We start from the raw sequence: 57,671 nt of genomic DNA on the forward strand, positions 1-57,671 counted from the left end.
GACGGTGGAGTTAGACCTCGCATTTTGAAATTAAAAGCTTCCTATCGTGCCACTGCGCAGTCGGATGGTGCTTTCCAGCGCCACCGCCCCCCGGATTTCTTAAATAAATTCTATGTTTAAGGTAAAAATCCGGGGACAAAAGCGACCGCTTCGCTTGTACATAATACAAAGCATTATACCTAAAGAAAGAGCTGTGTCATTTGTACACAACTCTTTCTTTAGGCAATCATGGCACAGAACAGCCAAATGCTGTTGTCCTTGCAATGCACCGTGTAAGTTCAGTCTATATGAGCTGGACTCGAAAAATTCAAAAAACTTTTATGTCTGCATAAAGTAAATCATTGAAAGTTATATAAAAAACACCCATAAGATGGTATAATTATTTCCAAAGTTATCATTTTTAGCATTTGATTGTGAGATTTGTGTTTTAAAATGAATGATATCCTAGTTGATTTAAAAGGAGTGGTTTATTTTGTCCAACACAACCACGATACTCGCAGACTTGCTTCGTCACATGAAAACAAAACAATTAAGTGTAAGCGATTTAGCCAGGGAGACCGATATGAATCCTGGCACAATTAGCGGTTTCGTCAACGGGAATCGCAAGCTCTCAGTTTATCAATTGGATAGATTCACCGACGCTATGGGGCACCCCGCCGGTTATTATTACAATCAGTATATTTCTGAGTATTTGGCCGACACCGAACTTAACTGGCGAAGAATGAGTCCTCTTTTGGAAAATTGTGCAAAATTGAATAAATTGGATTGCATACGGCAAGCTGTAGATATGTTGTTGGATAAATTAGGTTATGCAACTCCATTATTCGAATTAGCCGAACATTTTTTTGAAGAACGCTTGTATGAAGCAGCGGCTATACTGTATGAAAACGTGGCACTAACTGAGAAAAAACAGTATTCAGAGCGCTTGTCGATTTGCCATTACCGATTATTTCTCACTAGGCAGGGAGAAGACCAACAAAAGAACTACGAAGCGGCCATTCAATTTGAATATTACGTGGAACGATTGGACGAGGCTGACCAATTGGATGCATTAAGGGCTTTAGTGAATACATATCGTTCGTTGCGCAAATGGGATAAGGCTGATAAATTCGCTAAAGTTTTAGCCAAAAAAGCTGAAGTACAATACAAATTTAGTAAGAACAACAATGTTGTTCATGATGAAAATAACAAAAGATCTCTCTATCCTGCATTTGTGTACTGGGCGTTTGCGCATTTAATTCAAGCAGAAGTCTGTGATGCTAAAAAAGACTATGCAGCAGGCTTTAAGCATATCCAAAAATATGATGATTTAAGTTGGGTACAGGAAACGGACGAAACGACGGTGAAATGGAAGAACCAATTTAAGGAGTGGGCAGGTGCTAATACATTTGTAAATAGGATTCTCGCAGGTGAAGTAAGCGTACTTCCCGATTATGTATCTTACTTTTCCGAAAGAAAAGACGAAATTCTTCCTGCGCTTGATATCATAATAGAAGCCGCTAACCAATATAATATTAATGTAGATGGAGTTCTTCAGAAATTTGATTCTGAAATAGCATCATATATGGAGCAGCAGGTGAATGAAGGTAGATATAGCCAACGATTTATTAACGTTCGCTTTATACATTTTTCAAAGGAATTATCAGTGTATTATTTGACCAAAGGAAAATTCACGGATGGATTTAAATTTTTGTTAACTTGTTTGGAAAAGTCTAGTACAATTAATAACAAGTCATATATAAATAAATGTGTTCGGCTGTTTGAGAATTATAGCGAACATGCATCTTCAAAGGTAGATGAAACTTACAAAAATTTAATTAAAGAGGTGGACGAAGATGAATTTTGGCATTAATGGTCGCCAGTATTATAGCAGTGGCTATTGTAATTGTTCCTATACCTCCAGGTAGTGGTAATGGAGAAATTTCTCCAGCGCATCACGGCGAAATTTCTCCAGCACATCACGGCGAAATTTAATAAATCTAGTTTTAAAAAGACCTACGCTAAAAGTGGGTCTTTTTCTTGTTTTTAATAGATTTTTTACCAAACATATACTTTTTAATGGTTTCCACATGAATCCCTAAAATAAGAGTACGAGGGAGGAATTGTGATGCAAACCGACAACATTTTGAGTCAGCATGTAGAAACAGCTAGACAAAAACTGCATGATCTTCAAAATAAATATGGATTTGGTCACCCTAGCGTACTCAAACAATCAATGGTTCTGGATGAACTTATCAATCAATATCAATATACTTATTATAGACGTAAAAAAAAACCGACTGTTTAAATATAATGGAGTTGGGCGAGCAACTTTTAATAAGATTACTCGCCTTTTATGTAGTGCATATTTCTTTAAAAACGTTATTCCTCCAACCTTTTTTTAAGGAAATATACATAGGTTCGTGAGATTTTCAGCAATCTGGCATAGGTTTTCATGGAAGCACCAGGATACTGCTTCATAAGGTCTAGCAATAGGTTAATCATTTGTGCATCAGATGTATTTTGAATATCTTCTGTTGCAGGAGGTAGCTGAGCTTCTAGGATTGGACTACCTTTGAGACTATTTGCGCAATATATACATACATAAGATTCTTTATGCTGAATCAATTGCTTGGTTTCCCCACATAGCAGACATGATACGTTACTTACTCGACACATGATGATAGCATCCTCCGTAGTGAAAAACTCCATTGGCGTATCCTTGTTAATACCAAGTCGCCTTCTTATTTCTATGGGGATTACAATTCTCCCCAAACTGTCTAAATTTCTTGTCATTAACGCATCGCTCAAACGTGCTCACTCCTTCGATTTTTATGATCCTTATTTTTTAAAAATATAGTAATATATGCCTTTTGCGAGTGAAATTTTATAACCGAAAGGATAAAAGTGGTAATATGATACTTTAGCATCAATTTCCATTTTATCTAAAAAAATATACAAATGATTCCTTACTATGTTACCGTTGTAAGGCGGTTAAAATTAATTTAAGGGGCGGTGTGATGCGAATGAGGATAAAGTAATCCTTTCTTTTGAATAAGGAAGCAACTAGAAAATTGGTAAATGATAATGTGAAAAACCTGTAGCGAATAAATCCCCCAATCATTCATAGAATGGTTGGAGGATTTATTATTACGAGCTAAACATATCTTCAGCCTTTAATTGGGCTTATTATATAAGAATAATCAGGAATTGAAGGGAGAACAATTATGATTGCATTCTATATTATTGGTACCTTCATTGCTGTATGGGTACTGTATGGGTACTGTATGGGTACTGTCTTGGATTTTCGGAGCAATGGGTATTAATATTTTTGAAGGACCAAACGCCAGTGCGTTTTACTTCTATGGATCGATAATAATAGGCATTCTTCTTAATTTGAATGGTGAATTAAGAAATAATAAAAACAAGCAGCAGTAGATAGGAGACAAATGCAACAACTTTAAACTCTTTCACTTCTCGAATTTTCACATACATGCGCATCATCTCGGCCGAAAGAAGGTCGTGACAACACGCTGAAAGTATACTAGCAAATAATGAATCGAACCGCTTTCTCAACGTGAGATGGCGGTTTTTCTTCGACTGAAATCCGAAAAATGATAACGGGCGCATCCTGTATAGCTGGAGAAAAGGCAGAGGTAATAAAATCCAGTATTTTCTTTATTCCTAGTTTAATCATTGGATACAAAAATCCTAAAGCAGCTAAAATCGGAAAATGGGTTTCTGGTATATATCTATTTTTGAGAATAATTACGCTTTTATTTATTATTATAAGCTAATTTCTCGAAGTGAAAGTTGAATGTGCAGCCGTTCCAACACAAAAGCCTTCCTTGTTTATAGGAAGGCTTTTGTGTTAGCGATGGGAAGCACCATCCGACTGCGCAGTGGCGCCTCATTTACATTTCCACCCCGGCTTATCCACATCCTCTCTTAGCCCTTAACGGCTCTCTCCGCAATCCCCTCCATGGTGAATTTCTGAAAGAATGCATAGATCAGGATGACCGGGATAGAGGTCAACACAAGTGCAGCCAGAATGAGCGACCAGTCCTTGTTGTACTCGCCAAACAGCATATTCGTCGATAGAATCAGGGTGTAGTGGTTCACATCCGTCAGCATCAACAATGGAAGCAAAAAGTCGTTCCAAATCTACAGGAAATCCAAAATCGCAATCGTGACGGTGATCGGCAGCAGCAAAGGAAATATAATGCGAAAGAAAGTTTGGAACTTATTGCAGCCGTCCATCTGTGCCGATTCCTCCGGCTCACGCGGGATGAATTTGACGAATCCGTGATACAAAAAGATGGCCATATTCACACCCAAACCGATATAGATCAGTGCCAGACCATACGTGCTGCCTTGGACGGACAATTTCTTAGCCATTCGTGTAAGCGGTATCATAATGGAATGAAACGGAATCAGCATGGAGGCGACAAACAGGAAGAAGATCGCACTGCTCATTTTTCCCCGTGTACGCGACAGCTTGTAGCCCGCCAGCGCCGAACAGATCACGATACCGCCTATTCCGATAAAAGAAATGATCGTGGAATTTAGGGCGCTGTTCAGCAAATGGGTCTGGTAAAAAGCCTGACTGTAATTTTCAAAGTGAAGCTTCGTCGGCAGCGCCGTAAAGGATGCAAACATTTCACCCTGCGTTTTAAATGAATTAATCACCGCCATATAGATGGGGAAGAAGGACACCACTGCGCCAACGCACAGCAGCGGCGTTGGCAATCATAACGGCATCGCTGCCAAGCAGCAGGCGAAGCGTGATTTATCAATTAAAAATATTTTTGGAATGAATGTACATGAGTTAATCGTGGGAATCAGTTCCCTTTGAATCATGAGCTTATGTTTAAGTGCTCTAAGATCTTTGTAACTAACTAAACTAAGTGTGTCATTTTGCGCGGGCAGTTTGTAAGACCGATTGAGTTGTAGATTTTTTTTCACGAAGCAGCAATAGTATAACGACAACAATCAAAGATGAGGTTAAAAATAACGCTGACCCTGTAATGGATGCGGTAACCGCATTAGCAAATTCAGATTTTGAAGGATTCGACGATTGACTTACAGCACCAAAAACCGTTGCAAGAATTGCCAAACCTACAGATCCTCCGATTTGATGCGACACATTTACTAGACCTGAAGCAGCACCTGCATCACGAGATTCTACTTCTTTAAGTCCCAATGTCGTAAATGGAATAAATACGATGCCGGCACCGATTCCCAGGATGATCATCGGAATAATAATTCCTGAGAAAAAGTGTGTATCCACTGAGACTCTGCTTAGCAAGCTCATTCCTAGGATTGCAGCGATAATACCAAGGATTAATACTTTAGCGTTTCCGAATTTGCCTATTAGTTTAGGAACGACATACATCATCCCAAACTGAACCGCAGTCATCGGTACAAATACAAGACCGGCTTCAAAAGAGGTAAACCCAAGTACGATCTGTAAAAACTGTGACATGAAATACATCATAGAAAACACGCCACCGACAAATAAAAATCTTCCTAAATAACCCGCAGTCCGATCACGATTGGCAAATAAGCGAAGCGGTGTAATTGGTTGTTTCACACGCGACTCAATGAGAATAAACAATGCCATTAAAATAACGCCGATAATAAGGGGAGTGATGGTCCCATTTGCGCCCCATCCCTTTTCTGATGCTTGAATAAAACCAAATACTAATGATGTCATCCCTATGACAGAAGTTAATGCTCCATATATATCCAACCTTCCAGAAGCTTTTTCAGTCTTGGGTAAATAACGTGGAGACAAAATGAGCAGCGCTATTCCAATCGGTACGTTGATGAACATTCCAACGCGCCATGATACGAGGTCAGTCAATATTCCGCCAAGGATGATCCCTACACTTCCCCCAGCCCCATTGACCGCGCTATACAAGGCGATTGCCTTTGACCTTTCTTTGGGTTCAGTAAAAGTCACCGACAACAACGCGAGCGTAGAAGGTGTAGCCATCGCAGCTGCTACGCCTTGTATGGCGCGAGTGATAAGCAAGAATTCTGACGATTGGGCTAGACCGACAAGCAGTGAAGAAAGCGTAAAGAGCGCGATACCATACATAAATACCTGCTTACGGCCCAAGATATCGCCTAATCTAGCACCAAGCAATAAGAGACCGCCAAAAGCTAAAATGTAGGCATTTTGAACCCAAGTCAAATTTGTCGTGGTTAATTGTAAAGAGCGACCAATTTCAGGCAGTGCCGTTACCATTACAGACGCATCTAGTACGATCATCAGCTGGCACGCGATAATCAACATCAAAGTAATGTTCTTAGATGTACGCATACTTAAACAACCTTTCTTTTAATCAAGTTTTGTAATGGATTCAAAAATCGCCCGTGGTTACGATTAGTTTTGGCCATGCCCAGTAATGGTTTTTGTTTCCAAACATTCTTCTATACCATACTCACCATACTCCCGGCCAATACCCGATTGCTTAAATCCACCAAACGGTGCTTTCATTTCGTGAACAGCCCCGTTAATGAGAATGGTTCCCGCCTCGAGTTTGGAAGCAAGTTCGTTTGCTTTCTCTATACTACCGGAGTGGATATAGGCCGCGAGGCCATATGAAGTATTATTAGCCATCTCAATGGCTTCTTCTTCTGTTTTGTAAGTGAGAATCGCTTGTACAGGGCCAAAGATTTCTTCTTTCGCAATCGTCATGTCTTCTGTAACATTCGCAAACAAAGTTGGTTTTACGAAATATCCGCTTTCGAGACCTTCGGGTTGACCAAGTCCTCCGCTTACCAATTCTGCTCCTTCATCAATACCGATTTGAATATACCGCTGAACGTTCTGGTATTGTTTATCAGTAATGATCGGACCAAGCGTTGTGGTTTCTTCTGTAGGCATACCTACGCTCACAGCTTCAATAGCCGCTTTAGCAAGCTTCTTCACCTCTTCCAGGCGATGCTCCGGAACAAGAAGACGAGAACCCGCAATACAAGCCTGACCATTGTTAGTTAGAGCTTGATTTACGGCAATCGGAATAGCTTTTACAAAATCAGCATCATCCAATACAACGATCGGTGATTTGCCGCCAAGTTCTAGTGTGATACGTTTCATCGTATCAACTGCTCCTCTACGGATCTCTTTTCCGACACGTGTTGAACCTGTAAAGTTAATCATTGCGATATCTGGATTACGGGTCATTTCGGCTCCGACCGTATTTCCGTAACCATTCAAGATGTTTATAACACCTTTTGGTAAACCAGCTTGATGGAAGGCCTCGACGATCTCATCAGTTTGAATAGCGCTAAGCTCACTTGGTTTAATGACAACCGTACATCCCGCCGCAATTGCGGCAGATAACTTCGCTGTAATTTGGGAATAGCTTGCGTTCCAAGGAGTGATAATACCGATGACACCAATGGGTTCCGAGACGATTTTGGCAGTAGCAATGTAACGTGTAAATTCAAATTTTTCCAATGCTTGTTTGGTATCCAAGAAATTATTTGCTGCAAGTTTCACGCGGCCAACAGCCATCCTTCTCGGGGCGCCATATTCGTTGATATTCGCTTCAACCATGGGGTCCATTTTGTCCAGGATGGCGTCGTGTAACCGTTGAAGCATTTCAAGGCGCTCCTGCACAGATGTTTGTTTGAATGTCTTGAACGCTTCTTTGGCAGCTGCAATAGCTTTCTTAGCATCTTCTTCATTCCCAAGTATCACACTGCCAATGACTTCTTTGTTAGAAGGGTTAATGAGGACTTGTTCGTCAGTCCCCGAGGGTTGAACAAATTCTCCGTTTATATAAATTCGATTAATTTTTCGCATAAGATTAATTCCTCCTGTTATTGAGCTCGTTATGTTTCACGCGCGAGATTAGGGAATGCAAGGATGATGAACTGTCTGCAACTTAATTCTCGAGTTCGTCGTACATACGTGTGACACCTGGATCCAATGCTTTCATTTCAAAATCTGTCGAAAGGCTGAGCTTCTCCCAACACTTCGTTTCGGCCAGCTTGCCCTGATCCACGGCGTTGGCAATCATAACGGCGTCGCTGCCAAGCAGTAGGCGAAGCGGCGGGTTTTCTTCGTTCACAATCGTAATGATGGCTTGAGCAGCTCTATTCGGGTCGCCGTTTTCCTTGCCGGTAACATCGCGCAGATGCTTTAGCAAACCGCCAACCGTATCCTTGTACTCGTCGCGCGGCTCGATATGCTGCATGGAAGATCCGGCCCAGTCCGTACGGAAGCCGCCCGGTTCGATCAGCGTAACTTTTATGCCCAGCGGACCAACTTCTTTGGACAGTACTTCGGAGAAGCCTTCAACCGCCCATTTTGCCGCTTGATAAGGCGCAAGACCCGGTGCCCCTGTACGGCCGCCAATCGAGGAAAATTGAACGATATGACCATGACCTTGCTCTCTGAGCAGCGGCAGAGCGGCTTTTGTGACGTTCACAACGCCAAACAGATTCGTTTCAACCTGGGCACGGAAGTCTTCTATCGGAGTTTCTTCAATGGACGACACATTACCGTAACCGGCATTATTAACAAGAACATCTAGTCGACCAAATGTATCGAATGCGGCTTTAACGGCTGCTTCAGCTTGCTCGTAGTTATTAACATCCAACTGAACAATTCGCACCTGATCACCGTAACGCTCGGTATAATCGGCAATTTGCTCAGGTTTGCGCGCCGTTGCGATCAATCGGTCCCCTTTTGCCAATACCGCTTCTGCCAGACTGCGGCCGAAGCCGCGGGAACTACCTGTAATCAACCAAACTTTAGACATAAAAAGCCTCCTAAAATTGTTCTTGGAATGTTTGTTCCATATTCAGTATAGCTCTTCATCTTTATTTGGTCAAGGTTTTTCGGAATGAATATTCCATGCGAAACATTCCAAAATAGACTTTTCCTCAACTATTACGTCGAATTTTCTGAGGTAAAAAGTCTTAATATTAGTGTGCCACTCTAGCAAATCAATCTGCGTTCAACTTGGAGCTAACGCCAAAGTGGAATTTATGTTCCATTAATTGAGAAAATGTGGCATACATAGAACCACCTTGATTTTCCCTATTCGCCAAACCGCCCATTGAAACCGTGGTCTACCAAAGGACTGTCAGTTAAACAGGTGCGAATTGTTCTGTTTCCCGGGAAGGTTTTCACAACTTCATACGTTCCCGGCTTCGAGCCCCCGATCGACACAGAAAAAAAATGACCAGTGCGAGGGGCACACTTTTTCCTGTGTGGCCTTCACGCGAGTCATTATTTTGCCACCGTAAAACGGTCGGCGTCAAACGAGTATTGCTTTCCAAGAAGCTTCAATGATTTGCTGAATCTGATAGTCGTTCAGCGGATATTTCTGAACATAATACCCCTTTAGAATCGCGGCAACGATACCATGAATCAGCTGAGAGCACAGATGCGAATCCATCTCTTTGATCATTCCTTGCGACTGGCCTTCTTCGATCAAGATTTCGATTACCTTGGATGAATTATGCGTGTCCGCCATATCGCGAAGCTCGATCGATATATAGGGCGAAAAGGAATAGGTATCTATGAACATGAACTCTTTTGGAAAGTTAATGCCAAAATGAAACCTGTTTAGCTGAATACGCTTAAATCGTTCATATAAGCTCGCACTCGGTTCGTAACCCTGCAGCAGGCATTCGCCCCAATGCACCCGAGCTTTTTTATAAACCGCATTCACCAAATCTTCTTTGCTGGCAAAATAATTATAAATAGTGCCTGAACCAACATTTGCTCGCTTAAATAATTTGGCGAAGGTTACCGATTGAAGCCCTTCTTCATGAATCAAGTCAAGCGTGGCAGTCATAATATCCTCTTTCTTACTCATCTGCTCCACCTCTTGTTTCTAACATTAGTATGAGGCAGCGAGAATTGTCAAGCAAATGCAAGATTCGAGTGAAGTTTAACGAAAGATAGATTATGCAGTTTAACCCGAACATTTCGGTTATCCGCCGAAAGCCATTGACCGTTCGACGCACCAAATCAGCCGGCCTTCATCATTAATATGCCCCGCGAATGCCGATCTGTCCCAGCAAACATTTACCTCCACTTCCAAGGCTCAGGCATATATCCGCCGGCATCGCGACTTTGCGCCCGGCTTGAACGGCAGCGGAAGCAGTCTCTCAAATGATAAAGCTTCTCAACGAAGGGTTATTCTGTACTGTAAAGCTGACCGCATGCCGCGTTAATGTCCGATCCGAATTGAGTTCGGATAGTGACTTTGATACCTTTTGACTTCAAGACCCGAACAAAGCTTTCGATCTGGTTAGAATCAGATGTCCGGTAACCAGTACCTTGCTGACCTGACTCGATGTGAGTTCTTTTGCTGGAAAGATGCTACAGACCCGCGGACCAAGCGTCTGAATCAATTCTTCACGCAGAGATTTGGGCAGTATGACCATCCGATCGAATTCACCGACTTTTAGCTTGAATATCGCTTCAGTAATTTGCGAATACCTATACGAGGGTTGCTTTAACTCGGACAATACTTGGCGAATCATTTCATATTTCGAGACTGGGTTCATGTCTTCTCCTTACCGCCGGAGAAAACGTACAAAAGCAACCGTCAGCCGGCGCCTTAAATACGTCATTAACCAATTGCGAAGAGAAAAGCACGATGCGTTTGCAGAACGGATCGCTACGTGCATTTGTCGATAAAATGGTAATCCTCCGGCATTTTGTTTTTGTGAACCGCATCATTTGAAATGAACCGGTTCACAAAATCATCTACAACCTCTATCATCACATTCATCCTCCAGAAAAGGTTAGTCTGTAGGGTCTGCAATCTTTGTCCGCGATATGCTTGCAAAACTCGCTGTCATGCTCCACGAAAATGATGGTCGGAGCGTGCTCCAGAAGCAGCTCTTCGATTTGCATCCTGGAAATGACGTCGACAAAATTAAGCGGTTCGTCCCAAACATGTAAATGAACCCGCTCGGAGAGGCTTTTCGCGATGAGCGCCTTCTTCTTCTGGGCGCCGCTAAAAGATACGATGTCCTTTTCGAATTGCAAATCGCGAAAAATCGAGCTTCCGTAAAATCGATTTGAACAAGCATTCGTCAATCCCGCTGTTTCTGGTAAATTCCGACTAAGGGACTCGAGGGAAAATGATAGGGGCAGTTCTATTAGTCTGTTCCCTAATAATTAGCCAAGGTTCTTGTCTCATTCAAAGATAGAGAGTCCCTTAACAACACACAACAACATAACTTATAATGCTGCCCTTCAGAATAAATAAGTCTGAAGGGTTTAGTATTTTTAGACCCGAATATGGACGCTAATTTGACTGATGCAAGATAGCATAAGGACAGGAAAACATTTACATTTGTCGAAATAATACTAAAAATGATGTCTGAATATATCACAATGACTAGAGGTGAGTTGTGTGGGAAAATACACGGATGAAGAAATAAGAAGCTTACCCAAAATTACCTGTAAAGTTGCAGCTGATTACCTTGGCATCGCTCCCATGGCTGTAAGTATAGGCATGAGAAATGACAGCTTGCCGATAGGTTTTGCAATTCATAATGAGGATCGATACTCCGATAGCTGGAGTTATCATATTATTGCTGAGCGACTTATTGCGTACAAGCATGGAAGAATTAATGAAGTTCAAATTCAAAGCATAGAGAAAAATCTGGAGACAATCTGATCCCTATTATCCAAATGAAAGTCTTAGAATGCTCCCCGGATTAAACCGCCGTCTACACGGATCGTGGCGCCGCTAATATATTCTGCATAATCGCTACAAAGATATGCTACAGCAGCAGCAATTTCATCCGGATAACCAAATCTTCCACGGTCATTCGGAATCAGGGACTCGACAGCCCTCGGTTGAATCTCTTCCCAAATTTCGCCCCACCCGCGAGAAGGGCCTATTTGTTCAACCAATTCTTTTACTGCGTCAACGAGAATGGCACCAGGTGACACAACATTCGAGGTAATACGAGTACCCTTAAGCTCGCGTGCTAAGGACACTGCAAGATTATGACGTGCCGCAAGAGTTGCATTATACTGCGGATGGGTGTTCATCGGTTGAGACGCAAGACCGCCGCCAATCGTAATTACTCGTCCCCAGTTTTGTTCACGCATTTGAGGAACCAATCTTTGAATCATGCGAACACCCGAAACCACATTTATATTGTAGGTTTCATTCCATTCATCTGCCGAAGCATCCATCCAATTAAGATGTCGATAAAACCCTGCATTATTAACTAGAATGTGTACAGATCCACCAGCTAAGACAACAGACGCAACTGCATCTGCACCAGTGTCTGTTGTCAGATCTCCCAGTGCGGCAACAGCAGATCCGCCATTGAGACGAATGGATTCTACAACTGAATAGGTGCGTGCCTCGTCACGGCCGTGTACAATTACATCTGCGCCTTCTGAAGCCAACATCTTCGCCATTGCCATCCCTAATCCGCTACTTGATCCAGTAACAAGTGCACGTTTACCTTTTAAATTAAGATCCATGTTAATCTCTCCTTTTTATCTTTATAATACTGATTAGTTTACCCTAAGCAACGCCATCCATTACAAGAACAAGGACTCTTTTGTATCGATAGAAATTTGACGATTTTTGACTTCGTATTTAGCAGTAGTCAAATTTTTAGTCAAAAAACACCTTAATAAAATGAAATTAAATTCAGTCAAAAACTAGATTGGAAATTCATTGTTCATTCACTATCCCTCCACTGACTACTATAGTGCATCGTCGGCATAATTCATTTTATACGATATATATATAAATTGTCTATAATAAATATTTTGTATATCATATCTTAGATTCGGTGATTCGGTATTAAATGAACAACCAGTTAATGTGGATTTTTTAGCTGCGCATTTGCCCACAAGCTTTAAATCCGTCAAATGTTTGGCAGTAGTAGCGGCAGTAACTCCACACCTAATGATCTTCCGGGTTATGCGGCAAGAGTTTTCGATTTTGCTATGGCATCCCGATTTATTTAGATTAATGGCATGGTACGGATTGGAACAGAAGGTCGATAATCTAACCGAGCGTGCTTCAGTCCAACAAAAGGAAATAAAAGAGCTAATGAATGCACAAAACGCCGGGCTGGTGGGAACTACATTCACCCCTGGTATTCTTTTGACTGCTGTCATGGCCTTAGCTACCGTTGGACCCCGACAAATCCTTTTGGTCCGTCGTACGACCCTAGTGCATTGAAAACGCCAAACGAGACAAAGGAAGCAATCACCAAGACCGTTAGTTTGCTTACCAAGGGCGAAGAAGGCATTTCAAATTGAGGAAATAATCATTTACGGTTGACCGAATCTCGTTTTGGAAGGGTAAGCATGCAATGCCTCCTCTTTTCGAGGTATTTTTTCTGTTGGTTACTGCAAATCATCGAGACTAACTTCTACAATCCCAACAAAGGATAGCCCTAAAACCTTGCCATTTAAGACAGCGTGGAGAATCATATTGCGTGGAAAAGACAGGAAGGTCCTCATGCCTCAATAATTGAGTATAACAAAATAAAGTAACATTTTTGTTAAGCTAAACATTCCTGTTCAATTAGGGCTTTATACAAAGACTGACATCACCCTTCACTATGTTGAAAGCAAATTTAGGGCATTTGTACGAGGAAAATCTCTTACGGATGAAGATTGGAGAAAATAATACAGTCAGGCAAGCATCCATGTGGATGTTAACTTGAAAATTATCCGCAACGGTGAGTTTGAGTAAATCATCGGTCAGCAATCTATATTGATGATTACAAGTACCATTGAGAATTTAAACAAGATGAACATATAACATCTTTTTTATATTCAACGTTTATTGTATGGCTTCTGTCATGTATAATATAAGGAGAGTTTCAAAGGAGGAAGAACCATGACTAAACCATTAGTGAGTCAGCAAGATAAATCGAAGATAAAATTACTTAAAAAGCTAATCTCCTCTGTCATGAAAGATGGTTTTCATAATTTAAGGATGGATGATATTGCAAAGCATATGGATGTTAGCAGAGCAACGATGTACAAGCATTTTTCTTCCAAAGAAGAAGTGATCGAAGGCGTTGTTCGGGTTTTTGTTGATTATATTAACGAGCTTGAAGATCCCCAATTAGAAAACGACGAGAAATCTTTCGGAATCTGGTTTCAACAATTGTTTGAACAATCCGTATCACTTGTTGGAAAGATTTCGGATGTGTTTTTAAAAGACCTTCAATCAGCTTATACGGATTTATATGATTTGTTGAAAGGAACTCTGAATAAGCGCGAACAGCAAACTCTGAAGTTTTATCAATTTGGGAAAGACAAAGGGATTTTCAACCAAATTAATGAAAAATTCATTTTACTTCAAGATGATGTATTGCTTCGTGAGATCATAAATATAAAATATTTACTTTATAATCAAATTTCCATTCAACAAGTTTTGCACGATTATTACCAATTCAAAAAGGTTCAATTATTCAAAGCAGAAAAGATGTCCATCGTAGATGACTCTAACATACATCCAATCATCGATCATATTGTTGAAAAGTTTAATCGGACATTATGAGATGAGCAATCGTTTTGATGATTTGTTATTTGATTTAAGCTAATTATTTTCGGCTCAATCTCAAAATCAGTACTTGACTGTTAGCCAATTAGTCGGTGGCGGTTACATTCGATGAGAATACCTGCTTTATAGCGATCAGGATTGCGTGTAAAGTAATGACGGCGTTGAAACGCCTTAATGCGATTATGTCGGCCCTCCACCGTCGCGTTGGTCCAGGCATTGGTGGTAGGCCACGATCTCCTCTTTCCGATTCTGCATCGTCTTCAGTGTGCGGCGAACCGCCGCATGGTCTATTCAATTGCCTTGCTCACACCACCGCTCAAATCCAAGCCGGGCCACGGCGAAACTGGGAGAGCAGTCATACCAAGTGTTGAATGTTTCTTTCCATTCCCACACGCTATGGAGAAGGGGAGAATAGTTCAGAAGCGTTTCCAGTCGTTTTCGGCTCTCTTCACTCAGCGATTCCGCCGGTGGATTCAGCAAGCGGTGATTCGCCTTCAAATACGTTCTCGCTCGCGGCGATAAGGTCTGCTGAACCGTTTTTCGAACTTCTTGCATGCTTTCGATCACATAACCATGAACGTGAAAACGATCCGCGATGCGAAGGGCATACGGGAAAACACTCGCTGATCCAGGTATGGTAAATCTGGGACAAATCCATAACCACAGCTTTTGGATTCAGCAGTAGGAACTCCAGATGCTCCTTGGTATAGGCCCGCAATGCTTCCAATTTCCGACCTGGCAGTAAATCGAGCATCGTTTCGCCTTTGAGATTGTGAATGCCGGTATTGTACGTGTGGCCTTTCTTGATGGCAAAATCATCGACACCTAAAACTAAATCGGATGATGCATTTGCTTCCTCCCATACTTGTTGATAGATCCGATCGCTCTCCAGCGGGACGGCCTCATTATGCATGCGCTGTACGGTGCTTACCGGCGTATGCTGCATGCGAGCGCTATGCGCTGCGGTAGAACCCAGCGATTGTTCGACGGTATGGGATCGAAAGAGCTTGCTGTAGCATTGTTTGGGAGCGACAAATTCATACATCCAGACAAATCCCGTTTCGCAGTGCTTACAAAACATCCGAAGGGCTGGCACGTGCAGATACGTTTTTTATCGAACACGGGAAGGTGCCGGACGATTCGCATCCCATTGCTTCCTTGGCGGATAACCTGTTGGTCCGACCCGCAGCATGGACAACCTTGCTTGTCGCTGACGGGAAAAGCCTCGATGTGAAGCTCATCGGTAGCGATGTGTAGGATTTGGTGAATTTTTAACTCTGGCAAATGAAGCAGTTCGTTGATATACTGAATAGGCATCTGTCAATCCCTTTGTTGTTTGGTAGGACTTACAACTTTACAGGAATTGCAGATGTTTTTCCATTTTTAGCTCCAGATTATTTTGTCAAGCACTGATTATGGTTTTGAGCCAAAAAAGCTTCTCTATTATTAAATAATAAAGTGGTATCAGATAATGTGAAAATAATTTCAGATCCATGAAAATGAATTGACTGTAGATATCAAATTCATTCGTAAATTTGATGCTGTCGAAGTTGCTCTCGAGACATCCTTTTGAAAAACAATGTAAATTCAATCATTTTTGATATTGGAATGATTCAAAATTACAAGAATCACAAATGGTTCCTAATAAAAGGAAAAGTGCCTATAGAAGCTTCTGATTTCAAAAAATAAGAAAATACATCCCTTCCCCAAAAAACAAAAAAAGGCGCGGTCTGAAAGTATCAGATACGCGCCTCTTCACATTCACTTATCTCACAGCCTAATATCCCCTATATGCTGGTGTACCACATACATCATCCCCATCAGGAATAGGGCCAAGCCCAAGTACCCGATGCCGAATTTCCAGCGTGATGACGCGGGTACTTCGTAATATTTATCGTTTTCATAGGGAATATAATCGATCCCGCACAGCAATCTGAGCTGGTACGCATCTGGTGTCGGGATATGCTCCACCCCGTTCAGCCATGCATGTTGGACAAGACACTGCTGTGGCAGCAGGAAAGTCTGCTCCACGTCCAGACTTTCCATATATACCGTCACATATTGCTGTCCTTCCAGATCCGAGTAGGTATTAAAGGATAATCTACGCGTATGCTCCGGTCCCGGCAACGGATATCCTTGCTCGTACAGATGCTGTACATCAATCAACGGCTTTTGCGTAAAGGATAGAACCTTGGCCTCCCCTTTATTGCGTTTGACATATTTTTTGTATAGATCATAGGCGAAGAGCGCCCATATAAAGAAAAATAAAATGGATTTCAAATACACAATTACGACAATCCCACCCAGCAGACCTACCAGCCATAACCAGCGTGTCACGGCTGTGGAAATCCGTCCTCCATCGAGCGGATGAATCGGCAATAGGTTAATCAAATTCAGGAAAAAACCTACATATGCCAGCGCATATAGCAGCGGACTGTCGGTTGCATAGGCTCCTGCGTATACCGCCATAGCCCCAACCGTGCCCAGCAACGGGCCGCCCATGGCCACATAAGCCTCTGTCTGGGCATCCAAAGGATGGCGTTTCATCGTGATCAGCGCACCTAGAAAAGGAATAAATAACGGTGTCGACACGGGTAGTCCTTTACGCTTGGCAGCCCATACATGCCCCAGCTCATGCACAAACAATAGCAGCACGAACCCAACCGCGAATCCCCATGGGTAAATGATCGCATATGCACCAATCGTCGCTGCCATAGAGAACAACACACCGCCAAATTTACTGAATTTCAAAAGAGCAAGCAACGACTTGCCCTTCAAAAGAAGCAACGCTCCCGCACTGCCGAGATACCACTTGGACGAGCCGGACTTGGAATCCGCCTTTTGGTCTTCTTTTGGCAAAAGTATCCGTCTCCTTTCTCTAACACTTCCATTGTATCCTGCTATGTGCAGCTTGTAAAAAACCTCAAGCGACCTCCTATGTGTCCAACCTCCCTTCTGTTCTGTTATCATGTAAGAAAACGGAGTAACCAGGAAAGGATTACGTACCATGAGCTTTGAACTTACCCGGCGGATCATCAGACAGCTATGCAGTCAAGCCGCTTATGACGACGGGGATGCCTATTACCGGGCCAAAAAAGTGGCCTTCACACAAATAGACCATGACGAAGGTGTATACGAAGCTACAGTCAAAGGAAGCGGATTTTATGCCGTTGCCGCAATGATCCGTCCCAATGGCAATATCCGGGCAGAATGCACCTGTAGTACATTCCAGACTACCGGACGGTATTGTAAGCACATAGCTGCTGTGCTCATTAACGCGCATGATATGCTGCGTGGAAAAAGTCTGTCCGTACGCTCCTTTGCTTCCAGACTTCATCCCGGCACTTCCCCGGATACACCGGGAGGAATGGATTATGATCACGCGGTTAAAACCGTGCGCTCCTCGGGCATCACACCAGGCGATCTCCAACTGACCGACAGTATGTTAAAGCTGTTCAGCAGCAAGAAGCCGCTTCGCAGCACACCTACCATGCTGGACACTCGCGCAATCTTGGACTTTCAGTTCATGATCCGGCCTTTTGCCTACGGTTACCAGAAATATATGTTTGGCGTGGAGATGAAAGCCGGACCCAAACGATTATATATCGTTCAAAAAATCCGTTCGTTCCTCGATAGTATCGACCGGGGAAGTAGCTACATGTTCACGAAAAACTTCTCCTACGAGCCTCAGCTGCACCGCTTCCGGCTGGAGCATGACGCAATTCTCCAGCAGCTGGTTCAGATTTACCGCAATGAGCGCATGATTCGGGAAACTTCAGGTACGTATGTGTCCCCCAGCAGCCATATGAGTGGGGAACGAATGCTGCTTATCCCTCCTGTGGCCTGGGAGAAGCTGTTCCCCTTGCTGACAGCGGGACAGGGCGTCCATTTTGAAATTCATGGAAACATGACCGAGGGTATCCCCCAGTCGGACCCTATGCTGCCGCTGCAATTCGAATTCGATGAAGCCGAGGGCGACACCGAGGGCTATCAGCTCAGTATTCAGGGACTCGATGATTTGACTATCATGGAGGACTATGGTGTGGTCATTGCCGAGGGTAAGCTTGTACCACAGAAGCCTGATCCGCTGCGGTATTTGTCCGAGCTAAAACGGATGGTAGAGATCCATCACAGACGAAAGATCCAGATTGCACCGACACAGATGGAGTCTTTTATGGATAAGGTCGTGCCCGGATTAATGAAGCTCGGACGGGTCCACATGTCCCGGTCTGTCTCTGAACGGGTCACACAGCAGCCATTAAAGGCGAAGCTGTACCTTGATCGGGTTAGAGACAAGCTGCTGGCAGCGCTGGAGTTCCAATATGGGGATATCGTGATCAACCCGCTGGAAACAGATGAGCAAATGCCTGGTAACGATCGTATTCTGATCCGGGACGGGGAACAGGAGCAGCGTATTTTGGAACTGATGGACCATAGCTCCTTTGCCAAGACAGACAGCGGATACTTTATGGAGGATGAAAATGCGGAATTTGATTTTCTGTACCATACCGTGCCACAACTGGAGAAGCTGCTTGCAGTCTATGCCACAGGTGCGGTCAAGGCGAAAATCAACAACACGCTGCCCGTCCCGAGGACACGGGTGGAGTGGGATGAACACACGGATTTGCTTGAATTTACATTTGATATGGAGGGCATACCGGAAGCTGAAATTCGCAAGCTGCTAAAATCGTTAGAAGAAAAACAGAAGTATCACCGCTTGCCGAATGGTGCCTTGCTGCCGCTGGAAACAGAGGAATACAAGGAGCTGATCCGGTTCATGAATGAAACAGGGATTCGCAAAAGCGATCTGGATGCCGCACAAATACGTATCCCTATTACGCAAGGGCTGTATTTGATTGATCCTCACGATCAAGGGAAAAACCTGACGCTGGGCAAAACCTTTCGCCAGCTGCTGGAGAATATACGGAATCCTGACCATCTCGACTTTCCCGTACCAGAGACGCTCGCCCCCATTTTGAGAGATTACCAGGTTTACGGCTTTCAATGGCTCAAGACATTGGCGCATTATCGTTTTGGAGGCATATTGGCAGATGATATGGGGCTGGGCAAAACGCTGCAAAGCATCACCTTTCTTGTGTCTGTGCTGCCGGAAATCCGCAGCCAGCAGCTGCCAGCCATGATCGTATCCCCTGCATCCCTGGTGTACAATTGGCGGAATGAGCTGGAGAAGTTTGCTCCGCATATCCGCGTCACGATCGCAGATGGCACCCCGGAGGAGCGTGGCCGAATGATACGGGATGCTGCCAGCTATGACGTCATCATCACCTCCTATCCGCTGCTGCGCCGGGATACGGATATGTACAGCAAGCTATCGTTTCACACGCTCATTCTGGACGAGGCGCAGGCCTTCAAGAACCATGCGACCCAGACAGCGCAGGCTGTTAAGGATGTAAAAGCCCGCCACCGTTTTGCCCTGACAGGAACGCCAGTAGAAAATACGTTGGAAGAGCTGTGGTCCATCTTCGATATTGTATTTCCCGAGCTATTTCCCGGCGGAAAACGAGCGTTTCACAACCTGACTCGCACTGTAATTGCCAAGCGGATTCGCCCGTTTCTGCTGCGTCGTCGCAAGAGTGATGTTCTAAAGGAGCTGCCTGAAAAAATTGAATCCGTTCAGGTATCACGGCTCCTGCCGGATCAGAAAAAGCTGTACGCGGCTTATCTGGCCAAGCTACAGCATGAAACGTTGAAGCATCTCAACGAGGAAGGCTTTCAGAAAAACCGGATCAAAATCCTTGCAGGTCTGACCCGACTTCGTCAGCTCTGCTGTCATCCAGCCCTGTTCATCGAAGGGTATACCGGAAGCTCAGCCAAATTTGAGCAGCTGCTGGAGATCATTACGGAATGTCTCAGCGCCGGGAAGCGAATGCTCATTTTTTCACAGTTCACAACGATGCTTCAAATGATCAGGCGCGAGCTTGCTCGGGAAGGGGTCCCTTACTTCTATCTGGATGGGCAGACACCGGCTTCGGAGCGTGTAGAGTTGTGCAGTAGGTTTAATGAAGGGGAACGCGACCTGTTTCTGATTTCCCTAAAGGCAGGAGGAACTGGCCTGAACCTCACCGGAGCAGACACGGTTATTTTGTATGACCTGTGGTGGAATCCCGCCGTGGAGGAGCAAGCAGCCAACCGCGCACACCGAATGGGTCAGAAAAATGTCGTACAGGTTATTCGTCTCGTTGCCCAAGGCACGGTAGAGGATAAAATGTATGAGCTACAGCAGAAAAAGAAAAACCTGATTGATCAGGTCATCCAGCCGGGACAAGAAAGTCTTTCGGCACTGACCGAACTGGAGATTCGCGAGCTGCTTATGATTTAGCCAAAACATCAAACAGGCCCAATTAACGGTAGAGCTTACCCGCAATTGAGCCTGTTTTGCTTATCTTGTGATTGTCCTGATCAGGCAAATTAATCCTGTTTTATCACTCTGGGTTCAACAGGAACCAGATTGGACTCAATTACGGAGCGCTGAGGCTCATACCACTCAGGCAGCATCAGCTTGTGTCCCAATTCATTCAATTCCTCATCCACGGTAAAGCCAGGCGGAGCCGGAAAAAAGGTAATAATCGTTCCTGGGCTGCCTTGTTCATTACCAAAATACAAATGATATACCTCAGGAGCATCAAAGTTGATCGTCTTTTTAATCAATCGCAAACCAAGCACACCTGCGTAAAAATTAACATTGCCCTGTGGGTCTCCTGCAAAGGACGTAATATGGTGAATTCCAGCAGTCTTTAATGTCATCTCAATCACTCCTTTTATTTTTATGATTCACATATTTTTAGAATCCGTTGTAGCTCACAAATTGTCCAACCGGCTTGCGGTATCCGCGTGGACGCTGTCCCGATTCATCCTCTTTGCCCAAGGTAATCAGCATCACTGGCACGAATTGTTCAGGAATATTCAATACCTCCTGCACCTTCTCCGGATCAAATCCGATCATCGGGCAGGTATCCCAGCCCTTGTCCTTGGCAATCAGCATGAACTGCATGGCTGACAGGCTGGCATTGCGTATCGCTTCTTCCCTTTGGAAGACAGGTCCCCGCTCGCGGTAAAACTGGGTCACCGATTCCACTGTGCTGTCATATTCCTGTTTGCTCAAGACGCCCAGATTCAGAAAACCTTCATTGTATTCAGCTACTTTTGTATAAGCCTCTGTATCTCCCAGCACCACAATGGTGGCCGAAGACGTCAATATTTTATATTGCTTACTTGCCTCATCATGCAATCTTTGTTTCGTATCCGCATCCTGTACCACGATATAATGCGCATGCTGTAAATTAAAAGCCGATGGAGCAAACTTCACCAGCTGAAATATCTCTTCCAGTTCTTTTTGATCTATTGTAACCTCAGGAATAAATTTAGAAGCTGATCTTCTCTCTTGAATAATATTCACCAATTCGCCCATGTTCAGTTTCACTCCCGGATATTATTTTTAAATGAATTATCTTTAAATTAAAAATATATTTTTTACTTTTTTCTGTCAAGTAAAACTAAAAAAATCGCCAAACACACCTTTTACAGTTCGGTTGCCCGTATTCTTATCGTAATGGCTTCACGCTGCGCTTTGGTCAAGCTCTTGAAAACCAGCTCATACGAATGATCAATCATGCTATACAGATCCTCTAATGGGAAAGCAGGATCGACCGTTATCGTGTTCCAATGCTTTTTATTCAAATGATATCCTGGTTTAATCGCTTTGTTTTGCTCACGCAGGTTTTCTGCAATGACCGGGTCACATTTTAGGGATACATGGCTAATGCCATCCTTTTCAGTCAGGAGAGCAAACATCTTGCCCCCTATCTTCAGCACCAGCGTCTCGGGACCAAAAGGGTAATCCTTGATAGCCTCTTTTTTACTCAGGCCGTACGCCACAATTTCCTCATACATCAGCCTTCTCTCCTCTGCTCCAGTTATCGATCTATGAACCTATTTCTGCCCTATTATATCACCTTCATGCGCGCAGTCAGCTTGATCATGCAGGCTTCACAGTTACACAAAGTCATGATATTCAGCGTGAAATTTGGCAGAAGTATATATTTGTTGCCAGCATGAGCGGAATCACAACTCTGATGGGAGCCTCCGTCAGGGCTATACTCACTACGCCAGAGTCGCGTACAATATATGAAAAGCTACTACATGAGATTTTTCGCATACGTAGGTGTACACTCTAAAAAGCAAGATCCTCCATGATGTAATCATGAAGGATCTCTTTTGTTTTACCCTGTACCTGTAGCTATAAGCTAAGCTCCAGTGATCAGTTATCCCGACATGCCTGCTCAAGCCCTTGAAGCAATGCTTGCAGCTCCTGTCTAGTCTCAGCGTTTGTGATTACGCCTTCCCGATCCAGTTTCAATGTAATATGGGGAATAATGACCTTTCCATTTTCCACAATCTCGGCATTGATCATTTGTAGTGTCAGCAGCAGCGAGGCATGAGCCAGATTCCCGCCCATAGGAGACGGTGATGCACTAATAACTGCTGTAGGTTTATTGACAAACTCGCCCGACGATACGAGCCAATCCAATGCATTTTTCAAAGTACCTGGCACGCCATTCCCATATTCCGGCGTACAGATCAGCACTCCATCGGCTTGTTTTAATTGTTCCCGCAGTTCTCTTACAGAGGCTGGCCCCTCATCTATATCCAAGTCAGGATTAAAATGGGGTAGATCCCCCAACCCGTCATAGACGGTGAATATCATCTGTTCAGACGCCAGCCCAATCGTAGCCTTCATAAGAGCTGTATTGGAGGACTTTTGACGGAGGCTCCCCGATATAGCCAATACTTTAGTTTTCTTCATCAATATCATCTCATTTCTTTTCCAATTCATATGGTCTTGTATTTTTCAGTCTACTAGAAAATAACACTAGCGAGCGGTCCGCATCGGATTCCGGCTTTCACAGGGCACCTTGGTCTGGCAAAGTCCGCAACCGGCACCCGATTTAGCCTCACCGCCGTTTAACACTGCCCATTTTTGCGATTCCTCACCGTACACAAATTTCATGCAGGCGATTTTGTCATGGCCGCCCTCCTTGCTGATGGCCTGCACAGGGCAACGGGTAATGCACACACCGCAAATGCCTTTGCTGCACAGCAGGCAATTCCCAGTATGGCTCGAATTCGAGGATGCTCTGGCATCAGGGGCCACCTGCAGGTCAGTTACTACAGACAGCAGGCGGATGGCAATTCCTTTCTCGGTGATGAAGCCGTCGTTGATACTGAAGGTGCCGAGGCCGGCGGCATACGCGATATGCCGTTCCGACCAGTTAGAGACTGGACCACCTGCGGCACCTTGGATGCTGTACCAATTCGTATCCAGCGGCGCCACCGCCCGGTAACCAAGGCCGATCAGATATCCCGCCAAATGCTGCCTTGCCGAACGTACAAAATATTCATCGCCAAAGGTCCGCAGCAGCGCCCACTCTCTGGAGGCTCTTGCCTTTTGGGCACGATTGGCCTTGCGGATTGGCTCGCTGATCGGCAGCACAACACTGATAACAGTGCCTCCATCAAAACTTCCTGCGCCGAGGGTCCGTTCGAAGGCTTCCTGCGGCGTAGCATGGTCAGGGCCGACCACTCTTTTATACTCCTCAAACAAAGGATCATTGGCCGCAGCAAATTGAATAATCGGCTCCTCGTAGTAAGGGCTCTGCAATTCTTCACAGAAATTGCCCTTGTCTTCGCTCACATAGGTTTTCATCTCGGCTGCGATGAGTTCTCTCATGTCTGGTACGGGCACTCCCATCCAATCCACATCCCTCTTCTTTGTTATTGTATATCTCTCGGCTTCCTTGCGGATAACCGGTGACAGACAGGTTAATGGCTGAGATACACATCTCAGCCCTTTTTCGTGTATATACACGAATGGGTTGGTATACCTCCCTTATAAGGCGGCGGCTAATCACAGGCTCAATTTTTCAATTTTGGATAACAATGCGGTCAATATCTGCAAATCATCGCTTCCCAGTGACTCCTGCAAAAAAAGCTGCGCCTCCTCCCATAGCTCTGCTGCATCGTTATATACCTCTTTTCCACTCCCCGTCAGAGTAAGGCAGCGGTTCCGACTTCCCTCAGCGGATGTATCCTTCACATACCCGCTTTGCTCCAATGCCTTCAAATTGCGCACAAGCGTGGTCCGGTCGAGCCGCATCTCCAACGCTAATTCGCTTACGCATACCGGTCCCAGCACCGTTAAGTGCTTGAGCAGCGAGAACTGGCTGATATTGAGTCCACTCGGAGCCAGATACCGGTCATACAGCCCTGTTACAGCCATCGAGGAACGGCGCAGATTAATGCATGTGCAGACCGAGGGCGAGCCCTTCCGCGGTAATTTTTTGTCCTTCCTTGACGCAGTCATAAAGCCTTCTTTCCTTTCATCTTTTCGTGTATCTACACTATTTCAAAATCCGTGTGTTTTGTCAGGGCAATTTGTCACAGTCTTCATTCTCTAATTTTCAGTATTTGGGTTCCAAAGGCTTTTTCGCAGAAATCAGTTGCATAAACTACAAGGGTAATCCTTTATAGCCTCCTTTTTACTTAGGCCATACGCCACAATCTCCTCATACATCTGCCTTCTCTCCTCTACTTTAGCCATTACCTATGATGCTTATTAAACCCCAAATCCGAATCTCCTATTTCTGCGCCTGTCCGGCCAATCCAAAGAAGAACAATTCCATGAATTGATCGACATTACAGGTTAACCGTTCTTGATTCGACGCCTCCCAATGCCGACTCAGCTCATTTTTAAACATCGTAAAATACATCATCGCTGTCTCTTCGGTTTGATCTCTATGGATATATCCCTCATGCTTCCCGAGCGCAACAAACTTCATAAAAAAGCTTGTTACCTTCTGCTCGCTGTAGCTTTCCAGTGCTTGAGCCAGTCCGCTAAACTCAGAGGACGGGAATTTTAGAAATTCATCCGATAGGATTTTTAAATTTTGGGCCTCCAGCATCATAATTTCCTTACTTTTCTCAGGAAAGGAAAGGCTCGAATCAAGTATTTCCTCATACTGCTCCAGCTGCTTGTCCATCCAATTCATAAGCATGTCAGCATAAAGCTGTTCTTTCGTTCCAAAGTAATTATAGATGGTCGCCGGGGAAACCCTTGCCTGCTGAGCGATCTCATTCACAGTAACCTTCTGAAATCCGTATTTAGAAAATAGTTGAAATGAAGCACTGTATATCTGCTCTATTTTTTTCTCTTTCCGTCGTTCAAAACCGTTCATCCTCTTCACCTCACATCATAGTGTAGCTTAGAATTTAGAGTACATCAACAATCGAACTACAAATCTATTGTAATAATGCATTTTAAAAGTTATAATAATTTTATAGTAAATGTACTATTTCAGTACAAAACTATAAAATAAATGATACTTGTGACATCTACTTGACCGAGGAGGCAAAATGAAATGAAACAAATTCGGATTCCTTCGTTTTTACATGATGTATTTGGTGAAAAGCAAAGTATTGGCTCGATTGTATGCATACTGCTTTTTGGTGGACTGCTGACTACTGCGCTATATTTGGTATTCCCTCAGCTTACGGACAACTTACCGATATGGCGCAGCGCTCTAGCGTTATTATTGATTTTCGATATATTCTCCGGTTGTATTGCCAATTTTACGGCTTCCACCAGTAACTTTTATGCTTCACGTAAAATGAACCGTATCGTATTCATTGCGATACACTTTCATATCGTGCTTGTTGCGCTTTTAATCAATACAAATATTGGGTACTCCATAGGAGTATGGGCATATACAATTGCAGGAGCATTCATCGTGAATGCTCTTATCGGAAAACATTCACAACGATTTGTTGCAGGCTTGCTCCTATCTGTTGGTCTCGGTGCTATGCCATTATTGCCCGGGTTACAGCCTTATATGCTGACCACCTGCTTATTATTTATGCTTAAAGTGTTATTTAGCTTCGCCGTAGATCATTATGGCAGAGCCGCGAATAGCATCGGTGAGGAAGCATGAGTAATTCACGCAACCTATCCAAACTAACCAAAGCAGACAAACCCTTATTCGTATCACTAATGAGCAGGGCTTTTGCCCAAGACCCCTTATTCCTGCATTTATTTGGCGACTCCAAGCTTGACAGAAAAGCAAAACATCGAGTAAAAGCCTTTGTTTCCTTTATGTTTGATAAAAGCTTTTTGCTTCACGAAGAGGTGTGGGGATATTTCGAAAATGAAAGCTTGATCGGTACTTACATTGTGGAGAAGCCACATGCAAGCATGCTTCAGAATTTGAAAGGGATATTGCTGATCGCGAGGTTGATTCCTTTGTTGTTTCAATTGTCTGGAAAAACATTAAGCCTGCTTAACTCCTATTTACGAGTCACAAGATCCTCTGCTCCTTCATTTACGCATCACTATCTCATTATGATTGGGGTAAGTCAGGAAGAACAAGGAAAGGGGATCGGCAAATCCCTTTTGCAACACTTGATCAATACGGTCAAAGCGGATAAAAAATCGCAAGGAATCGCGCTCGATACCGAAAATAAAGAGAATGTGGATTTATACCGAAGATTTGGATTTACGTTAAGCCAAGAAGCACAAATGGACAATATGCCTGTATACTGCATGTTCTACCCAAAAGAAGGTTAACCATACACAAAAATGCCTGCGGCTTCACAGGCATTCGTAATGAATAGGTGCAGCTGAATCAGGTATCCTTCTCTTGTTTGCGCTGCACGCCAATCAGATCGAGGAAGAAAACAAACAGTGGAATACCTACTATCAGACCCCAAATTCCAATCAAATGTTCAGCGAAAATCAATACGACAAAGGTAAAAAAGATCGGCAAATTGGTTTTGGATGACATCAGCTTCGGATTCAGGAAATAGGCTTCAATCGCATGGATAACCACGATCAGAACAACCAGATAAATCACATATTTGATTCCCCCGACGCTAAAAGCGATCAGACCGAGCGGTATCAGCGAGATGAACACACCCGCTACCGGTACCAGTCCCAATACGAAGATGATGAGTGCAAGACCGAGCAAATTAGGGAAACCCATAATCCAGAGTGCAGTCGTCGTTAAGATACAGTTGATGAGTGAAATCAGCAGTTGGGCTTCCAATACCTTTCCGAAGGTATCCAGGAACATCCGGCCAAAATGACCCACTTCCTCGAAGAACCATCCCAGCTTGCTATGCTTAAAAGTAGCTGTAAAGCGTGTAATATAGGATTTCTCCATCAGGAAAAACAAGCTCAGAATAATCGACACCAGCAGTTGTGTGCCCAGTTGGCTGATTTTCATGACTGCATTCCAGCCGGGTTCAAATAGCCGCTGAACATTCAAGGTATCCATAAATTCAATGATCGTTTCATTCCACTGATTGCGATTAGGATGCGAATACGCTTCCTGAATCATGAGATATACCTGCTTGACCTGCATGCTAATCAGCGGTACCATGCGGTAGACTCCCCACACGATGATCAGAATCAGCAAGGCGTATACCAGCAATAACACAATCGTAGGCGGCACATTGGCAAACCGCTTGATCAGCTTGTTCACTCCGTTATATATGCTGCCAATCAGGATCGTAAGCAGCAGCGTTAACAAAATAATATTCATTATGCTTCTCAACATAAACAATAGCAAAATAATTATTGCAAGGACGGCTATCCGCCTGACGCCCGCATGATTCATCCAGTTTCTTACCATTCGTCTTTATTCCCTCTCTCCTGCTTGACTGTCAACCTTGTTATTTGCTCCAGTATCAGCTTTCCCTTTTTAACAATTTACTGTTAGCGATCAATAGAGAACCTACCATGGCCAGAATCGCAATAGACCACCAAAATGTATTTTTAGCATCATCATGATCTACTATAATGAGCCTGATAACAGCCGTGATCCCAATATAGATAAAATACCGTAGGGGAAAATGAAAGTTGGTTTTAAAATACTTAACTATTAATGCTATGAACTCAAAATACAAGAAAAACACAAGCAATTCTTCTGTGAATTCATAGTAATTTTTGTCCGCCTCTGTGTACAAGAAAACATACGAGAAAATGGACCAAGTTTCTTTCAGGAGCAAGAAGCTTAAAATCAGACCGACCAGAAACAACGAGACATTCAAGACCATTTGCAGAAAACCAGGTAACTTCCTTATATACTTCATTACAACATTCAATATAGATCCCCTCGCTGGATGTACAGGTTCTTTATTTATATTAATTATCGGTGGAATACATGAAAAATGCTACACCACTTTTAGTGTAACCTTAATGAAAGTCTATATTCGCCCCGGCTATATAACCAATCGAGATAAAGATAAGCGTCCATACCAGAGAACCTGCGCTTGCCACCAGCATATATTTTCGAACAGGCATTGCACTAATCCCTGACAAGTAGCTTGTCGCATGCCTGACTCCCGGAATAAAATAACCGAACAGAATGGTCCATAGCCCGAAGCGTGCAAACCAACCCTTCACCTTGGCGAACCGCTTCGGTGTCAGCCCGACCCACTTGCCATGCTTATCGACCAACGGCTGTCCCAGCTTTTTGCCAAGCGTGTAGCTGAACATCATCCCTGTCATGGCACCGATAAAGCTAACAAGTACAGACATCGAATAATTCAGTACCATGATAGAGGATAAATAGCCGACAAATACCATAATGATTTCATCCGGAACCGGCAGGCCGATAATCCCAAGAGCAAGCAGCGCAAAAATAGCGATATATCCGTATTGTGTAATCATGCTGATGGCCCATTCCATAAAGACGCCACCTCCTGACCGGTTATTTTTTGAAGGATGGGAACGGAATACGGCTGACCATGAGGAACGATAGCACTATCATTACCGTAATCAGCAACCCCGGCTTCAAATGCTCACTCCATAAAAACAAAAAGGACATAATCACACCCGCAGCCGTAATCGGCATGCCTACAAAGCCTTTGCTATAAGCCATCAGGTTGAATCTTGCCAATCTTACCGCACCACAGATCACAAACAAAACAGCAGCCACCATGCCCATCCAATGGGTATCTCCCAGCTTGTACAGCAGGATCAGGAAGGCAGGTGCAACACCAAAGGAGACAACATCCGCCAGCGAGTCGAGCTGCTTGCCAAAATCACTGGAGCAATGCAGCAGCCTTGCCAGCAAACCGTCTAGTACATCCCATAAGGCAGCCACCACCACCAGGGTGAAGGCAGTCATATATTGCCCGTGAATCGTGAAGTACAGGGATAGGACCCCTGCCCCCAGGTTTGCAAGCGTGCAAAGTGAGGGCAACCAATTCCATTTCATATTACGTAACTCCTCTGCTATAGCTTAGCCTCCGAATATGACGACAAAACGGACGCCATTTGGGGTATTCTCCGCCTTATAGCGGAATTCGTGTAAATCGAGAATTCGTTTGACAATGGACAAACCGAGTCCCGTCCCACCCGTTTGGCGGCTGCGCGACAGCTCGGCCCGGTAAAACCGCTCCCATATCTGATCCAGTTGATCTTCAGGAATCGTCTCCCCTTTATTTTCAATGGAAAAGGTACTGATTTCTCCAGAGCCTTCGATACGGATCGTGATCGAGCTTCCTTCCTCAGCATGCCGGATGGCATTGATGACGAAATTGATCATCACCATCTCCAGCCAGCCCGCATCAGCATGAATCGGCAGCTCATTGGCAGGGATAATGACCGCTTCCAGTCTTTTTTCCTTCAGCAGATGGAACAGCTTGTCCACGACTTCCTCCACCAACTCACTTAATATAAAGGTCGTCTTGCGAAGCTTGAGGGTGCCGGATTCCAATTTGGCGAGGTCCAGCATATCCTTGACCAGCCTCTCCATTTTGTCCGCTTCCTCTACAATAACCTTTATGTAATGATCCTGCTTACCAGCGCTAACCCCATCCTGTAGTCCCTCGGCAAAGCCTTTAATAATACTCAGCGGGGTCTTCAGCTCATGAGAAGCGTTGGCAAAAAAGTCCTGCTGCACGGCCTCCATCCTCTGCTTCTGCTCCATGTCCTCCACCAATTGCTGATTGGCCTCCTGCAGCTCGCGCAAAGCCAAATCCAGATTCTGGGACAGGGTATACATGCTATAGGAAAGACTGCCCAGCTCATCATTTTGCCGGATCGGTATATGAGCTGTAAAATCGAGTTTAGCCATCCGCTTGGCGGTATTGTTCAAGGCAATAAGCGGACGGGTCACCATCCGGGAATAGAACAGGGACAAAATCAAAATCAGCGCAAATCCCCCGATCCCCAAATATAAATAAAACCAACGCAGGGCTTCATTTGTCTCACTGATTTCCTGTAACGATGTCACTGTGAACAGCAGGTCGATTTCTCCCGTACTCTGACGCACAGGGTAGACGATGACCGCATTACGTACGCCCGTCCAAGGCTCTGTCCATTCTTCCTCCAGCACTTCGAAATTCTTGAGCTTCTCCAGATGCGTCTGCGATAAAGGAAACCATTCCTCCAACGCACTTAACAGTAAACCTTGTCGACCGCTTAATGTTTTCAAATCTGGCATTACAATTTCCGTCACTGTGCCGGTCCACTTGACGCTGCTTTCTGTGCTTGTCTCGTCCGAGGCAGCTCCGATATTTCCGAAGCCAGGCTTCTGGATGACCACAGGATAGACCACATTGCCAGTAGATATTCCATTACTTTCCGGAATTTCGCCTTCAACGGTTATCGTGTCACCTGGCTGAATCCGGGAAGCTCTCAGCTCATCTCCGAACTGGCTTATAAACAGAGACAGCGATATCTTAACGATCTTACCATCTGCTTTTCTAAGATTGATATGAAACGGATCATCCAGCTTGACTTTGCCGTGGAGCGTTACAATCGCCAGCTGGTTCTTGTTTTGAAGCATAAAGCGAGCCGCCTCGCGCGAAACTCTGCCAGATCCCCACGCCTCCTTGACATAGCTCTGACCGAAGCTTTGTAAACGGCTTTCCACCCGACCAATCTTCTGCTGCTGATAAAAATTTTCAAAGAACAGCAATTGGCACAAGATCACCATCCCGTAAAAGCACAGGAAAAATGCAACAGTCATAATGAACAACTTAAAGGTTACTCCCCGTTTGTTCATTCTTCCTCCTCAAACCTGTAGCCTGTGCCAAAAATCGTGCGGATATGGCCTGATTCACGGCCCAGCTTGCTTCTCAGCTTTTTGATATGCGTATCGACGACCCGTACGTCTCCTTCATAGTCAATCCCCCACACCCGGTTCAGTATCGCATCCCGTGAAATAACCATGCCCTTATTATGTATAAGCAGCCGCAGCAGCTCATACTCCTTGGGTGTCAGCTCGACTTCTGCCTGATCCACCTCAAGCCGATGAGCCATCGTGTTGAAAATAGCACTGCCGAATCGCAATATGTGCGACTCCGGCTGCACATGTCCATCCACCCGCTTCATCAATGCGTTCGCGCGGGCGATCAGGACCTTGGGGCTGAAAGGCTTGGTAACATAGTCATCCGCCCCCAGATCAAAGCCCAATATTTTATCATCATCACCGGATTTGGCTGTCAGCAAAATAATTGGCACTCCTGAACGGCTGCGTACCTGGCGGCACACCTCCCAACCATCCATTTCGGGCATCATAATATCGAGTACAAGCAGGTCCGGCTGCACCGAATCAAACCAGATAAGCGCATCCTTTCCATTGCCTGCTTCATAGACTTCCCATTTATTCTGTTTAAAATAATCCGCAATCACTTCACGAATACGTATTTCATCCTCTACGAGAAGAACTCTTTTATTCAATCGACTTCCCTCTTTCGGCCATTCTATTACAACAGCATACCAAAGACTTGTGTTCTTTATGTGTTCTTATCAGTAGAAATTTTCTCAGCAAATTCCACCTTGGATTAGGGCAAATTTGTCTTGGCTCAGACCATCTCTTCTCCTTTGATCCTATCCTATAATAAAAAGAGATACAAAAAGCTTGAACAGGAGGGTAATACATGAGCAATCAAACCATTCAGTGGTTCTCCACTTCCAAGGCCCAAGCTTGGCAATCCCAAGCTCATAGCCTTATCGAAACGCAAGAGCAGGCAAACCTGACCATGACGGAAGAAGTCCATCAGCTTGTCGAAGGCTTTGGCGGCTGTTTTAATGAACTTGGGTATGTGGCTCTGAACCACTTGGAAAGCACCGAACGAGAGCAGGTGCTGCATTCCCTCTTCCACCCGGAGAGCGAGCACAAATTCACGATTTGCAGACTGCCCATCGGGGCCAGTGACTACACGCTGGAGTGGTACAGCCACAATGAAACGGACGGCGACGTGGAAATGAAGCATTTTTCCATTGAACGCGATCAGCAATATCTTATTCCTTTCATTCGGGAAGCGCTGAAGCTCAACCCGGACTTGAAGCTGTTCGCTTCACCCTGGAGCCCACCGACATGGATGAAATCACCCAAGGCCTATAATTATGGAACTCTGCGCTGGGAAAAAGATATTTTGAAAGCGCATGCATTATATTTTGTCAAATTTGTTCAGGCATATCGTGAAGAAGGAATTACAATTCATCAGATTCATGTTCAAAATGAAGTCATTGCCGATCAAAAGTTCCCCTCCTGTGTGTGGACGGGAGAACAGCTGTGTGAATTTATTCGCGACTATTTGGGCCCTGCTTTTGAGGAACACGGACTGGATACGGAAATTTGGCTTGGTACCATTAATGCTCCTGATCCGTGGGAGGAATTAATGAAGAAGGTTTCCACCGGATTCGATGAGTATGCCCATACCGTGCTGAGTGACCCGGAAGCCTACAAATATATTAAAGGCGTAGGCTATCAATGGGCAGGCAAAAATGCCATCCAACGCACCGTTGCCAGCTATCCCGAGCTTCGTTACATGCAGACCGAAAATGAATGCGGAAACGGGGAAAACTCATGGGACTACGCTAAATATGTGTACAACTTGTACCAGCATTATTTTACTAATGGTGTGAATGCTTATATTTACTGGAATATGGTTTTGGAGCCGAAAGGCAAGAGCACATGGGGATGGGAGCAAAATTCGATGATCACCGTTGATCCAGCGGATCGAGAGCCTGTCCTTAACCCGGAATATTACGTCATGAAGCACTTTTCTCATTTTGTTTTGCCGGGGGCCAGACGCATTGGACTTCGCGGATCATGGACCGGAAATGCCGTTGCCTTCAAAAATGTGGACGGACAAAGGGTACTGGTCATCGCCAATCCGTTCCACGAACCCCGCGCACTAAATCTGTCCGTGGGACAAAAGACGCACCGCTTGGAGCTGGAGCCGGAGTCATTTAACACGATCGTCATTCCTTCTTAGCAGTCGCTGATTCTGGATTTTTACAGTCTTGCACACATCATCACGCGTCACGGTCCGATTGACCCGTCTCTGAACGTATGCTTAGTTTCCAAAATGGATGTATCTCCTTTTGCGTAGAGTAGTTATAAATAGTATACTTGGAGTCACTACGGATGGGAGGGCGATGAACATCACTACTGTAAAAGACAGAATTGATTTAAAGCTGATTAATTGTGATAAGGAGTTGACCCTCGCGGTCATCGGCGGAAAATGGAAGCTGATTATTTTGTGGCATCTCGGTATGGAAGGCACCAAGCGGTTCGGTGAATTGAAGAAGCTGATCCCTCATATTACGCAAAAAATGCTGACCAATCAGCTGCGCGAGCTGGAGGAAGACAAGCTTATCCTTCGTAAAGTTTACCCTGTTGTCCCTCCGCATGTGGAATACTCATTGACCGAGCATGGCGAGAGCCTGATTCCGGTACTGAAAGCCATGTACGACTGGGGATCAAACTATCGCGAGAACGTGATTTGGAAAGAAGAAGGGGCTATTCAGGACGTTACACCCGTGTAATCAGCCAATAGCATGATGCATCACGCTTGAAATATATTTTTAGCCAGTGGAGGCGACTCTGGGAATACCCGGGGTTGTCTTTTTTATCGGCTCCTTTTCTCTCCAGTTAACGTAAAAAGCCTGAGACTGTACATCACACAGGCTCAGGCTTTACGCTTCGCTTCGATCACTTCATAGCTTGATTAGGCTTGCAGCTTACCCGCACGAATATCATCCGTCATACCCGCATAAGGTGCTTGGGAAATCAATTTCTCGTTGTTCACACCCGCATTTTCAATGAATGTAATGTCTGCAAATTCAGGGACTACATACTTCGGATAGGTTTCGTACTTTTCACGCGATTCTTCCATCAACGGAATAAAATCATTTTGATAGCGTACCGTGATCTCCGGATGCTCATGCACCCATTTGGGGAAGAAAATAATACCGTGCATGCGTTTCTCCTCAGGCATAAAGTTTAGAGAAACGTCAGTGCCTGTCGGCTCAGTCCAAGACACTTTGTACACATTCTCCACTAATTTCACCAAATTCACCTTCTGATCACGTACCCAGCGCCCGCCTACCATACCACTATGAATGCGGTAATCAATCGTATCTTCATTTTTAATGTATATTTCGTATTCCCAACCGTTCTCATAGGTGTAGATCATGTGACTACCGATAAACTTGTCCATCATACATCCTTCTTTCTTTTATTATTAGTTTTCATGAGTTAAAGAGGGCATCGACAATAGCATCAATTTTATACATGTAAATATAAACATGTTTTATATTACATTTAAATTGTAACACTGTGATATACTAGTGTCAAATACCCCATTGTAAGGAGAGCTACGTTGAAACGTACATTAAAATATGCCATTTTGGGCCTGGTCCACAAACAGGAAATGAGCGGCTACGATATTACGAGCCAATTCAAGCAGGAAATCGGACAATTTTGGAGTGCCAAGCACAGTCAGATTTATCCTGAGCTCAAAAGGCTAACCGAAGAAAAGTTAATTGAATATCGTACTTCCATTACAGGAGCCAAGCTGGAAAAGAAGCTGTACTGCATCACACCCAAGGGAACTCAAGAGCTGACCGAATGGCTGTTGAGTCCCAAAGAGCTGCCGGAAACGGAAAAGGATGAGTTTATGCTCATGCTGTATTTTTCAGCCGCCATCCCCAAGGAAGAAAACAAACGGCTGTTCGAGGATCAGATCGCCAAACGTAAAGAGAAGCTGGAGTATTTGTACGAAAGCAAAAAATCCCTCCAACTGCTGGATAAGAACCTCCAAGTTCCGGGCTCTCATCAATTCGGACATTATCTGGTGCTGAGTCGTGCTATCAATCGGGAAGAAAGCTATATTACGTGGCTGGAAGAAACGCTGTCCTTGTTTGAATAGCTTTCAATACAAAAAAATCCAGCTCAGCAAACAGGATTGCACCCTATCCGCCTGAGCTGGCTGCTTTCGTTGTATGTCAATCTGCCGTCGTATTGGAAGCTCCGTAATCCTCAATGTGAATATCCGTACTGAATTGTACCGGAATCGTGCTAAAAGTCGTATCCCAATCCTTTTTGACCTTGCGCCATACTTTAGGATGCTGAATCCGGCTATACAAATAAAATAGATGACTAACAGCAATCCAATAACTTTGCCAGCGGTTTTACCTATAATCCTCTGTACATACTGGTAAAAGGTTGATTCCGGAAATCGTTGACTTAGTTTTACCATAATCCATCCCGACAGGAAAACGACCCCTCCTGCCAAAATAATGGATATCCACACATCTGGTGTCCTTGAATCCTCCACCATGACCCGGGGAAGCGTAAGCAACCCGGCAGCCAGCATAAAGCTAACAATAATTACTGTCGTCTGCAACGTTGTAATTTTACCTGCCTTTTCTTTTCCCACGGTCATTTGGCTCCCTTCTTCGTCAACTTCATCCTTTTCGCTTGGGATCTTTATGCTTCAAGAGAATGGGTCTGTTTCTCATAAACTGAAACGGTGCCCGTATGAGGTAATCCTTCCAGTCCTTCAACGAACGCGGAGCCGTTAGACTAAGGAACGGCACGCCGAAGCTTTTTAATTTTGCCATATGAATACTCAGCATTAGGAAAAACATGATCACTCCATACAAACCGAAGATGGCCGCCGTGAACATGGCCGCAAAACGAAGAACACGCATGGAAATCCCGGCGCTGTATACAGGTGTGGCAAAAGAAGAAATAGCCGTGATCGCCACCACAATGACGAGAATCGGGCTCACGATTCCGGCATTGACAGCTGCCTGTCCAATAATAAGACCGCCGACAATGCCCATGGCCGGACCAATGGGTTTAGGCAGCCGTAATCCTGCTTCACGCAAAATTTCGATGGAAATCTCCATAATCAGGGCTTCAATGAGCGTGGAAAAGGGGACGCCCTGTCTCGCACTGATAATCGAAATGACCAGCTTGGTCGGAATCAGCCCGGGATGAAATGAGATAAAGGAAATATAGAGCGCTGGCGCGAACAGAGATATTGAAGTTGCCATAAAACGAAGAAATCGAATAAGCGACCCTGGTAGCCATCGTTCATAGTAATCTTCAGGAGACTGGAGCATCATCCCGTACGTTACAGGCACAAGGAGCGCAAAAGGTGTGCCATCCAGCAAAATTGCTACACGTCCCTCCAGTAAAGCAGCCATGACCCGATCCGGTCTCTCTGTATTCTGAATCTGTAGAACCGGGCTCAGAAAGTTATCCTCTATAAGCTGCTCTACATAGCCTGACTCCATTACCTCATCCATATCAATGGTTTCGACCCGCCGCTTCACCTCATCTACAAGCTCAGGATCGGCAATGTCTTTGAAATACACCACCATCAGCTGCTTCTTCACTCTTTTGCCGACTTTGAAGGAGGACACGGCCAGTTCCGTACTTTCTCCATGTCTGCGCAGCATCGCCGTATTGTCGCTGAATGTCTCCGTAAAGCCAATTCGCGGTCCCCGTAGTACCGACTCCGATATCGGGTCTTCCACTCCCCGGGTATTTCCTTTAGGTGTTCCGAGAACAAGAGCGCCCTTTATACCTTGAATCATGAGAATCACTGAACCGAACAACACCTTTTGTAAAGCAAACTGCACATCCAACGTACATTCTGTCTCCGACACAAGCATGACCTGGCGAATAATCATATCCCGAAGCGCTTCTCCTCTCGGAAGATCGTTATCCCCTTGCCCGGAGTTGCCCCAATCCATCAACGGCTTTAAAATGTTCTGGTCCATGCCGACCTTGTCCGTTAATCCATCCACAAAAAGCAGAGTACATGCAGCGTTCAGGTTTTTCAGAAAAATGGGGCGTTCATTCACATCTCCCATATCCGCAATTGCTTGTCTGATTCTTGCTATATTGGCGTCATAGTCTTCGGTAAAGCTCTCCCTTTCCTTCTCTTCCTCACTTACAGATGGATGATGATCTGCATGTTTCGAGCGGTCTTGTTCTTCCAGAAGCTTCAATCGCTCCATACGTCTGCTCTCTCGTCCGTCCAGCGCTTTAATTTGTCGTACGGTGAGGAAAATAATCAAAGGTACAATGAACAAGAATAAGGCTTCTATCCACACGGTCCAATTGGGCATGTGCTTTGTGATTACCTGCCACATGTTCATTCCTCCTTCACTTTCATCCGATTTGTATTTATATTTACCTGAATTAGAAAAAAATGCATTCCCGATGGGTGAGTTATCCATCCTCATCTAAATCTGCCCATTTTGCGGAATAAATTTATTGATGATTAAAAGGAATAAAAAGGTGAATTTGATGGAGGACTTGTAGTGTAAAAAGTGAACTTCCATGATAATATCTATTCATTCTATGACTAATGTCGCAATTTTCTTGAATGTATTGTCCATTATCCGAATTTAAAAGGAGCTGTAGGTATGAAGAATCATTTTTGAAAAAAAACCGCTGTATTGAGCTTGTTGGCGGTCATTTTGTTAGGAGGAACTGCAATAAGCCCCAAACAGGCACAAGCATCCCCCGACCCTTTTATTGGGGAAATTACGTTGTATCCTTACGCGTACGCACCTAATGGATGGTTAAAATGTGAAGGCCAAGTCTTGTCTATTCAATCGAATACGATGTTGTATTCACTGTTGGGTAATACTTTCGGTGGGAATGGAACAACCACATTTGCATTGCCTGATCTGCGCGGGGCCTCTCCGCTGCCAAATGTAGATTACTATATTGCAATTCAAGGGCAGTTCCCGCCTCGACCATAATGAATATGTTCATCAGTGTCCTATTTAATGAAGAAGAGGTGATGGCGTGCTCGAAGGCAATAACTTCACACGCAATAAATTGAAATCCTATCGCTTGCTGATTCCGTTGCTGCCCTTTCTCGGTGGAGCGGCTTTGCTCATAGGGACAAATGAAGCCAATGCGGCAGGCTCGGAAAATGTAGTGCTTAACAAACCAGCCACATCAAGCAGCTACACCCAGTCATATGAACCCAGCAGAGCAGTCGACGGTTCCTATGAACCGACCAGCCGCTGGTATCAGGCCAGCAACGGTGGAAAATGGATTCAGGTGGATCTGAGAGACTGGTATATCGTAGATCGTTACGCTGTAGCTGGTATGGGGATCATGAATGGATGGCAGGATCAACGTGACCCTTACAGCTTTCGATTGCAAACGAGCAGTGACGGAAGCAATTGGGTCACGGTCGATACCGTTCAGGAGAATGCGAACCCTCATTTTGAAAAGAGCATCCCTCCTGTAACTGCACGATACTTGAAATTATATATTGATCAAGGAAATGCTAGAAACAATCTGTGGACTTCTATCATGGAATTCGCAGCTTATGGGGAGCGACTACTCGTTCCGCAGGCCCCAGGCCATTTTACAGGAGTTAAAAAGGGAAATACGGTGGAATTGAATTGGGATTCCGTTCCTTATGCGGCTTCATATAAGGTCATACGAGACGGCGTTACGCTGTATACGGGCAGCTTAACCCAATTTATAGACACTTCAGCCTTGCAACCAGGCGAGGCTCTTTACAGTCTACAGGCTGTGAATGCTAAAGGTGAGAGTACTCCCATAGAGATCAAAGTGAACATCCCTACGGATGCCGATGATGTTGCACAGGCCAAAGACGCACTTGCTTTAGGCTTCGCCTCCGGTGACTCTGCTGCTGCGGTATCCCAGCCACTGGTATTGCCACTGACCGGATTGAACGGTACGACGGTGAGCTGGAGCTCGGATAGCCCGGATGTTATTACAAAAGAAGGTGCTGTAACGCGTCCAAGCTACGATGTGGAGGATAAGAAAGTAACGCTGACTGCAACAATTACAAAGGGAGCCGTCTCAGATACCCGAACCTTCGAAGTTACGGTTCTGAAAGCTTCTGCTCAAGATACACTGGATCAGGCAGCGGATCATCTCTCACTTGGCGATTTGACTGCGGTAAAAGATAATATATCTCTTCCTTTATCCGGATATGGTGGTGTACTGATCGAATGGACCACAACCAAACCGCTTATTATTGCAGCTGATGGAACACTCACCAGACCCTCCTATAGTCATGGAGATACAGATGTTATTCTGACAGCTACCCTGCAACTCGCTGGCTTGTCGAAAACAAAGAATTTCACTGCACATGTAATCAGTCTGCCAATGAGCGACACTGAAGCCGTTGACGCAGCATACAGGGCGCTTGAGCTGCCGATGACTACAGTAACCGGAGACGTTTATTTGCCAAAAGACGCTCTGAATGGCGTTCAGGTGTCTTGGACTTCAAATCAGCCTAAATTCCTGGATCATACTGGGCATGTCACATTCCCTAGCTATGTACAGGGTGACCAGAACATCACGCTGGAAGCGATTCTGTCAAGAGGCGGTGTTGTGCTTCAAAAAACATTCAGCCTGCTCGTGCCCGCACTACCCATAAGTGCGGATGAAGCAGTGAATTTGGCTGCAAATACACTGCAGCTCGATTACCCGCAAGGGATTAAGGATTCTATTGCTCTGCCTCATACCGGGGCATTCGATACCCAGATCGACTGGTCCTCGGATCAACCGGATGTACTCAGCAGCAGCGGTCAGGTGAATCGACCCAAATACACGGACGGTGATGTGAATGTACAGTTAAAGGCAATCGTTTCCAAAGGTACGGCTTTTGTAGAAAGAACATTCACTATTACGGTGTTGAAGGCGCTGCCAAATACACCTTATGTACGACTGAACGGCAATAATCCGATTGTTCTGGAAACCGGCGACAGCTTCACCGATCCGGGAGCCAGTGTACTGGACAGCGTGTACGGCAATGTTCTGATCCCTGAGCTGTCAGGTAGCGGTAATGTCGACACAAATGTGCCCGGCATATACGTATTGAACTATGCTTATAGCGATAATGGAGGCTGGACGGCAGAGCCAGCCGAACGCCGTGTAAATGTACAGCCCCGTGCGGTTGGAGCCGCCGCAGGCACTGGGAGTATCGCCTCGGTGATCGTTACGGGTGCCTTGCCGGGGGCTCGTCTGGAGCTGTACAATGCCCAGCAGGAGCTTATAGCGGAAGGGACCGCTTCCGAAGAAGGAAAATATATATTTACATCCGTTCCCGAGGGGGCCAGCTACTATGTGCTACAGAGCGTAAACGGCATGAAGAGCGCTCCCTCAGGGTTAGTATATGCCCAAGGCTTAACCGCCCAGCGTGTCGCAGATTCCATCACAAGCATACCAGCCCCTACAGCAAGTGATACGCTGCTCAGATTGCCTGCTGTTCCCGATGGTTTCCGTCTGACCATCAGCAGCAGTAGCCAGCCAGACATTGTACGGACAGATGGAACTATTGTTCAAGCAGTAACTTCATCCGTTGTATCTGTAGTATTGGATGTCATAAAGGTAAGTGATGGCTCTCATGCTTTGACACAAGCCATAGAAGTTATCGTCCCTGCCAAGATTAGTGTGGACACAGGCAAGTCTAACAAAGATAAAGAAGAAGATCAGGTTCAACAGACAGGAACCTCCGAGCAAGGGAAAGCGGTCTCCCTCTTTGTTCCAACAGCGGCATATCTCGATGAACAGATACAACAAGCACTGCGGGAAGGCAAGGCATACGCAGACATTCGTTTAGAGCAGGAAAAGCAAACTAGTCGTGTTATCCTTTCTCAAGCTTTGCTGAATAAATGGGATCAGGTTGGAGTTGCCGTAATATCTCGCTATGGAACACTGATGATATCCAGCGATGCCTTAACCCGCATGGCCCCAGGCCAGCAGGACGCTACTTTCTCCTTCCAGCATACGGATACAGAACGTGCACAGCAGATACGCGATTGGGCCGAGCAACAATCCAACCTGAAGCTAATAGGTCCGATTGTAGACATTAAGGCCAACGTGACAGGAACCTCGTCCATCGTTCTACCCCTGGATAACGAATCTTTAAGTAAATTGCAGAATGCGGAACCCCAATTCTCCATTCTTGCTATTCATGAAAATGGCGAGCGTGAGATTCTAAAAGGCACTGCTGTGATGGATTCAAAGGGAATTTTGTCAAGCGTAAGTGTGAATACAACTCGGTTAAATACCTTTGCCGTTGCTGTCTCTACCGACGCAAAGCCCGAACCCGATCGTACAAATGTGCAAAATACTCCCATAAATCCGTCGGATTCGCAAGAGCCAGCTCAGGTATGGCCGGATGTACAAGGCCATTGGGCAGCGAAGTCCCTGCAATCTCTTGCAGCCAAAGGCTGGATACAAGGATATAAAGACGGCAACATGCGCCCTGAGCGCGCGGTAAGCCGTGCAGAATTTGTGTCCATACTGACCAGAGCTTTGGGGACTACTAAAGACGAGGGTACATCTGCCAACTTTACAGATATGGAAGGACACTGGGCTGTAGCAGCGGTGGATGCCGCTCATCGTCAGGGGTGGATTCAAGGGCTAACCGTTCAGACATTCGGCCCTGATGAGAGTCTTACCCGAGAACAGGCGATGGTAATCCTGTCACATGCATTAGCCGATAAAATATCTGCTTCAAGCAAGGCTGCACCGCAGTCCGATAAGGATGATCAGCAAACTGCTTCCTGGGCTTCCACTGCATTCAAAAATGCTGTTGCCTCCGGCTGGATTAACGGTTATCCTGATGGGACGCTCAGACCAAAGGCAGCCATCAGCAGAGGTGAGCTGGCTGAAATGCTGGTACGTATTTTCAAATAAGACGTTAAGGACCCTTAAATTAAATGGGGTACAAATAAATACAGCGCGGTCCCAAGGTTTTCGGGGACCGCGCTTTTTTAGTGAGTAGTGTATAAAGGCATTATGTTCATGTACAAGCCTCCAACATTCACTTTTGCTTGTTTATTCACCCTTTTTGCTTCAGTAAATATATTAATAATACCTGTGAAGCGGGGCGATTAACCACTTGTCACCTCTATAGTAGGAAGAATGGTAAGGAGGAGATATTAAGAGCATGAAACATAAAAGGCCGTTCAGGTTCGGTGGCGCTTCAAAAAAAGACGAAGACTGTAAACCAACAAAAGTTAATCGGGGTATTGGGGCTCTTCTCAAGCTTATTCATGAATTGACCGCGATCATCCCACTCGTATTTGAAAATCCCTTAGCAGTTAATGTTTCTTCATTGCAGCAAATTTTAAAACGATTATTAATTCTGGCGAAAAGTTTGAGACTTAGAAACGGGGGGAAGGCGGACTTATTGGCAGCGTTGGAGCTGGCTATCGTGGCGCTGGAAGCCGCACCTTTCTCACCGATCAGTGTAGGAACTACACTGCAACAACTGCTGGATGCCCTATTGTCTATCGTTCTACAGGAATCCCTCGATCCTGTCTTTAAAGACAGCCTGATTGGTGCGATCAGAACGGCAGGAACAACTGTTAGCAACGCATTAGGTAAAACATACGAAACGTACTATTCAGGGGATCCTGGCCCGCAAGGGCCTACCGGACCTCCAGGGCCTCCTGCTCCAGGGGGGCCTCAAGGCATCCCCGGACCACAGGGTCCTGCCGGGCCGGTCGGCGAAGCTGGTCCTATCGGAGCGGCCGGACCTATTGGCCCTCCTGGACCTGAGGGGCCGGTTGGAGCCGCTGGGCCTATCGGGCCTGCTGGACCTGAAGGGCCTGTCGGAGCCACAGGCGCCACAGGGGCTACAGGTGCGGACGGATTGCCCGGGATTGCTGGAGCCACTGGACCCACAGGGGCTACGGGTGTGACAGGCGCTACGGGCGCCACGGGTGCGACGGGTGCGGGTGCAATCATTCCGTTCGCTTCGGGTGGACCAGCGATTTTGACCACCATTGCTGGCGGGTTGGTAGGAACCACAAGCTTGATCGGCTTTGGAAGCTCAGCAACAGGTATTAGCCTTGTAGGCGGGGCCATTGACCTGACAGGTACACTCGCAGGACCACTGATTAACTTTGCTTTTTCCGTCCCACGGGATGGCATAATTACATCCATCGCTGGATATCTCAGTACAACTGCTGCACTGACCCTCATAGGGTCAAGCGTAAGTATTACTGCCGAGCTGTTTAGTTCTCCAACACCTAATAACACCTTCACAGCGGTCCCCGGAGCTACAGTTGCATTAACTCCACCATTGACTGGTATTATCGCTTTAGGGACAATATCCAGTGGTATCACTACCGGATTGGCTATACCGGTAACAGCGGGAACCCGTTTGCTTCTGGTCTTCTCCGCAACAGCTACGGGACTTTCACTTGTAAACACTGTCGTAGGTTATGCAAGTGCAGGTATTACCATTACCTGATCCAAAATGGCAAAAGCCCCGCAGGATTGGGTCCTGTGGGGCTCTTGTTATTTGTATTAAAGCGATATTTTCACTTCTTCTCCGTCTTCCCGAATGTCGAATGTTTTGACTTGTCCGGTATCAGGCTCTTGAACAATACCTGTCTCCAAATCAATCTTCCAGTCACATAGTGGATCATAAATGTAATGACCGGATACCATCGCTTCAGCAAGCGGCCCCCCTTTAGGATGCGGGCTGGAATTTTCAATAGCATAAAGCTTGTTCTCAGAAGTGCGGAATACTGCAATTTCGTTATCATCCAACCGGATCGTCCGCCCAATTCTAATTGGAAAATCCTTACTGTTACCGACGATAAGCCATTCTGCATGTTTGATCATTCGCTTGATTGCTCCCTTCTCCAGGCATGATCTAAATAATTCATACAATAGATGGTGTAACGACCTCAAATAGGTTCTTACGCGAATCCGCATCATGGATAATCTTTTTCCATGGGTCTTCAACCTGTTGCAGTGCAAATTCAATACGTTCTATTAAAGTTTTGCGATTTTCTATATCATGGACGACAGCCTTCCGAATCTCTTCAAGACCGGTCCGTTCCACCCATTCCGAAGTACGTTCCAGATATTGGCCTGTTTCACGGTAGAACTGCATCACGCCTGCCACAATATCAATCAATTCAGCATCCGTCTTCACCTTGCAGAGCGAATCAGCCAACCGCGCTTTAATACCGCCATTTCCACCGATAAAAATCTCCCAGCCTCCATCATTACCCACAATTCCGATATCCTTCGTACATGATTCGGCACAGTTGCGCGGACAACCGTTGACCGCTAATTTAAATTTTGCCGGAAAATCCAATCTTTCAAATTTCCGTTCCAGCACCTCTCCCATTCCCATGGAATCCTGTGTGCCAAACCGGCAAAATTGTGATCCAACGCAGGTTTTAACTGTACGGAGCGATTTCGCGTAGGCATATCCTGACGGCATGTCGAGTTCTTCCCATACCTTAGGCAAATCCTCTTTACGGACACCAATCAGATCTAGCCGCTGCCCCCCTGTTACTTTAACCACTTTAACGTTGTATTTAAGAGAAACATCAGCTATTTTCTTCAAATCCTCTGGAGTCGTAACACCGCCGTACATTCTTGGCACAACTGTAAATGTTCCATCCTTTTGAATGTTGGCGTGCAGTCGCTCATTCACAAATCGGGAATCTTCTTCATTTTCATAGGTATCCGGGTTAATCATTCCCAAATAATAATTCAGCGCCGGGCGACACTTGGAGCACCCTTCATCATTATGCCAACCAAGCACATTCATAACTTCACGTGTCGTTGTAAGGCCCTTGGTTCTGATAGCTTCAACAATCTCATCCCGGCTCAATGTGGTGCAGCCGCATATTCCCTGCTTGGCTGCCGTTTGGAAGCTGTCTCCAAGAACATACTGGAGAATTTGTTCAACGACTGGCTTACACCCTCCACAGGACCGCGTTGCCCCGGTACAGGCTTTAATTTCATCGACTGTAGTCAACCCATTTTCATGAATTGCATCAACAATCGCCTTTTTAGTTACACCGTTGCAGCCGCAGACAATTTCATCATCGGCCATCGTTTCAGCGGATAAGGTTTTAGCCCCATCTTGACAACATCCGGTACCCATGAGCTGGCCATATATTTCATCAGTCATCAGCGTTTGCTGCCGTACATATTTTTGAAGGCTGGCGGATTCGCTCACATCTCCGAACAGCACCGCTCCGACAATTTTATTTTCACGAAGCAGCACTTTTTTGTAGGTGCGCTTCCACTCATCCTTTGCCACAATCACCGTATGTTCAGGAGTAGTTATGAATTCGCCAGCCGAGAAAACATCCACCCCTGAAATTTTGAGCTTGGTGGAAACCACTGATCCCTGATAGCCTTCGGTATCCGCACCTGCAAAATGCTTGGCAATGACACTTCCCTGTTCAAACAGCGGAGCAACCAGACCGTAACAGATCCCGCGGTGTTCAGCACACTCCCCTACAGCATATACATCCGGCATGGAGGTCCTCATCAAATCATCGACCACAATTCCACGTTTTGTTTCTATACCACTTTGCACAGCCACCTGAATGTTAGGCTTTATCCCGACAGCCATTACAACCAGATCTGCCTCCAGTTCGCTTCCATCCGAGAACCGAAGTCCCTGCACCCGATCCTGACCATATACCTCAGCAGTTTGCATTTGCATGGCAAACTTGATTCCCTGGCGTTCTAGTTCTGCTTTCAGCATCGCAGAGGCTTCCCGATCGAGCTGACGCTCCATCAAATCCTCCATCAAATGAACAACCGTTACGTCCATGCCGAGATTGACCAGGCCTTTAGCCGCTTCCAGTCCCAACAACCCTCCACCAATGACCGCTGCCTTTTTATAGGTTTTGGCCGCCTCAAGCATTGCCGAACAATCGGCAATATCCCGAAAACCGATGACGCCCGGTAATTCTTTACCCGGAATAGGCAAAATAAACGACTGGGAGCCAGTAGCCACCAAAGCTACATCGTAATCAATTTCAAGTCCATCCTCAGTGTGAATCCTCTTTCGTTCCCCGTCGATGCTGCGCACCGTTTTCCCAGTATATAAAGTAATACCTTGATCCTCATACCATTGCAGATCATTCAGTATAATGTCCTCGATGGTTTTACTACCCTCCAAAACATAAGAGAGCATGATCCTGTTATAGTTCGGATGCGGCTCATTTCCAAGGACTGTAACTTCATATTTATCCGTTAACTTAAGAATTTGTTCGACCGTATTGATACCAGCCATCCCGTTACCTATAACCACAAGCTTTTGTTTACTGTTTATCATATACCGGTTCCTCCATTCATTCGACGACATTCCTACCGACGACTACTCCTACGATCCTACTAAATATTGTCTATGCTTCTATTCTAATGTCGTGAGTTATGTTATATGTGACTTCAATCACAATATAGCTAGAGCTGTACATGTCGAGGGACTTCCCTATTCGAATTCAAGGGATTAAGGTAAGAAACAAAAAAATCGAGTTATGATGTTGATTTCTGAAATGTGGATGCTTGGATTTGACTATTCTCGATGGTTGATTTAAAATCCAATTAAATGATATAAAAAACTATCAATTAATTACAAAAAAAATTATTAATAAGAGAAGGATTTTCTAATGAAGAAGGACATGACAACGATCAAGCAAATAAGGCTTAATAGCCTGTTGGACGTAGCCACTATGCTACTTATCGAAAAGCCAACCGCCTCTATGAACGAGATTGCCGATTATGCAGGAATTGGCACTGCCACCTTGCATCGCTATGTTGAAAGCAGGGAGCAATTGATGATTCATCTGGGATTTCGAGCCATCGAAGTCGTAAGTGAAACCATAAAAGGAATCTCTTTGGATGAGGACAACTATGAAAACTACATTCCAGAGTTGATTGAAGCACTTATTCCGTTAGGAGACAAAATTTATTTTCTTGCTCATGATGCATCCGTCAACTATAACAAGGAGATTGAAGGAGCAGATCAGAAGCTGAGAGAACCCATATTGCATGTGATACAAATATTGCAACAGAAAGGTTATTTTCAGCCACATATTGGTAAAGAATGGATCATGGATGTCCTCTACTCGCTGCTATTTCTAACATGGCAGCAAGTAAAGAACGGTAATATCGCAAAAAACTCTGCCGCAGCACTGGTTGTAAATACTTTTTACCATGGATTCAAAGCAACTGAGTAAGGGTCACACTGCATCATGAAGAGGCGAACACACACGAGGAGGAATCCTGCATGTTAATTCAAAACGTACTGGGAAGTATTGCGATTTCCAAGGATGCTATTTCTAATATCATTGGCAAGACAGCAACTGCAACAATGGGAATTGCATCGATGTCAACGGGAGTCGTCGAAGGAATCACCAACAAGTTAAGTAGGAAAAGCCTGCAAAATGGCATTGAGCTTCATGTGACAGAATCAGGGCTGGATGTCGATTTAAGCATTGTCGTGCATTATGGAACAAAAATGTACGATGTAGGCAGAGAATTACAGAAAAATGTTCGGGAAGCCATTGAGAAGTATACGGGCCTATCCATTGGCATGATAAACGTCAAAGTACAAGGGATATCCCTACCCATTCATTAGTCGCAGAAAAGTATGAGTGATAGACATAAATGATAACGGGATTATGGAAATGGACGGGCCGGCTTTTCATTGTACAGAATGGCCAAAAGGGTGAAATCGAGTAGGAGGCTACCCATTAGTTGAGTAGCCGACCTCTCACACCACCGTACGTACCGTTCGGTATACGGCGGTTCAACCGTTTAAGTACAATTGACGTAGACGCTCGTACTGCGCAGGGAAGTCATAATCCCCTGCCTGTACGAGCCTTTTGTTTGTAACCGAGCGTTGCATTATCGCACTTCCGGCAATGCGCCAGTACCCCAGACGGGTGTTTCCCCATGGGTAGGCCTGCCCCTCCGGTACTCCCAGCTTTCGCAGGTTCCGTACCTTCGTTCTCGGTTTCTTCCACTCTTTCCAGATGTACATGCGCATTCGTCTTCGCAGCCATTCATTCCAACTTTGCAGGATTCGCTTCATGTCGGCTACATAGAAATAACCAATCCATCCGCGAATGTAGACCTTGACGTTTTCCATCACCTGCCTGGCATTCCTGCCTTGACTCCGGCTCGTTAGCTCTTTCAGTTTCCTCTTTGCCTTCGTGAGGGATTGCGGGTGAACCCGAATGTACATCCCGTTTCTGTTCTTTCCCAAGGCGAATCCAAGAAATTTGAAGTGCTTTCGTGCCACGGCACTGACGACCTTGCTTTTCTGCGCATTCATCTGGAGTTTTAGCTTGTTCTCCAGATACGTCCGGCTTGATTTCAATAGCCGCGTTGCTGCTCGTTTGCTCTTTGCCAGTACCACGATGTCATCCGCGTACCGAATGAACCTCACGCCTCGGCTTTGCATCTCCTGATCGTATTCGTTCAGATAGATGTTCGCTAAAAGCGGCGACAGCGGCCCACCCTGCGGAGAACCTTCTTCTGTTTTGCGGCGTATTCCGTTTTCCATCACTCCGCTCTTCAGGTACTTTTTAATCAGGCCCGTCACGCGCTTGTCCTGAATTTGCTTGCGCAGGAGGTTCATGAGCAGTTCATGGTTCAGCGTATCGAAATACTTCGAGAGGTCGAATTCTACCGCATGGCTATAACCCTGCTCCGCATAAGTCTTCACTTTTCGAATCGCTTGCTGGGCACTTCGCCTTGGGCGATAGCCGTAGCTTCCTTCCGAAAAGAGCGGCTCAAACAGCGGTTGCAGTTGCTGGGCAATGGCTTGCTGGATGATGCGATCTACGACCGTCGGGATGCCGAACTTTCGGACTCCGCTTCCATCTGGTTTGGGGATGTTCTTGCGTCGTACCGGGCTTGGCTTGTATTTTCCATCCCGGATGCTTCCCAAGAGTTCCACTCTGTTCTCCCGCAGCCACGGCAATGCCGCCTCGACGGTCATTCCGTCGATTCCCGGCGCTCCGTGATTGCGCTTGACTTGCTGGTAGGCTCTGTTCAGGTTGTTCCTGTCCAGTATCTTTTCCAGCACGTCGCTTGCACCGCCTCTTTCCCTACTTTCCCGAGTGCCGATGCTCCGCGCTCCTGCATACTCTTCGCGTTCCACGCTATCCCTTTGCAGAGCCCTTTCGGTATTCTGCTTTCATCACACCGACTCTCCTTCCTGTTTGTACTCAAGACTTACGATTGTTCAGCCCTTTCCGAAAAAAAAACTTCCGGTACTATGGCCTCTGCTGACTTCTCACAGCAAGCTCTACTCCGTCTTTCGGATAATATTTTTTTTCCTACACAACGTCTGTGAGACCTCCCCGGGTAAGAGCGATAACCTTCCCCTCATCTATCTGTCACATTTACATCATGGAATTCGGGCAGTATTGGACTTCACTTTGTCTCGCAAGCTCGTCCGTTCCATCATGCCTTCTATGTGATTTCTGTTCGTCAGACCGAGGGTTTGCCTCCGGCTTCCTTCAGATTGCCTCGCGGCAGACACCCTTGCCCTTGGCTAACAGTTCCTACTGCCAAGCCTGTAGCGGACTTTCACCGCCAAGTTATCGCCCATGCCGGGCGCACGAGAAAAAGGAGCCCATCCTCGCTTGAGAATGGGCTCCTTTTGCATTTTTCGGCATCTGTTTTCCAGTTCGGAGTCTTGATTTAAACAAAAGCAAGGCTTTTGCAGGGGCTCTCCTTTTGGGCTCACTTCGCTTGTTATATATACATCATGCTGAACAGAGGAGGTGCCTAAAGATTTGGATGAAGAAGTAGAATACAGAATCAAGCGGGTCCAGGCAGGCGAGATTCAGGATTACGCTTTTATCGTAAAGAAATACCAGCGTCAGATTCTGGTGTACTGCTGGCGGCTTCTGGGCAACGAACAAGAAGCAGAGGACGCCGTTCAGGATATCCTGGTCAAGTCATTTGAGAAAATTAACATGTACAAGCCGACAGTAAGCTTCTCGTCCTGGTTGTATAAAATAGCTTATTATCATTGTTTGAACTTGATTCGCCGGAAGAAATTACACCAAACATTGAAGCTTGGGCTGTTCACCCACAATATGACTGCCACTGACAGTGCTGCACAGGCCATAGAAAGCCAGCTTTTCAGTGAGCCGCTCGGCCGGGCGCTGAACAAACTGACAGCAGAGGAGCGGAGTTTGCTGGTACTACGAATATTTGATGAAAAGTCGTTTGGTGAGATCGGTGAAATCATGAACAAAAGCCAGGAAGCTATTAAGAAAAAATACGGCAGGACGAAAACAAAGCTCAAAAAAATGATGAGCCCTGTGAAGGAGGAAGAGGAATGCGTGAATTTCAGCACACTGTTCAAGACGAAAGCATAAAAGAAATGGATTTGCTGCCGACAAAAGCGTCCAAAATCCAGGTGTTTGATGTCACGGACAAGGTGATGGATCGGGTCTATCAGAAGGAGCAACGAAAAGCGAGGCTGTTTGCCAAAGGCCTACGCTCCGGTATCGCAGTCCCCGCAATGATCTCGTTTTTTGTTTTGGGTGCTTCCCTAACCGGATATGCGGCTTCGCAATACCTTGAATTTCGTAACAGCAAGGGCGACGTCGTATTAAATACAGCTAAAGCTGACGAGCCCACAGATTTTGCCAAGACGTATTCCCGGCTACTGAATGCGTACAGCCAACAGGTCAAAGACCAGCTTCAGCCGGGAGAATATGCCGCCTATTATATTAAGGATGATTTTATGAATAACGCAGATCGGTCCAATCCGATCAAATTTGAATATAAACAAGGGGAATTTTCCAGTTTCAACAGTCTGCAAAATGAAATTAAACGGACGCATGCACCACGCTTGGATAGTCCATCCCATCTACCGAACGGCTACCGTTTCGATTACGGATATGTATATCCTGCCTTTATGTATCCCAAATTTCTGCAAAATAAAGAATACCGCACTTTGGCAGATGAGCTCATTCAGAAGTCCAAAACCGCTCCAGCAGGCGAAAAGCTGTTTATCAAGAAGCTTAGCTGGGAAAAGGCAGACTTTACTGCAGCACGGTATGTGAAAGGAAGCGATTATGTGAGCATTTCCATTACGACACTTACGCCTGATTCCAAGCTGACTGTCTTTCAGAATGATCGAGATGCAGCTGAGAAGCTGACGATTAAAGGAACCGCGGCCTATTACATCAAATCGGGTGAGATAAGCGGGGCATCCATTACCAGCAAAAACCGGCTTGGCTGGAAAGATGACGACCATCATTTGCTCTACGAAATTTATGATAATCCGAGTAGTCCGCTGGTCAAGCAGGACTTAGTGAAGATTGCAGAAGATCTCCTTACCTCCCATTGATCTGGTAAATATCGTCATCAGAATTCTCCCTATTTCATGAGGATGTGGGTGAAAGTTTACAGGCTCAAGATGGCTTTAAAACCATCATTGAGCCTGTGGTGATTTAAGGTATAGAGCCTTGCCTGTATCAGCTTCAAACAGGCCATCAGTCTTCCACGACCATCGTTGAACGCTTGCAGGTTCGCTTGTAGATTATGGAATATTTTAACCAGTAGAATTTAAAGCGTTTACAAATTCAAAAAGCGGGTTTCCGGTCAGAGATGGCTACTTGACCGGATCACTTTACAAATGGGCTTAAGCCAATACGCCAAGAGCGTATCCAATAATTCCGATTGCGAATAAAGCAAAAATCAGAGCTATAGCATTCACTTTCTTTTTGAGCAGTCTCATGCACAAAAAAGTCAGCAAGAGAGGCAACAGACCAGGCATCAATTGATCCAGAATCATCTGTATCGTCGTAACAACCTCTACTCCATCCGAACGGGTATATCTGGATACTTCGAGTGGCACATTCAGAGTAGTCCATTTCGATACGAGTGCGCCCATAACAAAAAGTCCCAGGATGGAGGCCGATTCCGTAAGCTTTTGCAGCCGGTTTCCGGACATGTCGGACACAATCTCCGTCCCTTTTTGGTAGCCGTATTTCAGTCCGTACCACTTGGTTGCCAGGCGAATAACATTAAAGAGCAAGAAAAATAGGATAGGCCCGATAACACTCCCGGACAATGCAATGGAAGCTCCCAACGCAGCCAGAACGGGGCGTAACGTTCCCCAGAAAATAGGGTCCCCTACTCCAGCCAAAGGCCCCATTAAGCCTATTTTCACTCCGCTTATGGTAGCATTATCAATCGGCTGGCCATTGGCTTTCTGCTCCTCCATAGCCGCCGTTACCCCCATAATCGGTGCAGAGATAAACGGTTGAGTATTAAAAAACTCCAGATGCCGCTTTAGTGCTTCTTTTTGGTCTTCCTTCTTGCTGTATAGCCGCTTGATTGCCGGAATCAAGGTGACACAAAAACCAATCGACTGCATACGCTCAAAGTTAAACGAGCCCAGCAGGAACCATGAACGGAAAAACATTTTGTTTAAATCGCTTTTTGTCAACTTTTTTTCTTCCATAGTACCCCACCCTTTCATTAGGAATTTCTTTAGAGCTCTTCAATTTCACCCATTTGATCTTTTCGCTGGCTATATTTAGGATTGAGCTGGATATACAGCAGAGCCAGAACCGCCCCTATGATTCCAAAGCCAACCAGATTGATGCTTGTAAATGCCGCGATGACAAAGCCCAGGAAAAAGAAAGGCATCAGGTATTTGGCTGCCATCATGTTAATAACCATGGCATACCCTACAACGACGATAAATCCCCCTGCAATTTGCAGCCCTTTTGTAATGACCTCCGGGATCGCATCCAGCAAAGTCGTAACCAGACCAGTTTCTGCTGCAATAGCCACCAATACGGCAGGCAGAGCGACGCGTAATCCCTGAAGAAGGAGGGCTATGAAGTGACATAATTCAATTCCTTTGAAATTTGAAGATTCGGCATATTTATCTGCCAGGTGCTGAAAGAACACGGTAATCGTTCTAACAAAAATGGTCAACACTTGTCCGGCAGCTGCAATCGGAATCGCAACGGCAATTCCGGCACCAATCGACTGATGTCCAACAATAACCAATATGGTCGAGACTACACTGGCCAAAGCCGCATCCGGAGCCATGGACGCTCCGACATTCATCCAACCCAAAGCCATCAATTCCAGCGTACCGCCTAGAATAATGCCCGTTTTAAGATCACCCAAAACCAGACCAATCAGTGTACACGCAACTATAGGCCGATGAGTCTGTCCTTCATCCAAAACACTGCCCATTCCGCAAATGGCTGCAATCAGCGCGACCATTACAATTTCAAAAGCACTCATGTTTGACCCCCTCTCTTATGCGTACGTGCTGTTAAAACTGGACATTTTGGAGCTTGTTAATCAAATCGATTTTAGGATCACTGGCTACTTTTCTAATTTCCAGTTCAATCCCCTTTTCGTGCAGTTTATGAAATGCCTCTACATCCTGCTTGTCTACGGACACCGCTCCGGTAATTTGTGTTTTGCCTTCTTTGAAGCACATCCCACCTACATTTACCGATGTAAACGGGACCCCGCCTTCTACAACCCGCAGTACATCCGTCGGATTGGTAAACAGGAACAAGGTCTTGAAATCGTTATATTTAGGGTTGTTGTAAGCTTCAATCGCTTTCGCAATCGTGACAACATAAGCCTTAATCCCCGGCGGCGCCACCTGTAGCAATAAGGTTTTGCGCAGCGTATCCGCAGCGACCTCATCGCTGACGGCGATAATTTTGTTACACTTCGTTTCCTTCACCCACACAGTAGCCACCTGACCATGAATCAGACGGTCATCAATACGAACAAATGATATTTCCATACCTATAATTCCTCCTCTGTTTGTATGTCCCGGATGACACGAAAAGACTTCATCGAATCCTGACCCGCACGGATGACCAGATCACTCAGATTCTCCACGTTCTCCAGCCCTCTATTGGTCAGCAGGTCTACGATCATTGGCAGGTTTACCCCTGTTACAATGTCCATTTTTTCATAGCCGGCTACAATCCTGCTGGCTGCATTATAGGGACTGCCACCAAACAAATCGACGAGAAAGATCAGTCCGTCCGTCCAATCAATCGTTTCCAAGGCCGCTTTGTACTTCTCAACAAGTCCGTTAACGCTTTCACCAGGCTCAAACGTCACGCCCACCACATTATCCAGATGACCGAAAATCATTTCCGTGGATCTTAAGATCTCTTTGGAAAGTTTTCCGTGTGTGCCAACAATAACACCTATCATTTGTTTCACCCCCTCCTTACATCCTTCGCCTATACTTATATGCAAGTCTCGTGCCAACATTCTGTATGACTCGTTCAATCATCAAAAAAAGACCAAACCCCCTGGCTTTTCCGGGGATTTGGTCTTTTCTGGCCACCTGCTTATTCTCCTCATTCGTATGTTTAATACACATCCAGCATCGTTTTATACACTTACGTCATTACTCGGGGATACAGTTATATACTTCGCTTAGGATTTCGCAAATATAATATTTTTCATCATTAGTCAGCTTGATGTTAATACTGGAAGCAAATATATTGCAGGAACGGTTCACCGCATCGAGCACTCGTTGGCCAAGCAAGGATACATCCCCCTGATATACTAACCCTTCTCCAATAACCATTCGTTCCATCGCATGAGCCGTATGAACAGCAAGCTGAACCTTCTTTGCATAATGAAAATCGGCATCCAGTTCCTGTTCCAGTTGCTCGATAAATTTCATCAAAATCCCCAGAATTTTGTGAGGATTCAAATAAGTCATAAACTCCTTTAGTGTATCCTCACATAGATCTCTAACGACCACGCTTCCGTGTTCATGCATAACAGGCAACTGATTGTTCAGCAACAGTTCTCTTAATGCCTGCTCACCGCTGGCCTCGATCAGTTTTTCCAAAGGGATAAACGGTACATTCAGCTCGCTTGGCCGCTTAACTCCAATCACCGCAAGAATCGTATGCTTGGCCCGTAAATCCTTCACTACTTTGTCCAATTCCCTGACCTTTGCCGGTACAACGGCTATTTTCTCTTCGGTTAAGTCATAAACGACCTTCTCTACAAACTCCTTTAGCTTGGCTGCGGCGCCTTTGCCGGAGGAACAGACCGTCACGATTACCTTATTACTGGTCTTCTCCGCTTTCACTCCGGCATTTCCATTGTTATATCCACGAAAATCCTTCAAAGATTGATAAATTTCCTCTATATTCATATCAAAAATACTGGCCTTTCGCACAGCCTCCAACGTAAGCGGAGTTGAAACCATATCAATAGTCTTCACCTTAATCCCGACACGTTCCATAATGGTTGCTTCAAAATTGAGCAGGGAGCCCATATCAACCAGCAGCAATACGCCTCTGCCATTGTCAATGCTCCTAACTTTATCAACAATAACCTCCAGGATTTCTCTGGGGCTAACATCCAAAGGCATGTCTACTGCGCAAATATTTGAGCTTCCCAGCAGGCTATTGACGACACCAACGATACTGCTTGCTGTACTGTTGCCATGGGCAGCTACGATAATCCCCACATTTCCTTGATGCTCCTCTTCTACTGATTTTAGAAGGATCGCCACATAGGTAGTCTCGGCATCGGGTACGCTGACTTCAAACTTGGACTCGATCAAATCCTTGATAATGAGTGCCAGTCTGTATTCTTCATCCTGATCATTCATCGGATCATAGACTTGTTTACTGATATATTTCTTCTCTCGGATTCGCTTTAAAAAGGCACTCAAATGAAGGCTGAAGGCATAAACAAACCTGTCGCTGTACTTTCTGCCCAGTTCTGTTTGAGCCATCTCCTGCACCTGTTCAGCGAATTCCAGGATATTTCTGCCCACGATTTTAAGGATTCGTTCCCGGCCTCCTTTGATGTTATAAAATCGGTTATAGAAGCTTTTAATATGAATATTGACATCTGTAGTAATAAACTTATTGATAAAGCTGTCGTCAAGCCCTTCTTCCTTCAGCATCCCTATTTTGTCTTCAATCAGTTTGTAAAGATTGAACGGCAGTTCAGAAGCGTCTGCTTCATCCATTCCTTTGCTGCCTTCAGGAGTAATATACAGCGAGGAGTTGACCATTTCCATTTCGGCAATCTCCTTGCGATTTTTTCCCATATTAAATAGGCCTTCCTTGATATTTCCGGGCAAAATTTTAAAATCAAGTTCAATCTCTTCCTTATTTTCATGTATGCTGTTCAAAAATCCTTTAGCACACACAAGCTGAATGTTCGATTTCAACTGGCCGATATTGCCATAGGTTACGCTTCCAATCAGTGCTTTTACCGTTTCCAATTCAACCCTGATGGGCTTGTTCACACGATGGGCCTCGTTTGCGAAGAGATGCTTCAGGATCAAAAACCGCTCTTCAACGGTTCGTTCTTGCAGGGAAGGAATGTTGATCGTAATCGGTATCCGTCTAATAAAGGTCTTAAGCATGGAAGAACCGGGATCTTCGGTCGTAGCGCCGATGAGCAGCACGTTTGCTTCCCGCTTGCGTTCCGACTCGCCCAATTTGTTATAGCTGTTCGTGTCCATGAAATAAAATATCATTTCCTGACCTTCTGGAGGCAACCGATGAATCTCATCTAAAAACAGGATACCACCGTCAGCTTTCTCGACCAGCCCTTCCTTCTCCCGATCAGCCCCGGTAAATGCCCCTTTCACATGACCAAAAATATGGGAAAGTAGCAATTGAGGGTTATTATAATAATCGGCGCAGTTAAATACGATAAACGGTGCTTGCTCTGAAAACCGCTTCATATATTTCCCATAATTATACATCAACCTGGCAAACATCGTTTTTCCCACGCCAGTCTGCCCCACAATCAGCGTATGCAGGCCCTTCGGCGGATATAATATTGCCGCTTTTCCCTGCTCCACCTGATTTCTCATACTACCCATGAAACCGATTAAGGCGTGAAACGGATCGACTTGCTCTCCAGGCAGCAATATTTCATTAATGCTGTTGACTTGGATCTGTTTCTCTTTCAGCTGGACTCTAAAAGTCTCCTCGATTACCTGCTTGTGCAAAAACTTGAC

The 57,671-nt window shown here is 45.2% G+C and carries 51 protein-coding genes and 3 pseudogenes (1 of these 54 running past the window's edge); 19 read left to right on the top strand and 35 right to left on the bottom strand.

What is annotated here, in order from left to right; translation table 11 throughout:
* The first annotated feature begins 472 nt into the window (after positions 1–472).
* Entirely contained in the window at positions 473–1,852 is a 1,380-nt protein-coding gene (locus L693_RS0105140; protein WP_025716348.1) for a helix-turn-helix domain-containing protein, read from the top strand.
* 255 nt (positions 1,853–2,107) lie between these two features.
* Positions 2,108–2,287, top strand: coding sequence for an aspartyl-phosphate phosphatase Spo0E family protein (locus L693_RS0105145; protein WP_025716349.1), 180 nt, complete (start codon positions 2,108–2,110; stop codon positions 2,285–2,287).
* 74 nt (positions 2,288–2,361) lie between these two features.
* On the opposite strand, the gene L693_RS0105150 is transcribed toward L693_RS0105145, so the two are convergent.
* The 8 genes and pseudogenes from L693_RS0105150 to L693_RS0105200 all read right to left on the bottom strand — a co-directional run.
* Complete coding sequence (locus tag L693_RS0105150) at positions 2,362–2,790, bottom strand: AbrB/MazE/SpoVT family DNA-binding domain-containing protein (protein ID WP_025716350.1); 429 nt, start codon at positions 2,788–2,790, stop codon at positions 2,362–2,364.
* A gap of 1,137 nt (positions 2,791–3,927) precedes the next feature.
* Positions 3,928–4,728 (bottom strand): annotated as a pseudogene (locus L693_RS0105165) (carbohydrate ABC transporter permease).
* A gap of 163 nt (positions 4,729–4,891) precedes the next feature.
* Entirely contained in the window at positions 4,892–6,307 is a 1,416-nt protein-coding gene (locus tag L693_RS0105170) for an MFS transporter (protein ID WP_025716351.1), read from the bottom strand.
* Positions 6,308–6,370: 63 nt separating this feature from the next.
* Positions 6,371–7,798, bottom strand: a complete 1,428-nt coding sequence (locus L693_RS0105175; protein ID WP_025716352.1) for an aldehyde dehydrogenase family protein — start codon at positions 7,796–7,798, stop codon at positions 6,371–6,373.
* A gap of 82 nt (positions 7,799–7,880) precedes the next feature.
* Positions 7,881–8,759 (bottom strand): oxidoreductase, encoded by an 879-nt coding sequence (locus L693_RS0105180; RefSeq protein WP_025716353.1) that lies wholly within the window; start codon positions 8,757–8,759, stop codon positions 7,881–7,883.
* A 501-nt stretch (positions 8,760–9,260) separates the two neighbouring features.
* Positions 9,261–9,824 carry a TetR/AcrR family transcriptional regulator gene (locus L693_RS0105185; RefSeq protein WP_025716354.1) on the bottom strand — a complete coding sequence of 188 codons (564 nt, stop codon included), beginning with the start codon at positions 9,822–9,824 and terminating at the stop codon, positions 9,261–9,263.
* Positions 9,825–10,233: 409 nt separating this feature from the next.
* Entirely contained in the window at positions 10,234–10,521 is a 288-nt protein-coding gene (locus tag L693_RS0105190; protein ID WP_025716355.1) for a hypothetical protein, read from the bottom strand.
* A gap of 223 nt (positions 10,522–10,744) precedes the next feature.
* Positions 10,745–11,072, bottom strand: a pseudogene (locus L693_RS0105200) (hypothetical protein); the annotation flags it as partial.
* A gap of 306 nt (positions 11,073–11,378) precedes the next feature.
* On the opposite strand from L693_RS0105200, the gene L693_RS0105205 reads away from it, so the two are divergent.
* On the top strand, positions 11,379–11,645 hold the full coding sequence (locus L693_RS0105205; RefSeq protein WP_049825063.1) for a hypothetical protein: 267 nt from the start codon (positions 11,379–11,381) through the stop codon (positions 11,643–11,645).
* 23 nt (positions 11,646–11,668) lie between these two features.
* On the opposite strand, the gene L693_RS0105210 is transcribed toward L693_RS0105205, so the two are convergent.
* Positions 11,669–12,469 carry an SDR family NAD(P)-dependent oxidoreductase gene (locus L693_RS0105210; RefSeq protein WP_025716357.1) on the bottom strand — a complete coding sequence of 267 codons (801 nt, stop codon included), beginning with the start codon at positions 12,467–12,469 and terminating at the stop codon, positions 11,669–11,671.
* Between the two features lie 448 nt (positions 12,470–12,917).
* On the opposite strand from L693_RS0105210, the gene L693_RS32295 reads away from it, so the two are divergent.
* Both L693_RS32295 and L693_RS0105220 read left to right on the top strand, forming a co-directional pair.
* Positions 12,918–13,181: a hypothetical protein gene (locus L693_RS32295; protein ID WP_152380405.1), complete on the top strand. Its 264-nt coding sequence runs from the start codon at positions 12,918–12,920 to the stop codon at positions 13,179–13,181.
* A gap of 666 nt (positions 13,182–13,847) precedes the next feature.
* On the top strand, positions 13,848–14,516 hold the full coding sequence (locus tag L693_RS0105220; RefSeq protein ID WP_025716359.1) for a TetR/AcrR family transcriptional regulator: 669 nt from the start codon (positions 13,848–13,850) through the stop codon (positions 14,514–14,516).
* 80 nt (positions 14,517–14,596) lie between these two features.
* On the opposite strand, the pseudogene L693_RS32300 reads toward L693_RS0105220, so the two are convergent.
* Positions 14,597–15,836: pseudogene (locus L693_RS32300) on the bottom strand (ISL3 family transposase).
* A 453-nt stretch (positions 15,837–16,289) separates the two neighbouring features.
* Positions 16,290–17,378 carry a site-2 protease family protein gene (locus tag L693_RS0105230; RefSeq protein ID WP_025716361.1) on the bottom strand — a complete coding sequence of 363 codons (1,089 nt, stop codon included), beginning with the start codon at positions 17,376–17,378 and terminating at the stop codon, positions 16,290–16,292.
* Between the two features lie 148 nt (positions 17,379–17,526).
* Between L693_RS0105230 and L693_RS0105235 the strand changes: the two genes are divergently transcribed.
* Complete coding sequence (locus L693_RS0105235; RefSeq protein ID WP_025716362.1) at positions 17,527–20,859, top strand: DEAD/DEAH box helicase; 3,333 nt, start codon at positions 17,527–17,529, stop codon at positions 20,857–20,859.
* A gap of 89 nt (positions 20,860–20,948) precedes the next feature.
* Here the strand turns inward: L693_RS0105235 and L693_RS0105240 are convergent, their stop codons facing one another.
* The 3 genes from L693_RS0105240 to L693_RS0105250 all read right to left on the bottom strand — a co-directional run bounded on the left by L693_RS0105240 (position 20,949) and on the right by L693_RS0105250 (position 22,430).
* Entirely contained in the window at positions 20,949–21,284 is a 336-nt protein-coding gene (locus L693_RS0105240; RefSeq protein ID WP_025716363.1) for a VOC family protein, read from the bottom strand.
* A gap of 37 nt (positions 21,285–21,321) precedes the next feature.
* Entirely contained in the window at positions 21,322–21,948 is a 627-nt protein-coding gene (locus L693_RS0105245) for a nitroreductase family protein (RefSeq protein WP_025716364.1), read from the bottom strand.
* A gap of 110 nt (positions 21,949–22,058) precedes the next feature.
* Complete coding sequence (locus L693_RS0105250) at positions 22,059–22,430, bottom strand: MmcQ/YjbR family DNA-binding protein (RefSeq protein ID WP_025716365.1); 372 nt, start codon at positions 22,428–22,430, stop codon at positions 22,059–22,061.
* 119 nt (positions 22,431–22,549) lie between these two features.
* Between L693_RS0105250 and L693_RS31070 the strand changes: the two genes are divergently transcribed.
* Entirely contained in the window at positions 22,550–22,714 is a 165-nt protein-coding gene (locus tag L693_RS31070; RefSeq protein WP_269320823.1) for a ketopantoate reductase C-terminal domain-containing protein, read from the top strand.
* Positions 22,715–22,797: 83 nt separating this feature from the next.
* Here the strand turns inward: L693_RS31070 and L693_RS0105255 are convergent, their stop codons facing one another.
* The 4 genes from L693_RS0105255 to L693_RS0105275 all read right to left on the bottom strand — a co-directional run bounded on the left by L693_RS0105255 (position 22,798) and on the right by L693_RS0105275 (position 25,771).
* Positions 22,798–23,352 carry an NADPH-dependent FMN reductase gene (locus tag L693_RS0105255; RefSeq protein WP_025716366.1) on the bottom strand — a complete coding sequence of 185 codons (555 nt, stop codon included), beginning with the start codon at positions 23,350–23,352 and terminating at the stop codon, positions 22,798–22,800.
* Between the two features lie 57 nt (positions 23,353–23,409).
* Positions 23,410–24,288 (bottom strand): (Fe-S)-binding protein, encoded by an 879-nt coding sequence (locus L693_RS0105260; RefSeq protein WP_025716367.1) that lies wholly within the window; start codon positions 24,286–24,288, stop codon positions 23,410–23,412.
* 156 nt (positions 24,289–24,444) lie between these two features.
* Positions 24,445–24,900 (bottom strand): MarR family winged helix-turn-helix transcriptional regulator, encoded by a 456-nt coding sequence (locus L693_RS0105265; protein WP_025716368.1) that lies wholly within the window; start codon positions 24,898–24,900, stop codon positions 24,445–24,447.
* 274 nt (positions 24,901–25,174) lie between these two features.
* Positions 25,175–25,771 (bottom strand): TetR/AcrR family transcriptional regulator, encoded by a 597-nt coding sequence (locus L693_RS0105275; protein WP_025716369.1) that lies wholly within the window; start codon positions 25,769–25,771, stop codon positions 25,175–25,177.
* Between the two features lie 183 nt (positions 25,772–25,954).
* On the opposite strand from L693_RS0105275, the gene L693_RS0105280 reads away from it, so the two are divergent.
* Positions 25,955–26,524: a hypothetical protein gene (locus L693_RS0105280; RefSeq protein WP_025716370.1), complete on the top strand. Its 570-nt coding sequence runs from the start codon at positions 25,955–25,957 to the stop codon at positions 26,522–26,524.
* Positions 26,521–27,156, top strand: coding sequence for a GNAT family N-acetyltransferase (locus L693_RS0105285; RefSeq protein ID WP_025716371.1), 636 nt, complete (start codon positions 26,521–26,523; stop codon positions 27,154–27,156). Before L693_RS0105280 ends, L693_RS0105285 begins: the two co-directional genes overlap by 4 nt.
* A gap of 58 nt (positions 27,157–27,214) precedes the next feature.
* Here the strand turns inward: L693_RS0105285 and L693_RS0105290 are convergent, their stop codons facing one another.
* From L693_RS0105290 to L693_RS0105315, 6 genes are all read right to left on the bottom strand, one after another.
* Positions 27,215–28,222 (bottom strand): AI-2E family transporter, encoded by a 1,008-nt coding sequence (locus L693_RS0105290; protein WP_025716372.1) that lies wholly within the window; start codon positions 28,220–28,222, stop codon positions 27,215–27,217.
* Positions 28,223–28,277: 55 nt separating this feature from the next.
* Entirely contained in the window at positions 28,278–28,682 is a 405-nt protein-coding gene (gene psiE / locus L693_RS0105295; protein WP_025716373.1) for a phosphate-starvation-inducible protein PsiE, read from the bottom strand.
* Between the two features lie 103 nt (positions 28,683–28,785).
* Entirely contained in the window at positions 28,786–29,280 is a 495-nt protein-coding gene (locus L693_RS0105300) for a DedA family protein (protein ID WP_025716374.1), read from the bottom strand.
* 22 nt (positions 29,281–29,302) lie between these two features.
* Positions 29,303–29,812 carry a CDP-diacylglycerol--serine O-phosphatidyltransferase gene (gene pssA, locus L693_RS0105305; RefSeq protein WP_025716375.1) on the bottom strand — a complete coding sequence of 170 codons (510 nt, stop codon included), beginning with the start codon at positions 29,810–29,812 and terminating at the stop codon, positions 29,303–29,305.
* 24 nt (positions 29,813–29,836) lie between these two features.
* Positions 29,837–31,606, bottom strand: a complete 1,770-nt coding sequence (locus tag L693_RS0105310) for a sensor histidine kinase (RefSeq protein WP_025716376.1) — start codon at positions 31,604–31,606, stop codon at positions 29,837–29,839.
* Positions 31,603–32,283, bottom strand: coding sequence for a response regulator transcription factor (locus L693_RS0105315; RefSeq protein ID WP_025716377.1), 681 nt, complete (start codon positions 32,281–32,283; stop codon positions 31,603–31,605). Before L693_RS0105315 ends, L693_RS0105310 begins: the two co-directional genes overlap by 4 nt.
* Positions 32,284–32,483: 200 nt before the next feature.
* Here L693_RS0105315 and L693_RS0105320 point away from each other — a divergent pair, with 200 nt between their 5' ends.
* Both L693_RS0105320 and L693_RS0105325 read left to right on the top strand, forming a co-directional pair.
* Positions 32,484–33,827: a glycoside hydrolase family 30 protein gene (locus tag L693_RS0105320; RefSeq protein ID WP_025716378.1), complete on the top strand. Its 1,344-nt coding sequence runs from the start codon at positions 32,484–32,486 to the stop codon at positions 33,825–33,827.
* Between the two features lie 163 nt (positions 33,828–33,990).
* On the top strand, positions 33,991–34,380 hold the full coding sequence (locus L693_RS0105325) for a winged helix-turn-helix transcriptional regulator (RefSeq protein WP_025716379.1): 390 nt from the start codon (positions 33,991–33,993) through the stop codon (positions 34,378–34,380).
* 182 nt (positions 34,381–34,562) lie between these two features.
* Here L693_RS0105325 and L693_RS0105330 read toward each other — a convergent pair whose 3' ends face one another.
* A complete protein-coding gene (locus L693_RS0105330; RefSeq protein ID WP_014279672.1) occupies positions 34,563–35,054 on the bottom strand; it encodes a phenolic acid decarboxylase in 492 nt (163 codons plus the stop codon).
* A gap of 162 nt (positions 35,055–35,216) precedes the next feature.
* Between L693_RS0105330 and L693_RS0105335 the strand changes: the two genes are divergently transcribed.
* Entirely contained in the window at positions 35,217–35,765 is a 549-nt protein-coding gene (locus L693_RS0105335; RefSeq protein WP_025716380.1) for a PadR family transcriptional regulator, read from the top strand.
* A gap of 3 nt (positions 35,766–35,768) precedes the next feature.
* Here L693_RS0105335 and L693_RS32305 read toward each other — a convergent pair whose 3' ends face one another.
* Positions 35,769–36,281 carry a GerAB/ArcD/ProY family transporter gene (locus L693_RS32305; protein WP_025716381.1) on the bottom strand — a complete coding sequence of 171 codons (513 nt, stop codon included), beginning with the start codon at positions 36,279–36,281 and terminating at the stop codon, positions 35,769–35,771.
* Positions 36,282–36,303: 22 nt separating this feature from the next.
* The gene (locus tag L693_RS0105345; protein ID WP_025716382.1) at positions 36,304–38,004 is read right to left on the bottom strand and encodes a spore germination protein; all 1,701 of its coding nucleotides are present in this window, start codon (positions 38,002–38,004) and stop codon (positions 36,304–36,306) included.
* A gap of 402 nt (positions 38,005–38,406) precedes the next feature.
* Between L693_RS0105345 and L693_RS31085 the strand changes: the two genes are divergently transcribed.
* From L693_RS31085 to L693_RS27685, 3 genes are all read left to right on the top strand, one after another.
* Entirely contained in the window at positions 38,407–38,622 is a 216-nt protein-coding gene (locus L693_RS31085; RefSeq protein WP_231503534.1) for a phage tail protein, read from the top strand.
* A gap of 46 nt (positions 38,623–38,668) precedes the next feature.
* Positions 38,669–42,556: an immunoglobulin-like domain-containing protein gene (locus tag L693_RS0105350; protein ID WP_025716383.1), complete on the top strand. Its 3,888-nt coding sequence runs from the start codon at positions 38,669–38,671 to the stop codon at positions 42,554–42,556.
* A gap of 253 nt (positions 42,557–42,809) precedes the next feature.
* Entirely contained in the window at positions 42,810–44,120 is a 1,311-nt protein-coding gene (locus L693_RS27685; protein WP_049825064.1) for an exosporium glycoprotein BclB-related protein, read from the top strand.
* 56 nt (positions 44,121–44,176) lie between these two features.
* Here L693_RS27685 and nirD read toward each other — a convergent pair whose 3' ends face one another.
* Together nirD and nirB are read right to left on the bottom strand one after the other, a co-directional pair.
* Complete coding sequence (gene nirD / locus L693_RS0105360; RefSeq protein ID WP_025716385.1) at positions 44,177–44,497, bottom strand: nitrite reductase small subunit NirD; 321 nt, start codon at positions 44,495–44,497, stop codon at positions 44,177–44,179.
* A 40-nt stretch (positions 44,498–44,537) separates the two neighbouring features.
* On the bottom strand, positions 44,538–46,967 hold the full coding sequence (nirB, locus tag L693_RS0105365; RefSeq protein ID WP_025716386.1) for a nitrite reductase large subunit NirB: 2,430 nt from the start codon (positions 46,965–46,967) through the stop codon (positions 44,538–44,540).
* A 334-nt stretch (positions 46,968–47,301) separates the two neighbouring features.
* Here nirB and L693_RS0105370 point away from each other — a divergent pair, with 334 nt between their 5' ends.
* Together L693_RS0105370 and L693_RS0105375 are read left to right on the top strand one after the other, a co-directional pair.
* A complete protein-coding gene (locus L693_RS0105370) occupies positions 47,302–47,871 on the top strand; it encodes a TetR/AcrR family transcriptional regulator (protein WP_025716387.1) in 570 nt (189 codons plus the stop codon).
* 50 nt (positions 47,872–47,921) lie between these two features.
* Positions 47,922–48,272 (top strand): Asp23/Gls24 family envelope stress response protein, encoded by a 351-nt coding sequence (locus L693_RS0105375; protein ID WP_025716388.1) that lies wholly within the window; start codon positions 47,922–47,924, stop codon positions 48,270–48,272.
* A gap of 171 nt (positions 48,273–48,443) precedes the next feature.
* Here the strand turns inward: L693_RS0105375 and ltrA are convergent, their stop codons facing one another.
* Positions 48,444–49,802 carry a group II intron reverse transcriptase/maturase gene (gene ltrA / locus L693_RS0105380; RefSeq protein WP_025716389.1) on the bottom strand — a complete coding sequence of 453 codons (1,359 nt, stop codon included), beginning with the start codon at positions 49,800–49,802 and terminating at the stop codon, positions 48,444–48,446.
* Positions 49,803–50,442: 640 nt separating this feature from the next.
* Between ltrA and L693_RS0105385 the strand changes: the two genes are divergently transcribed.
* On the top strand, positions 50,443–51,033 hold the full coding sequence (locus tag L693_RS0105385) for an RNA polymerase sigma factor (protein WP_025716390.1): 591 nt from the start codon (positions 50,443–50,445) through the stop codon (positions 51,031–51,033).
* Entirely contained in the window at positions 50,994–52,013 is a 1,020-nt protein-coding gene (locus L693_RS0105390; RefSeq protein WP_025716391.1) for a hypothetical protein, read from the top strand. The genes L693_RS0105385 and L693_RS0105390 overlap by 40 nt, the downstream gene beginning before the upstream one ends.
* A 294-nt stretch (positions 52,014–52,307) precedes the next feature.
* Here L693_RS0105390 and manZ read toward each other — a convergent pair whose 3' ends face one another.
* The 5 genes from manZ to L693_RS0105420 form a co-directional block, all read right to left on the bottom strand.
* Positions 52,308–53,132 carry a PTS mannose transporter subunit IID gene (gene manZ, locus L693_RS0105395; RefSeq protein WP_025716392.1) on the bottom strand — a complete coding sequence of 275 codons (825 nt, stop codon included), beginning with the start codon at positions 53,130–53,132 and terminating at the stop codon, positions 52,308–52,310.
* A 29-nt stretch (positions 53,133–53,161) separates the two neighbouring features.
* Positions 53,162–53,932: a PTS mannose/fructose/sorbose transporter subunit IIC gene (locus L693_RS0105400; RefSeq protein WP_025716393.1), complete on the bottom strand. Its 771-nt coding sequence runs from the start codon at positions 53,930–53,932 to the stop codon at positions 53,162–53,164.
* 31 nt (positions 53,933–53,963) lie between these two features.
* The gene (locus L693_RS0105405; RefSeq protein WP_025716394.1) at positions 53,964–54,452 is read right to left on the bottom strand and encodes a mannose/fructose/sorbose PTS transporter subunit IIB; all 489 of its coding nucleotides are present in this window, start codon (positions 54,450–54,452) and stop codon (positions 53,964–53,966) included.
* Between the two features lie 2 nt (positions 54,453–54,454).
* A complete protein-coding gene (locus L693_RS0105410) occupies positions 54,455–54,874 on the bottom strand; it encodes a PTS sugar transporter subunit IIA (RefSeq protein WP_025716395.1) in 420 nt (139 codons plus the stop codon).
* A gap of 199 nt (positions 54,875–55,073) precedes the next feature.
* A protein-coding gene (locus L693_RS0105420; RefSeq protein ID WP_025716396.1) for a sigma-54-dependent transcriptional regulator crosses the window boundary here: on the bottom strand, positions 55,074–57,671 show its 3' portion. It continues 195 nt past the right edge of the window; 2,598 of the gene's 2,793 nt are visible here — the last part of the coding sequence; its start codon lies off the right edge, out of view; the stop codon is at positions 55,074–55,076.

Source organism: Paenibacillus sp. 1-18 (assembly GCF_000520755.1).
Classification (GTDB): Bacteria; Bacillota; Bacilli; order Paenibacillales; family Paenibacillaceae; genus Paenibacillus; species Paenibacillus brasilensis.

Coding starts and splice junctions, on each gene's coding strand:
- L693_RS27685 (WP_049825064.1), top strand. CDS start 42,810: ATGAAACATAAAAGGCCGTTCAGGTTCGGTGGCGCTTCAAAAAAAGAC.
- L693_RS0105390 (WP_025716391.1), top strand. CDS start 50,994: ATGCGTGAATTTCAGCACACTGTTCAAGACGAAAGCATAAAAGAAATG.
- L693_RS0105310 (WP_025716376.1), bottom strand. CDS start 31,606: ATGAACAAACGGGGAGTAACCTTTAAGTTGTTCATTATGACTGTTGCA.
- L693_RS0105180 (WP_025716353.1), bottom strand. CDS start 8,759: ATGTCTAAAGTTTGGTTGATTACAGGTAGTTCCCGCGGCTTCGGCCGC.
- psiE (WP_025716373.1), bottom strand. CDS start 28,682: ATGAAGTATATAAGGAAGTTACCTGGTTTTCTGCAAATGGTCTTGAAT.
- L693_RS0105375 (WP_025716388.1), top strand. CDS start 47,922: ATGTTAATTCAAAACGTACTGGGAAGTATTGCGATTTCCAAGGATGCT.
- L693_RS0105175 (WP_025716352.1), bottom strand. CDS start 7,798: ATGCGAAAAATTAATCGAATTTATATAAACGGAGAATTTGTTCAACCC.
- L693_RS0105265 (WP_025716368.1), bottom strand. CDS start 24,900: ATGACTGCGTCAAGGAAGGACAAAAAATTACCGCGGAAGGGCTCGCCC.
- L693_RS0105410 (WP_025716395.1), bottom strand. CDS start 54,874: ATGATAGGTGTTATTGTTGGCACACACGGAAAACTTTCCAAAGAGATC.
- nirD (WP_025716385.1), bottom strand. CDS start 44,497: ATGATCAAACATGCAGAATGGCTTATCGTCGGTAACAGTAAGGATTTT.
- L693_RS0105345 (WP_025716382.1), bottom strand. CDS start 38,004: ATGTGGCAGGTAATCACAAAGCACATGCCCAATTGGACCGTGTGGATA.
- L693_RS0105405 (WP_025716394.1), bottom strand. CDS start 54,452: ATGGAAATATCATTTGTTCGTATTGATGACCGTCTGATTCATGGTCAG.
- L693_RS0105290 (WP_025716372.1), bottom strand. CDS start 28,222: ATGGTAAGAAACTGGATGAATCATGCGGGCGTCAGGCGGATAGCCGTC.
- L693_RS0105185 (WP_025716354.1), bottom strand. CDS start 9,824: ATGAGTAAGAAAGAGGATATTATGACTGCCACGCTTGACTTGATTCAT.
- L693_RS32305 (WP_025716381.1), bottom strand. CDS start 36,281: ATGACCGTGGGAAAAGAAAAGGCAGGTAAAATTACAACGTTGCAGACG.
- L693_RS0105260 (WP_025716367.1), bottom strand. CDS start 24,288: ATGGGAGTGCCCGTACCAGACATGAGAGAACTCATCGCAGCCGAGATG.
- L693_RS0105255 (WP_025716366.1), bottom strand. CDS start 23,352: ATGATATTGATGAAGAAAACTAAAGTATTGGCTATATCGGGGAGCCTC.
- L693_RS0105145 (WP_025716349.1), top strand. CDS start 2,108: ATGCAAACCGACAACATTTTGAGTCAGCATGTAGAAACAGCTAGACAA.
- L693_RS0105245 (WP_025716364.1), bottom strand. CDS start 21,948: ATGGGCGAATTGGTGAATATTATTCAAGAGAGAAGATCAGCTTCTAAA.
- pssA (WP_025716375.1), bottom strand. CDS start 29,812: ATGAAATGGAATTGGTTGCCCTCACTTTGCACGCTTGCAAACCTGGGG.
- L693_RS0105320 (WP_025716378.1), top strand. CDS start 32,484: ATGAGCAATCAAACCATTCAGTGGTTCTCCACTTCCAAGGCCCAAGCT.
- L693_RS0105330 (WP_014279672.1), bottom strand. CDS start 35,054: ATGGACAAGTTTATCGGTAGTCACATGATCTACACCTATGAGAACGGT.
- L693_RS0105250 (WP_025716365.1), bottom strand. CDS start 22,430: ATGTATGAGGAAATTGTGGCGTACGGCCTGAGTAAAAAAGAGGCTATC.
- L693_RS0105220 (WP_025716359.1), top strand. CDS start 13,848: ATGACTAAACCATTAGTGAGTCAGCAAGATAAATCGAAGATAAAATTA.
- L693_RS0105280 (WP_025716370.1), top strand. CDS start 25,955: ATGAAACAAATTCGGATTCCTTCGTTTTTACATGATGTATTTGGTGAA.
- L693_RS0105190 (WP_025716355.1), bottom strand. CDS start 10,521: ATGAACCCAGTCTCGAAATATGAAATGATTCGCCAAGTATTGTCCGAG.
- L693_RS32295 (WP_152380405.1), top strand. CDS start 12,918: ATGCGGCAAGAGTTTTCGATTTTGCTATGGCATCCCGATTTATTTAGA.
- nirB (WP_025716386.1), bottom strand. CDS start 46,967: ATGATAAACAGTAAACAAAAGCTTGTGGTTATAGGTAACGGGATGGCT.
- L693_RS0105370 (WP_025716387.1), top strand. CDS start 47,302: ATGAAGAAGGACATGACAACGATCAAGCAAATAAGGCTTAATAGCCTG.
- L693_RS0105170 (WP_025716351.1), bottom strand. CDS start 6,307: ATGCGTACATCTAAGAACATTACTTTGATGTTGATTATCGCGTGCCAG.
- L693_RS0105325 (WP_025716379.1), top strand. CDS start 33,991: ATGAACATCACTACTGTAAAAGACAGAATTGATTTAAAGCTGATTAAT.
- L693_RS0105285 (WP_025716371.1), top strand. CDS start 26,521: ATGAGTAATTCACGCAACCTATCCAAACTAACCAAAGCAGACAAACCC.
- L693_RS0105240 (WP_025716363.1), bottom strand. CDS start 21,284: ATGACATTAAAGACTGCTGGAATTCACCATATTACGTCCTTTGCAGGA.
- L693_RS0105235 (WP_025716362.1), top strand. CDS start 17,527: ATGAGCTTTGAACTTACCCGGCGGATCATCAGACAGCTATGCAGTCAA.
- L693_RS0105300 (WP_025716374.1), bottom strand. CDS start 29,280: ATGGAATGGGCCATCAGCATGATTACACAATACGGATATATCGCTATT.
- manZ (WP_025716392.1), bottom strand. CDS start 53,132: ATGGAAGAAAAAAAGTTGACAAAAAGCGATTTAAACAAAATGTTTTTC.
- L693_RS0105275 (WP_025716369.1), bottom strand. CDS start 25,771: ATGAACGGTTTTGAACGACGGAAAGAGAAAAAAATAGAGCAGATATAC.
- L693_RS0105400 (WP_025716393.1), bottom strand. CDS start 53,932: ATGAGTGCTTTTGAAATTGTAATGGTCGCGCTGATTGCAGCCATTTGC.
- L693_RS0105210 (WP_025716357.1), bottom strand. CDS start 12,469: ATGGATCTTAATTTAAAAGGTAAACGTGCACTTGTTACTGGATCAAGT.